The organism is Pseudomonas sp. NPDC088414 (assembly GCF_044753325.1).
GTDB lineage: Bacteria > Pseudomonadota > Gammaproteobacteria > Pseudomonadales > Pseudomonadaceae > Aquipseudomonas.
Genome location: NZ_JBIVMY010000030.1, coordinates 1 through 57,671, shown reverse-complemented (window position 1 = coordinate 57,671; position 57,671 = coordinate 1). Strand labels below are relative to the sequence as shown.

Sequence of the window (57,671 nt, the reverse complement as noted above, 5' to 3'; positions counted from 1 at the left end):
GGTCAACCTGCCGTGTTGTTCAGCCTGGTGATCGCCCTGGTTGCCGTGGTTGTGCATCTGGCTGTGAGCTTCTACAAATCTTCACCGGCTGCCGCACCTGTCAGCTATGACATGAGCAATCGTGATACCGGTACCGTCAAGTGGTTCAACACCTCCAAGGGCTTCGGCTTTATCTCCCGGGATTCCGGCGATGATATTTTCGTGCACTTTCGTGCAATCCGTGGCGAAGGCCACCGCGTACTGGTCGAAGGCCAGCGCGTGGAGTTCTCGGTGATGAACCGGGACAAAGGCCTGCAAGCCGAGGACGTGATCGCCGCCCTGCCGCGTCGCTGATCCAGGGTAATAAAAAACCGCGAGCAGCCAGGCTGATCGCGGTTTTTTTATGCCTGCACAAACGTGCCTGGCATCAGTAATGCGGCGGTGGCGCCTCTTCCTCGAAAGAGTCGAACTGCCCGACCATCTCTTCCTGACGCTTGAGCAAGGCGGCCATCTGCAGCTGCAGGCGCTCGATTACGCGCTGCTGCGCCACCAGCTCGTCGTTCAACGCCTGAATGGTGTCATCCTGAAAAGCCAGGCGGCTTTCCAGATCGGTAACGCGTTCTTCAAGGTTCATGGTTCAACTCTCCAGAAACGTGAAGTGTTCGGTCAGCACCAGACGCAACCGCTCACGAATGGCCGCTACCTGCTCGGCGCTGTAGGGCTTTGCCGGATGTTTGCCCCAGACTGGCGCCGGCCATGCCGCATCGTCACGTTTGCGCACGATCACATGCATGTGCAGTTGGCTGACGACGTTGCCTAGAGTTGCGACGTTCAGCTTGTCGGCGTCGAACAAGTCCTTGAGCAACTCGGCCAGCGCGGTGGTTTCCTGCCACAACTGCTGCTGGTCGGCGACATCCAACTGAAACAACTCGCTGATATCGTCGCGGCGTGGCACCAGGATGAACCACGGGTAATTGGCATCGTTGGACAACAGCAGCCGGCAGAGCGGGAAGTCGCCGATGGTCAGGGTGTCCTGTTGAAGTCGTGAATCTAAAGCAAACACTGCATGCACTCCCGGCTGATCTACACAATTCAGCTTAGCGGCCATCCCGACGGGCGACGCACCAAGCGACAGGCAGGCAGCATACCTGCGAATGCGCCGGGGTTCACGAAGCCAGCCCACTCAGGCCCTTGCAAGAGGCATTCATACGGACCGTGCACCATCACAGCGCCAGGTTTGCCCTCGAGCACGAACAAATGCCCGAGACGCCCAGATCAACCCGACAGCCGAGTGACCACACACTGTATGAATCCGGTACAGCCTGTAAATTTTTTGCACCAAAAGCGCACAGTGCGTCTACGCTCAGTGCGTCGGGCATCCGCCAAATACTCACTTATGGGGTGAACCGGTAACGTTTTTGGTTGTCACGCCACCCTTCGAACGTGACAACACGATGTAAAGGTATGCGTCAAGCCCCTGATACAAAAGGGCTTGAACCCCCGTTTTTGTGAGGTTTTTACGGCTACAGGCGGGTGTTCAGAAAAATAAACGCGGCAACCCTGCACTTTGTGCACGCTTGTTGCATTGAGACACACATGGTCTATAAGCGCAGCACGTGAAGTGGCAGCTTAGACCAACCAAATACGGTGGCAGGGTTGCCCCAATGGAGATTCAAGTGTTTTGCCAGGGACTCTTTTTTACCGATGCAAAAAGGCCCAGAAACAGCGATAAAGTTGTCAGCCCGGCTGCATGGGTAATGTGAATTTGCGACATCGACCAAGCTATTTGCGACCTCGTCGTAAAGAACATGAAAGGTTGTATGTGCAAGTATCGCCAACAATGTCGGCGTGATATAAGTTTGCGCCGACACAAAAAGAAAGAGCCGCCCAGATAATAAAACAGGTGGGACGGCAGTACTCTTCTAAAACCAAAGGAGCAAATCACGATGCGCGTGATGAAGTGGAGCACAATCGCACTGGCAGTTGCAGCAGCAGCCAGTACTCAGTTGGCTACGGCCGCCCCGTTTGTAGATGACCAGGCAGAAGCCAAAGGTTTTGTTGAAGGCGCGAAACTCACCGAGACGTTGAAGAACTACTACTTCAACCGCGACAACAAGAACGGTGGCCACGACCAGAAAGACTGGACCCAGGGCTTTCTTGGTAACTTCACTTCCGGTTACACCCAAGGCACTGTAGGCGTCGGTATCGATGCATTCGGTTACCTGGCGGTCAAACTGGATGGCGGTGATGGTACTTCCGGCACCGGTAACATGAGCCGTAGCGACACCGTCAAGGCCAACGGTTATGCCCACGACGTTAACGACAGCCAAGGCAAAGCCGGCGCTGCCGTTAAATTCCGCATCTCCAAAACCGAGCTGAAATTTGGCGACATGCAGCCAAGCACCGCTCCGGTATTCGCTGTTGGCGGCTCCCGTATCCTTCCGCAAACTGCCACTGGCTTCCAGTTGCAGAGCAGCGAAGTCAAAGATCTGGACCTCGAAGCGGGTCACTTCTACTCGGCTACCAGCCAGGACAAAAACGCACGTGAAGGCGGCCTTTACGCCACCTACGCGGGTGTTGAAGCCAAAAACATCGACTACTTCGGTGGCAAATACGGCATCACTGACAACCTGACTGCATCGCTGTACGGCGCCAAGCTGGAAGACATCTGGAATCAGTACTACGCCAACGTGAACCTCACTACCCCGTTTGGTGGTGACACTTCGCTGAACACCGACTTCAACATCTACCGCACCACCGACACCGGCAGCGCCAAAGCGGGCGACATCAGCAACACCGCCTTCTCGCTGGCAACCGCCCTGTCGTTCCTGAAGGCACACACCTTCACCCTGGCCTTCCAGAAGGTCAACGGCGACACCCCGTTCGACTACATCGGCGTGGGCAAGAACAACCGTGGTGGCGACTCGATCTTCCTCGCCAACTCCATCCAGTACTCCGACTTCAACGGTGCTGGCGAGAAATCCCTGCAAGCCCGTTACGACCTGAAAATGGCCGAGTACGGCGTTCCTGGCCTGAGCTTCATGGTTCGTTACGTTAAAGGTTGGGATATCGACGGTACCCACACTCCAGCGGGTAGCGCTTACGCCGGCCTGTACGGCGAAGACGGTAAACACCACGAAACCAACTTCGAAGCCAAGTACGTTGTTCAGTCTGGCCCAGCGAAAGATCTGTCCTTCCGCATCCGTCAAGCCTGGCACGTTGCTAACGCTGACGAAGGCGAAGGCGACGTTAAAGAGTTCCGCCTGATCACCGAATACCCACTGAACATCCTGTAATTGTCAGTGGTTAGTTTCGAAGCATAAAAAAAGGCCCATCTACGGATGGGCCTTTTTATTGCCTGTCACTTGTAATAAATGCCTGACCAGCAAGTCAGGCATTTAATTAGCAACCTATCATTGTGTTGCCGATTCCTGAACCACACGAATTACGCGCTGTGGAAACGGAATATCAATACCGGCAGTCTTTAAACGATCACGCGACTGTTCGTTAAACATGAACATCACATCCCAATAGTCTGCAGTTTTAACCCAGACTCGCAGGGAAACCGTGATCGAACTGTCACCCAATGTCGAAATGACCGCTTGTGGCGCAGGGTCCTGCAACACGCGCTCATCCTTGGCCAGATCCAGCAGCACTTGACGGGCCTTCTGCAGATCCGCTTCGTAATCCACACCCACGTCGAACACCACTTTGCGGGTTGGCTGACGGTTGGTGTTGGTGATGATGCCGTTCGACAGATTGCCGTTCGGCACGATGATGGTCTTGTTGTCGCCGGTACGCAGCACGGTGTGGAAAATCTGGATGCTGTCGACCGTACCCGCCACGCCTTGCGCTTCGATCCAGTCACCGATACGGAATGGACGGAACAGCAAAATCAACACGCCGCCGGCGAAGTTCGCCAGGCTGCCTTGCAACGCCAGACCGATGGCCAGGCCGGCAGCACCGATCGCAGCCACGAACGAGGTGGTTTCCACGCCGATCATCGAGGCGACGCTGACGATCAGCAACACCTTGAGGATGATGTTCGCCAGGCTGCTGATGAAGCCTTGCAGCGCCAGGTCAGCATTGCGCAGGGCCAGCAGACCGCCGAGTTTTTGCGTGACCTTGTTGATCAGCCACCAGCCGATGGCCAGGGTAATCACCGCCAGCAGCACGCGGCTGCCGTATTCCATGATCATCGGAATCCACGCCTGGGACGCCTTGACCAGGTTGTCTACCTCAGCATTCAAATCCATCATCCATCTCCTGATGTCCGGCTACCCGGGCTGTAAAAAATCAGCGGCAGAAACCGCCAGGTATACATAAAACAATGTGGGAGCGAGCTTGCTCGCGAAGGCGGTGTGCCAGTCAACTCATGGCTGAATGACATACCGCTTTCGCGAGCAAGCTCGCTCCCACAGATCATCTGACCGGACTTAGTCGCGGAAGTTGTTGAACTGCAGCGGCATGCCGAATTCCTTGGCGCGCAGGGCCGCGATGGCTTCCTGCAGGTCATCGCGCTTCTTGCCGGTCACACGTACCTGCTCGCCCTGGATGGCGGCCTGCACCTTGAGCTTGGCGTCCTTGATGTGCGCGACAATCTTCTTCGCCAGTTCCTTGTCGATGCCTTCCTTGAGAATGGCGTCCTGCTTCATCAGCTTGCCCGAAGCGTAAGCATCTTTGACTTCAAGGCACTGCACATCGATCTTGCGCTTGGTCAGAGCCAGCTTCAGGATCTCGATCATCGCTTCCAGCTGGAACCCGGCTTCAGCGGTCAGGTTGACGGTCAGGTCCTTTTCCTTGAACTCGAAGCTGCCCTTGCCTTTCAGGTCATAGCGACGATCGAGTTCCTTCACGGCGTTCTCGACCGCGTTGGTCAGCTCGTGTTTGTCCAGTTCGGATACCACGTCGAACGACGGCATGTAATCTCTCCAATAAAAAGGCGCGCTCGATGAGGATGGAGCGCGCTTGGCTTGCGGTTAAAATCCGGCTCATTATAACGGGTCTTTTCCCACCGATACGGCGAGCCTTGCATGCCAGTACCTTACCGAGTGAAAAACTGATGTCCACCCCCTGGCACGTTCTCGGCGCCGGCAGCCTCGGCACCCTGTGGGCCACGCGTCTGGCGCGGGCCGGTCTGCCGGTGCGGCTGATCGTGCGGGATGCCGAGCGTTTGCGCAGCTATCAGGCGGCGGGCGGTCTGACGCTGGTCGAACACGGCGCAGCCACTACATATACCGTCCCCGCGCAAACGGCGGACGATCCAGAGCCGATCCGCCGCCTGCTGGTCGCCTGCAAGGCCTATGACGCCGAAAGCGCCGTCGCCCGCCTCGCCCCGCGCCTGAGCGCAGATGCCGAGCTGGTCCTGCTGCAAAACGGCCTCGGCAGTCAGGACGCGGTCGCAGCGGTGGTGCCGCAGGCACGCTGCATCAGCGCCTCCAGCACCGAAGGCGCGTTCCGCGACGGCGACTGGCGCGTGGTGTTTGCCGGCCACGGTTTCACCTGGCTGGGTGATGCCGGCCATCCGGTGGCGCCGATCTGGCTGGACGACCTGCAAGCGGCGAACATCCCCCACGAATGGAGCGCCGACATCCTCACCCGGCTGTGGCGCAAACTGGCGCTCAATTGCGCGATCAATCCACTGACCGTGCTCCACGATTGCCGTAACGGCGGGCTGAAACAGCATCAATGCGAAGTCGCCACGCTGTGCGCAGAACTTGCCGAATTGCTGGAGCGTTGCGGTCAACCGGCGGCGGCGCTCGATCTGCAACAGGAAGTCGAACGGGTGATCCACGCCACAGCGGCCAATTACTCGTCGATGTATCAGGACGTGGCCAACCAGCGCCGCACCGAAATCAGCTATCTGCTGGGCCACGCCTGCAAAGTCGCCAGCCGTCATCAACTGAATCTGCCGCACCTCAAGCAATTGCAGCAACGGTTGGTCGGCCATCTGCGCAGCCTTGGATTGCCCAGCGACTGAGCAGCGGCTACGCTGCCCACTTGTTCCTTTGCTGCGATAAACCTGATGCCATTGCGCCAGCGCCTTGAAAACCTGCCGGTCGGCCAGAAACTGCTGGCCGCCCTGCTGGTGTTGTTGACCACCGTCCTGCTGGTCGCCAACCTGACCTTTATCAGCGCCGCCTATTACATCTCCCAGGAAAGCATGGCGCCGCAGGCCCTGCAGACCATCGGCCGACTGATCTCCAACCCGAGCCTGGTCGCGCAAGCCCTCGAGTCGCCACAAAGCGCCGAACGCCTGCTCAAGGAACTCGACAGCTATTCGCCGTTGCGCGCGGCGGCGCTGTATGACGGCAAGGGTGACCGCATCGCCCAGGTGCAGCGTGGCGACAAGCTCAATCTGCCGGAACGCTATCGGCACGTCGAAGCCTGGCAACTGACCGAGTTTCGCAGCAACCAGTTGATCACCCTGCCCCGCCCCGGCACCGCGCCGGGGCATCTGCTGCTGGTGGCCAGCAGTGAACTGCCGATGGCGTTCTACACCGGCACCCTGACTGCCAGTCTCGGCATCCTGATTTTCAGTGTGCTGCTGTGGCTGGTGATTGCACGGCAGATCAAACGCCTGATCACCCGGCCGATCCATGAGCTGGAAGAGCTGTCGCGTCAGGTCACTCGCGAAGAGAACTATGCCCTGCGCGCCTCACGCGGCAACCACGATGAAATCGGCAGTCTTGCCGAGGCGTTCAACACCATGCTCTCGCGTATCGAGGCCCGCGAACAACAGCTCAAGCGCGCCCGCGATGACTCGCAGGCCGCTTACGATCAGGCGCAGGGCCTGGCCGAAGAAACCCGCCACACCAACCGCAAGCTGGAGCTGGAGGTCCAGGTGCGGAGCAAGATCGAGAAGAAGCTCACCGGATTCCAGAACTACCTCAACAGCATCATCGACTCCATGCCCTCGGCGCTGATCGCCCTCGACGAGCAGCTCTACGTGACCCAGTGGAACCAGGAGGCCAGCGCCCTCTCCGGGACGCGCCTGGATGAAGCGCTGAACCAGCCGATCTTCCTCGCCTTCGAACCGCTCAAGCCGTTTCTGCCGCAACTCAAACAGACCGTGGAAGAGCACACGGTGGCGAAAATCGAGCGAGTGACCTGGTTCAAGGATGACGAACCCAAGCATTACGCCCTGACCTTTTACCCGCTGATGGGCGGTGCCGGGCGTGGTGTGGTGATCCGCATCGACGACATCACCCAGCGCCTGTCGCTGGAAGAAATGATGGTGCAGTCGGAGAAAATGCTCTCGGTCGGTGGCCTCGCTGCCGGCATGGCCCATGAGATCAACAACCCGCTCGGCGCGATCCTGCACAACGTGCAGAACATTCGTCGGCGGCTGTCGGCGGATCTGCCGAAGAACCTCGAAACCGCCGAGCAGCTCGGCATCGGACTGGACACGGTCAACCGCTACCTGCAAAGCCGTGAAGTGCCGAAACTGCTCGACGGCATCCAGCAGGCCGGCGCGCGCGCGGCAAAAATCGTCACCCACATGCTCAGTTTCAGCCGCCGCAGCACCCGGCAAATGGCCCCGTGCGATCTGCCCGCGTTGATCGATCAGGCGGTGGAAATTGCTGGCAACGACTTCGATCTGGCGATCGGTTTCGACTTCAAAGGCCAGGCGATCATCCGCCAGTTCGATCCGGCGCTCGGCCCGGTGCCGGGCACCGCCAACGAACTGGAACAAGTGCTGCTCAACCTGTTGAAAAACGCCGCGCAAGCCATTCACCAGCGCGAGGACGACAGCGAGCCGGGGCGGATCATCCTGCGCACCAAGCTCAATCCGCCATGGGCCGAGATCCAGGTCGAGGACAACGGCATCGGCATGAGCGAGAACGTGCGCAAACGTACTTTCGAGCCGTTCTTCACCACCAAGGAAATCGGCCAGGGCACAGGGCTGGGGCTGTCGGTGTCGTACTTCATCATCACCAATAACCATAAAGGCCAGATGGAAGTGCAGTCGGCGCCCGGTCAGGGCACCTGCTTTACCCTGCGCCTGCCGCTGGCACAACCGGCAGCCATCGCTGCCGAAACCAATCAACTACCGAGGTAACCCATGGGCTTTCGCTTGTCGAAGATTTACACCCGCACCGGCGACAAAGGCGAAACCGGCCTGGGCGATGGCCGCCGCGTACCCAAGGATCACCCGCGGATCGAAGCGATTGGCGAAGTCGACACGCTGAACAGTCAGGTCGGTGTGCTGCTGGCCGGATTGATCGCCGAACGTGAGGCATTCCCGGGTTTGAATGAACTGATCGACGTGCTCGCGCCTTGCCAGCATCGCCTGTTTGACCTCGGCGGTGAACTGGCGATGCCGCAATATCAGGCGCTGAATGCGGCGGAAATCGAGCGCCTGGAAGCGGCGATCGATGTGTGGAACGAGGAATTGGGGCCGCTGGAGAATTTCATCCTGCCCGGCGGTTCGATGTTGATTGCCCAGGCCCATGTGTGCCGCAGTCTGGCGCGCAGTGCCGAGCGACGCTGTCAGCATTTGAATGCAATTGAGCCATTGGCCGGGGTTGGCCTGGCGTATATCAATCGGCTGTCGGATCTGTTGTTCGTGGCCGCAAGGTTGATTGCGCGGCGGCAGGGGATTGCGGAGATTTTGTGGCAGCCGGCGGTGAAGCCTTCAGATAAGTAGCGCCTGACAGGACGCCATCGCGAGCAGGCTCACTCCTACAGTTGATCGCATTCCATCAGGTAAAACACGGTTAATTGTAGGAGTGAGCCTGCTCGCGATGAGGCCGCTAGCCGTTAAACAGAATCCGGCCAGAACGCCCGAATCCCCGCCACACCCTGAGCCCCGACACCCCAAGCCTTCTCGCGCTCCGCCGGGCCAACCCCGCCGAGCAAGAACACCGGTTTGCCAAAGCCCTCGATCAACGCCGCAGCCTGCTCCCAGCCCAACGGTTGTGCGTCCGGGTGGGTCAAGGTCGGCTGTACCGGCGACAGGGTGACGAAATCCACGCCCATCTGCTCGGCCAGCGCCAGTTCTTCAGCGTTGTGGCACGAAGCCGCCAACCAGCGCTCCGCCGGCAGCGGCCGCCCCGCTGCGGCGTATTTGCGCAGTTGCGCGGCAGTGATATGCCAGCCGGCAGACGGGAAGTCGCCGAGCCATTCGAACGGGCCCTTGATCATCAACTGCGCCTTGCCGGCACACAGACCGGCTGCATCCACCGCCAGATCGCGGTATTTGGGGTCGTAGCCGTTGGGCGCACGCAGCTGGATCAGTTTGATCCCGCCGGCAATCGCCTTCTGAATGCCGCGCAGCAAGGCCGGGGCTTCCAGATCTTCCGGAGTGATCAAGTATTCAGCGGGCAGGCGTGCGGCGGCGACGATTGGCTGGTTGGCGGCCGGAAACTCGTAGCCGGTCAGTTCTTTCGCGCTGACCCAGGCCAGTGGCTGACCTTCGGCGCCGTGGGGTTCACCGCTGAAGCTTGAGACTTCCCAGACATCCAGCAACACCTGCTTGTCCGGGTAGTCGTGGCGAACCTTGATCAGTGGACGAGCGGCGCCCACGACGATGCCCAATTCTTCCTGAAGCTCGCGAGCCAGGGCGCTTTCGACGGATTCGTCAGCCTCGACCTTGCCGCCGGGAAACTCCCACAAGCCGCCCTGATGCTGGGTGTCGGCACGGCGGGCGATGAGGATTTTGCCGCTGTCGTCCCGAATGACGGCAGCCGCGACGTGTACGCGTTTCACGGATTCAACTCCTCCAGTCCAGCCTTTTGCCACGCCTTGAAGGCGGGCCATTGGTAGATGGTTTCAACATAGGCCTGATCAACCGCCGGCAACTGCACCTGGTAGGTCCGCAGGCGCACGGCAATCGGGGCGAAGAACGCATCAGCCAGACTCACCCGGCCAAACAGATACGGCCCAGGCTCTGTGGCAGCAGCACGGCATTCAGCCCACAGCGCGAGCACGCGCTCGATATCGACCTTCACTTCCGGCGGCACCGGGTTCAGCGGTGCGTCGTGGCTCAGGTTGAACGGCATGTGATTGCGCATGGCGAAAAAGCCGCTGTGCATCTGCGCGCACGCAGAACGGGCCTGGGCGCGAGCGTAAACATCGCTCGGCCAGAGCTGTTCGGACGGAAACTGCTCGGCCAGGTATTCGGCGATCGCCAGAGAGTCGGCGATGGTGCCACGAGAGGTTTGCAGCAACGGCACCTTGGCGGTCGGCGAATGCTTGAGCAGCTTCTCGCGGGTGTCGGGCTTGCCGAGCTTGATCAGTTCTTCGCTGTAGGGTGCGCCGGTCAGCTCGACGGCCAGTGCGGCACGCAGCGACCAGGAAGAAAGCAGTTTGTCGCCGATGATCAGGTGCAGGGACATGGTGTGGCGCCTTTTCGTCAGTGGAAAGCTTCAAGACTTGTAGTGACCGGGCCGATGCTTTCGCGGGCGAGCCCGCTCCCACAGTAGTTTCGGTCGTGCACAAATGTCGTGTAGACCACAGAACCCTGTGGGAGCGGGCTTGCCCGCGAAGAGGCCGGCACATTCAACATTGATGTTGCCTGACACAACGCCATCGCGAGCAGACTCACTCCTACAGTAGATGAGTGAACGACACGGATCCCTGTAGGAGTGAGCCTGCTCGCGATGGCGGCGACTCGGTCTCAGGTTGGATCAGGTCCGGTATTCGGCGTTGATCTTCACGTATTCATGCGACAGGTCGGTGGTCCAGATGGTTTCGCTGCAATCGCCACGGCCCAGCTCGATGCGGATGGTGATCTCTTCCTGCTGCATCACCGCCGAACCCTGTGCCTCAGTGTAGGTCGCTGCGCGTGCGCCACGGCTGGCGATGCACACGTCACCGAGGAACACGTCGATCTTGCTTACATCCAGATCCGGCACGCCGGCACGGCCGACAGCGGCCAGAATGCGGCCCCAGTTCGGGTCGGAGGCGAACAGCGCGGTCTTGATCAGCGGCGAGTGGGCCACGGTGTAACCGACATCCAGGCATTCCTGATGATTGCCGCCGCCGTTGACCTCAACGGTGACGAACTTGGTCGCGCCTTCGCCGTCACGCACGATGGCCTGGGCCACGTCCATGCACACCTCGAACACCGCTTGCTTCAACTTGTTGAACAACTCGCCTTCGGCACGGGTGATTTCCGGCAGTGCAGCCTTGCCGGTGGCAATCAGCATGCAGCAGTCGTTGGTCGAGGTGTCGCCGTCGATGGTAATGCGGTTGAACGACTTGTTCGCACCGTCGAGCATCAGGTTGTGCAGCACGTCGCGGGAGACTTTGGCGTCGGTAGCGATGTAGCCAAGCATGGTCGCCATGTTCGGGCGAATCATGCCTGCGCCTTTGCTGATGCCGGTGACGGTGATGGTCACGCCGTCATGCTCGAACTGACGGCTGGCACCCTTGGGCAGGGTGTCGGTGGTCATGATGCCGGTGGCGGCGGCTTCCCAGTTGTTTTCCGACAGATCATCCAGTGCGGCCTGCAGCGCGCCTTCGATCTTCTCGACCGGCAGCGGCTCACCGATCACGCCGGTGGAGTACGGCAGGATCTGGCTGGCATCGACACCTGTCAGCTCGGCCAGTCTGGCGGTGGTGCGCTCGGCAGCCGCCAGGCCCGGCTCTCCGGTACCGGCGTTGGCGTTGCCGGTGTTGGTCAGCAGGTAGCGCACGTCGTTCTGCACACGTTTTTTCGCCAGGATCACCGGCGCGGCACAAAAGGCGTTCAACGTGAACACACCGGCCACGGTCGAACCTTCGGCACAGCGCATCACTACTACATCCTTGCGCCCGGGGCGCTTGATGCCGGCCGAGGCGATACCGAGTTCAAAACCGGCAACCGGGTGCAACGTTGGCAAAGGACCAAGACCAACAGCCATGAATGCGCTCCTTACTCAATGATGTCAGCACCGCTCTCTTGCTGTTTTCGACAGAAGGGCGGTGGATTGAATGGCAAAACGCCGCGACGGCAGGAGCCGGTCGCGGCGCGGGTATTTCAGCGATTGAAACGGGGTTTACTGGATCTGCCCGTGGCAATGCTTGAATTTCTTGCCCGAACCGCAGTAGCACAGTTCGTTGCGGCCCAGCTTCTGCTCGTTGCGTACCGGCGCGGTGGCGAGGGCGACATCGACCTCTTCACCCAACACTTCCGGTTGCTCCAGACCAGGGGCCTCGGCGTGTTCGAACTGCATGCGGGCGGCCAGTGCTTCGGCCTCCTGACGCAGACGTTGCTCTTCGGCTTCCGGATCTTCGCGGCGCACCTGAACGTGCGACAGCACACGGATCGAGTCGCGCTTGATCGAATCCAGCAGCTCGGAGAACAGCGTGAACGACTCGCGCTTGTATTCCTGCTTCGGGTTCTTCTGGGCGTAGCCACGCAGGTGGATGCCGTGACGCAGGTGATCCATGGTCGACAGGTGGTCTTTCCACAGGTCGTCCAGCACGCGCAGAACGATTTGTTTCTCGAACGAGCGCAGTGCTTCGGCACCGGCCTGATCTTCTTTCTCGTTGTACGCCGCCATCAGCTCGACCATCAGCTTCTCGCGCAGCGTCTCTTCGTACAGGTGATCGTCCTCGTCGAGCCATTGCTGGATCGGCAGTTTCACCCCGAAGTCGCTTTCCAGCGAAGCTTCCAGACCGGCCACGTCCCACTGCTCCGGCAGCGATTGCGGCGGAATGTGTGCGCTGACGGTGGCGTTGAGCACGTCCTGACGGAAGTCGGCGATGGTTTCACCGATGTTGTCGGCGGCCAGCAACGTGTTACGCATGTGATAGATCACTTTACGCTGTTCGTTGTTGACGTCATCGAATTCAAGCAACTGCTTGCGGATGTCAAAGTTGCGACCTTCAACCTTGCGCTGCGCCTTCTCGATCGCATTGGTCACCATGCGGTGCTCGATCGCTTCGCCAGGCTGCATGCCCAGGGCTTTCATGAAGTTCTTCACCCGGTCAGAGGCGAAGATGCGCATCAGGCTGTCTTCCAGCGACAGGTAGAAGCGGCTGGAACCGGCATCACCCTGACGACCGGCACGGCCACGCAGCTGGTTGTCGATACGACGCGATTCGTGACGCTCGGAGGCGATCACCTGCAGACCGCCGGACTCCAGCACCTGCTGGTGACGCTTCTGCCAGTCGGCCTTGATCTGGGCGATCTGCTCGGGGCTAGGGTTTTCCAGCGCCGCGACTTCCACTTCCCAGTTACCGCCCAACAGGATGTCGGTACCACGACCGGCCATGTTGGTGGCGATGGTCAGGGCGCCCGGACGACCGGCTTGCGCGATGATCTCGGCTTCTTTTTCGTGGAACTTGGCGTTGAGTACCTTGTGCTCGATGCCTTCCTTGTTGAGCAGGTTGGACACATGCTCGGAAGTTTCGATGGTCGCGGTACCCACCAGGATCGGACGACCCTGGGCCATGCCTTCCTTGATGTCGTTGATGATCGCCGCGTATTTCTCTTCGGCGGTCAGGAACACCAGGTCGTTGAAATCTTTACGCGCCAACGGCTTGTTCGGCGGAATGACCATGACCTGCAAGCCATAGATCTGGTGGAATTCGAACGCTTCGGTGTCGGCGGTACCGGTCATGCCGGACAGCTTGGTGTACAGACGGAAGTAGTTCTGGAACGTGGTCGATGCCAGGGTCTGGCTCTCGGCCTGAATGTTCAGACCTTCCTTGGCTTCGATGGCCTGGTGCAGGCCTTCGGACAGACGACGACCCGGCATGGTACGACCGGTGTGTTCGTCGACCAGTACGACCTGACCGTCCTGCACGATGTATTCGACGTTGCGGTGGAACAGCTTGTGCGCACGCAGACCCGAATAGACGTGGGTCAGCAGGCCCAGATTATGCGCCGAGTACAGGCTCTCGCCTTCAGCCAGCAGGCCGACACCGGTGAGCATTTCTTCGATGTACTGGTGACCGGCTTCGTTGAGTTCGACCTGACGGGTCTTCTCGTCGATGGTGTAGTGACCAGCCTTGGTGACCTGGCCTTCGACTTCTTCGACGTGCAATTCCAGCTGCGGGATCAACTTGTTGATCTCCATGTACAGCTTGGAACTGTCCTCGGCCTGACCGGAAATGATCAGCGGGGTACGGGCTTCGTCGATGAGGATGGAGTCGACTTCGTCGATCACGGCAAAATTGAGTTCGCGCTGGAATTTCTCTTCCATGCTGAACGCCATGTTGTCGCGCAGGTAGTCGAAACCGAATTCGTTGTTGGTGCCGTAGGTGATGTCGGCAGCGTAGGCGGCGCGCTTCTCTTCCGGCGGCTGGAACGGCGTCACGACGCCGACGGTCAGGCCGAGGAATTCATAAAGCGGGCGCATCCAGTTGGCGTCACGGCGGGCCAGGTAGTCGTTCACGGTTACAACGTGCACGCCCTTGCCGGACAGCGCGTTGAGGTAAACGCCCAGGGTCGCCACGAGGGTTTTACCCTCACCGGTACGCATTTCGGCAATCATGCCTTCATGCAAGGTCATGCCGCCGATCAACTGGACGTCGAAGTGGCGCATGCCCATGACGCGCTTGCCGGCTTCACGGGCGACCGCGAAGGCTTCAGGCAACAGCTTGTCGAGGGATTCCCCTTTGGCGATACGGGCCTTGAACTCATTGGTCTTGGCGCGCAACTGATCGTCCGAAAGGGCCACCATTTGCTCTTCGAAGGCATTGACGAGCTGCACCGTCTTGAGCATGCGTTTGACTTCACGCTCGTTCTTGCTTCCAAAAAGTTTCTTTAACAAAGGCGCAAACATATCGGCAGGATCTTCCACACTAAAGGGATGGAGGGCGGCCCCGTGAGTCGCCCGTGCAGCCCTCATGGCCGCATGCGAACGAGCATTCTACCCGGAAACGGTGGTGAGGAAAGTGGCGATATTCCACGATGCTGGCACTGCGCTTTGACGGGGCTCACTTAAAATAAGGGCGTTTTGCTCAACTTCAACCCATCAAGGCAAGAAGTTAGTTGTTGATTTAATGGGTAAAGCAGGGACAAAAGCAATGGGCGAGTGGTTCCGTTGCTTTCTGCTACCATGGCGCCTCTGTTACTTCAGGTGTTCGATCATGGCATTTCGCCCCCTTACAGCCAGAGCGCCCGCCGTTCTGCTACGCGAAGCCAAACCGCTCAAAGCCATTCTTGGCCATGCCCAACGCCTCGCTCATCTGCAACGCCTGCTTGAAAGCCAACTGCAACCCGCCGCCCGCGCACACTGTCATGTGGCCAAGTGGCGTGAAGGTGAACTGTCGCTGGTGGTCACCGACGGCCATTGGGCTACACGCCTGCGCTACCAGCAAAAACGCCTGCAACGGCAACTGCAGCTGTTCGAAGAGTTCGCCAACCTGACGCGAATCAAGTTCAGCGTGCGACCACCGATCATCCAGCCTGGGGCTGCCGGGCACACGATGGACCTGTCGAGCGATGCGGCGGCGACCATTCAGTCCACGGCCGACGGGATCAGCGATCCTGGCCTGCGCGCGGCGCTTGAACGACTGGCGGCGCACGCTAAAGACAAGGCCTGAAGCAAAAGCAAAAGATCGCAGCCTGCGGCAGCTCCTACAGTTGGAACACATTTCCCCTGTAGGAGCTGCCGCAGGCTGCGATCTTTGCTTTTAGCGGCGTTTGCTGCCGCCGAGCAACGAACCCATCAGCCCGCGCACCAGTTGTTTGCCCAGATTGTTCGCCGCCTGGCGCATCGCCGATTTCAAGGCCTGCCCCGCCGCCGTGCCCAGAAACTCTCCGGCACGATCAGCCAGGCTCGGCTCTTCGGCTGCCGGCTTACCCGCTGGCGTATCTGCCTCCGGCGCCAGATCCTTGCGGCCCATGAGGATTTCGTACGCGGATTCGCGGTCGATCGGTTTGTCATATCGGCCCTTGAACGGCGACCCGGCAATCAGCATTGTGCGTTCGGTTTCGCTCAGCGGCCCGATCCGCGACTGCGGTGGCGCCACCAGCACCCGCTGGACCATCTCCGGCGTGCCTTTTTCCTGCAGCGTCCCGACCAGTGCTTCGCCGATACCCAATTCCGTCAGCACCGACAAGGTGTCGAATGCCGGATTCGGCCGGAAGCCATCGGCCACCGCGCGCAGGGACTTCTGCTCCTTGGCGGTGAACGCACGCAAACCGTGCTGGATGCGCAGACCGAGTTGCGCCAGCACGTTATCCGGCAAATCCCCCGGTGACTGGGTGACGAAATACACGCCGACACCTTTCGAGCGAATCAGCCGCACCACCTGCTCCAGACGCTCCTGCAGCGCCTTGGGCGTATCGCCGAAGAGCAAATGCGCTTCATCGAAGAACAACGCCAGCAGCGGCTTGTCGGCATCGCCGCGCTCCGGCAACTGCTCGAACAGCTCGGCCAGCAGCCACAGCAGGAGCGTCGCGTAGACCTTTGGAGCCTCGTGCACCAGACGGCTGGCATCGAGCAAATGAATCCGTCCACGGCCATCGGCGGCCGGTTGCAGAATGTCTTCGAGTTGCAGCGCCGGTTCGCCGAACAAGGCTTCAGCGCCCTGCTGTTCCAGGGTCGCCAGCCGGCGCAACAGTGCCTGACTGGAACCGGTGGTCATCAGCGCCGCGTCTTCGCCCAGCAACTGCGGGTTGTCCTTGAGGTGATTGAGCAGCGCCTTGAGGTCTTTCAGATCCAGCAGCAACAGGCCTTCGCGATCCGCCACTTTAAAGGCTGCGTACAGCGCCGACTGCTGGCTGTCGGTCAGTTCCAGCAGGCTGCCGATCAGCAACGGGCCCATTTCACTCAAGGTGGTACGCAACGGATGACCGGATTCACCGTGAATGTCCCACAGCGTCACCGGATAAGCCTGCGGCTTGTAATCGAGCCAGGGCATCCCGGCGATACGCTCGGCGACCTTGCCCTGCGGATTGCCGGCGGCACCGAGGCCGCACAGATCGCCCTTGATGTCGGCGGCGAACACCGCGACCCCGGCGTCACTGAATGCTTCGGCAAGGCGTTGCAAAGTCACGGTCTTGCCGGTCCCGGTCGCACCGGCGATCAGCCCGTGGCGGTTAGCCAGGCGCATGGCCTGAGCAATCGGTTGCCCCGCCAGATCGGCGCCGATAACGAGTTGCGATGTGTCAGGCATTTTGTCACCTATGGTTAATCTTTAATCCGCTGTGGCCGATAGCTAAGGCGAGAACCGACTGAAAAGTCGGTCGGACATTTCCCTAAGGAGAGTCGGAAATATCAGTTTGTTTCACCCTTGCCCATATTGCGCGTCTTTATAAAAGCACGCCCAGGACATTAAGACCTTAGCGGAACCCCAAGCCATGAACAAAAACCTGCGCTTCAGCCATAAAATTTTGCTTGCCGCCGCCCTCATCGTCATCGCCGCTTTCGCCTCGTTTACGCTGTACAACGACTGGCTGCAACGCAACGCGATCCGCGATGACCTGAACAACTATCTCAACGAGATGGGCGAAGTCACCGCCGACAACATCCAGACCTGGCTCAACGGGCGCATTCTGCTGGTCGAGAACGCCGCCCAGAACATCGCCATCAACCCGGAACCGGCCAACGTCGCCAGCCTGCTGGAACAGAAATCCCTAACCTCGACGTTCATGGCCACTTACCTGGGCGATGCCACCGGTCACTTCACCATCCGCCCGGACGTGAAGATGCCTGACGGCTTCGATCCACGGGTGCGCCCTTGGTATAAAGGGGCCGAGAGCAGCAGCGCCTCGACCCTGACCGAACCGTACATCGACGCCGCCACCGGGCAGTTGATCATCTCGATCGCCACCGCCTCGAAAAAGGCCGGCCAGAGCGTCGGCGTGGTGGGCGGCGACCTGAGCCTGCAAACCCTGGTCGACACCCTCACCGCCCGGGACTTCTCCGGCATGGGCTACGCCTTCCTGGTCAGCGCCGACGGCAAGATCCTCGTGCACCCGGACAAGGCACTGGTGATGAAATCACTGAAAGAAGCCTATCCGCAGGACACTCCGCGCATCAGCAGCGACTTCAGTGAAATCAGCGTCGATGGCAAGACGCGCATCGTCAGCTTCACCCCGATCAAAGGCCTGCCGTCGGTCAATTGGTACATCGGCCTGTCGGTGGACAAAGACAAAGCCTTCTCGATGCTCAGTGAGTTCCGCACCTCGGCGGTGATTGCCACGGTGATTGCGGTGGTGATCATCATTGCCTTGCTGGGCATGCTGATTCGCCTGCTGATCCAGCCGCTGCACGTCATGACCCGCGCCATGGAAGACATCGCCGATGGCGAAGGCGATCTGACCAAGCGCCTGACCATCGTCAATAACGATGAGTTTGGCGTGCTGGGTACCGCCTTCAACCGTTTCGTCGAGCGTATTCACGGCTCGATCCGTGAAGTGTCGTCGGCCACCGGGCAGGTCAACGAGGTCGCGTTGCGCGTGGTCGCCGCGTCCAACTCGTCGATGTACAACTCCGACCAGCAAGCCTCACGCACCAGCAGCGTCGCCGCCGCGATCAATCAACTGGGCGCCGCCGCCCAGGAAATCGCCCGCAACGCCGCGCAAGCCTCGAACCAGGCCAGCGACGCCCGTGGTCTGGCCGAAGACGGCCAGCAAGTGGTGGATCGCAGCATCAAGGCGATGAATCAACTGTCGAGCATGCTCAGCGCCTCCAGCACCAACATCGAGTCGCTGAACAGCAAAACCGTGAACATCGGGCAGATCCTCGAAGTGATCACCAGCATCTCCCAGCAGACCAACCTGCTGGCACTCAACGCCGCGATCGAAGCGGCGCGGGCCGGTGAAGCCGGACGCGGTTTTGCCGTGGTCGCCGACGAAGTGCGTAACCTGGCGCACCGCACTCAGGAATCGGCGCAGCAGGTGCAGACCATGATCGAGGAGCTGCAAGTCGGCGCCCGTGAATCGGTGAGCACCATGAGCGACAGTCAGCGCCACAGCCAGGACAGCGTGGAAATCGCCAACCTCGCCGGCGAACGCCTGAACAGCGTGACCCAGCGTATCGGCGAAATCGACGGGATGAACCAGTCGGTGGCGACCGCGACCGAGGAGCAGACCGCAGTGGTGGAATCCATCAACGTCGACATCACCGAAATCAACACGCTGAACCAGGAAGGCGTCGAGAACCTGCAGGCGACGTTGCGCGCCTGTTCGGATCTGGAGCAGCAGGCTTCGCGCCTGAAGCAACTGGTTGGCAGCTTCCGCATCTAGGGCGCTGAGCCTGGCCTCTTCGCGAGCAAGCTCGCTCCCACATTTTATCTGTGTCGTTTGCAGATCCCTGTGGGAGCGAGCTTGCTCGCGAAGGCGTCCTGTCAAACACCACAACACCTCGCAAAAAACCCCACCGTGTATTCCCGACCGAACATCTATTCTGGATAAAGGTCAACCAAGGGAGTGCAACGCAGCGGAGGGTTGATCACTGTGCATATCGCCGACATCACCATGTTCTACGCCCCGGCCAGCGGCGGCGTACGCACCTATCTGGACGCCAAGCATCGTCGGCTGGGCGTCAAACCGGGCATTCGCCACAGCCTGCTGATCCCCGGCGCGCACTTGAGTGAACACGATGGCGTCTACACGGTGCCTGCTCCCGCCCTGCCCTTCGGCAAGGGTTACCGCTTCCCCGTGCGTCTCGCCCCCTGGCGCAACGTCCTGCAGGATTTGCAGCCGGAGCTGATCGAAGTCGGCGATCCGTACCTGACGGCCTGGGCGGCGCTGGATGCACGACGGCAACTGGACGTGCCGGTGATCGGCTTTTATCACTCGGATCTGCCGTTGCTGGTGGGTAACCGCATGGGTCATTGGGTCACGCCGAATGTCGAGGCGTACGTCAGCAAACTGTATGGCAACTTCGACCGGGTGCTGGCGCCGAGTCAGGTGATGGCCGACAAGCTCCGGGGCCTGGGGGTGCGCAACGTCTTCGTGCAGCCGCTGGGGGTCGATCTGCATACCTTCCATCCTGACGCCCGCGACAACGGTTTGCGCGCCGAACTGGGGATTGCCGAAGACACCCGCCTGCTGATCTTCGCCGGGCGCGGATCCAAAGAGAAGAACCTGCCGATACTGCTCAAATGCATGCAACGTCTCGGCCCACGCTATCACCTGCTGCTGGTCGGTTCATCGATGCCCGCTGTGGTTCCGGACAATGTCAGCGTGATCGACGGGTTCTGTCCCGCCGCCACCGTCGCAAGGTTGATGGCCAGCGCCGACGCCCTGCTGCATGCCGGCGATCAAGAAACCTTCGGTCTGGTGATCCTCGAAGCCATGGCCTGCGGGATTCCGGTGGTCGCCGTGGCGGCCGGAGCATTTGAAGAAATCGTCGCCGAAGACTGTGGTTTGCTCTGTGCGCCGAACAACCCGCAAGCCATGGCCAATGCGGTGCGCGAGCTGTTCAGTCGCGGCTGTGTGAAACTCGGCCAACAGGCGCGGCAACACGTTGAACGGCGTTATTCCTGGGACAGTGTGGTCGACAGCTTGCTCGGTCACTATCACGCGGTGCTCGGTCACTCGCTGCCAAGGGTGGCCAATGGCTGATTCCTTGAATGACCGCGCAGTGCTGCTGGTGCTGCACGACGTGGCACCGTCGACGTGGGCGGATTATCGGCCATTTGTCGAGGCGGTCGACGCAATGGGCGGCGTGCCGATGACCTGGCTGGTCGTTCCGGATTTCCATGGCCACGACGCGCTTGAGGATCATCCCGCGTTTTGCCGAATGCTCGGCGAGCGGCTGGCCCGTGGCGATGAACTGGCCTTGCACGGTTTTTTCCATGACGACCGCGAGCCGGCACCAACCACGCCGCGCGACTGGTTCATGCGCCGGATCTACACTCACGAAGGCGAGTTTTATCGCCTGTCCCGCGAAGCCGCCCTGGCTCGCCTGCACGACGGCATTGAACTGTTCCGGCGCAATGAATGGCCGTTGCACGGCTTCGTCGCCCCGGCCTGGTTGATGAGCGAGGGCACGCGCCAGGCGCTTCGCGAAACACCATTGCGCTACAGCAGCGACCCGCAACATCTTTATCAATTGCCGGATTTCACCCCGATCAACGCCCCCGGTCTGGTCTGGAGCGCACGCAGTGCCTGGCGCCGGGGTCTGTCGAAACTTGTCAGCGAGCAACGCGAACAGCAGTGGCGCGACGCACCGGTGATTCGTCTAGGCTTGCACCCGGTAGACATGCGCCACGCCTTCGCACGTGATTACTGGCTACGAACCCTTGAACGGCTGCTGGCAGAAGGACGCACGCCCATGACCAAAATCAAATGGCTCAGCGAGCAACGCGGGCGAATGGAGCGCGCTGCATGAGTCGCGGCATTGTGCTGTTGATCGGCCTGCTCGCTGCTGTACTGATCCCGGTGTTGCTCGGCGGCGGCGAGATCGGTGCGCGCCTGCAAAACTTCCCACTGCAATGGCTGCTGATCATGTTCGGCATGATTCTGCTCTGCTGGGGTATCAACACCCTGCGCTTGCGCCTGCTGCTGGGCGATCAACGCGAGCGGGTAACACCGCTGAAAAGCCTCGGCGTGGTAATGGCCGCCGAGTTTGCCTACTGCGCCACGCCCGGCGGCAGTGGCGGGCCGCTGACGATCATGGCGTTGCTGGCGCGCAGCGGTGTGCGCCCGGCCCGTGGCAGTGCGGTGTTTGCCATGGATCAGTTGAGCGATCTGCTGTTCTTTCTCTGTGCCTTGAGCGGCATCCTGATTTACGCGTTGTTTCAGCACCTCAGTGACCGCCTCGAATGGTTGCTGATGGTCAGTGCGGTGTCGCTGTTCGGTGGCCTGTTCAGTTGCGTGCTGCTGGCGCGCTACCACCGCCGCCTGATCCTTTTAAGCGGGCGCCTGCTCGCTCGCCTGAACGTGCGGCCCGCCACTCGCCGGCGCTGGGCACGCAAGCTGCTGCATTTTCTCGCCGCGTTCATCGATACGCTCAAGTTGCCGTGGCAGACCCTGATCAAAGTCTTCGCCCTGACCTGCGTGCACTGGCTGCTGCGCTACAGCGTGCTGTACCTGGCCTTGCGCGGACTGGGCGCGGACCTGCAGTGGGCCTGGAGTTTCCTGGTGCAGATGTTATCGCTGGGGGCTGGTCAAATGAGCCTGCTGCCCGGAGGCGCGGGCGCCGCAGAATTGACCTCGGCGGCGCTGCTGGCGCCGATGGTCGGCAAATCCACCGCAGCGGCAGCGATCCTGATCTGGCGGGTGGTGACGTTCTATTTCTATCTGGTGGTGGGCGGGCCGGTGTTTTTGCTGATGCTCGGGCGGCCATTGCTCAAGAAGCTGCTGAAGATTCGACAAGCCTGAAAAGATCGCAGCCTGCGGCAGCTCCTACAGGGGATCGCATTTCAATGTAGGAGCTGCCGCAGGCTCGGACCGCGATCGGACGATCTTTTCAGGCCTCTCCCTCCGGCTCGGGTTTCACCTGTTCCCATAGCTCGGCAGCCCCGGGAAACTCGGTGCCATCCTCCGGGCTTAGATCATCCGGATCGTAGCGGCTCAAACAGCCCTCCCCCAGAGTGGCAGGTGCTTTCGAAGTGGCTTTGTCCAGTGGATCGCTCACGGGCAGTTCCTCAAGGGCTGAAACGAAAAAGGGCCTGGGACGATTGAACGCCCAGGCCCTTCTTTATTCAAGTACGCGCAGGTCCGATCAGAACACCACGGTCTTGTTGCCGTGCACCAGCACGCGATCTTCAAGGTGATAACGCAGGCCACGGGCCAACACCATCTTCTCGACGTCACGGCCGAAACGCACCATGTCTTCGATGCTGTCGCTGTGGCTGACACGCACCACGTCCTGCTCGATGATCGGACCGGCGTCCAGCTCTTCGGTCACGTAGTGGCAGGTTGCACCGATCAGCTTCACGCCGCGCAGCGACGCCTGATGGTATGGCTTGGCACCGACGAACGACGGCAGGAAGCTGTGGTGAATGTTGATCACCTTGTGCGCGTATTCGCGGCACAGCGCCGGCGGCAGGATCTGCATGTAGCGCGCCAGTACCACCACTTCGGCATCGTGCTGTTTGACCAGACGCGAGACTTCGGCGAAGGCCGGCTCCTTGTCCTGCGGGTTAACCGGGACATGGTAATAAGGAATGCCGTGCCACTCGACCATGCTGCGCAGGTCATTGTGGTTGGAAATCACGCAGGAGATTTCGCAATCGAGCTCGTCGCTGTGCCAGCGGTGCAGCAAGTCGGCCAGGCAGTGGGATTCGCGGCTGGCCATCAGCACCACGCGTTTCTTCTGCTCGGTGTCGGTGATGCGCCAGTCCATCGAAAACTCTTCGGCGATCGGCGCAAACTTCTCGCGCAGCACTTCAATACCGAACGGCAGCGAATCGGCGCGGATCTCGTGACGCATGAAGAACCAGCCATTCTGATTATCCGAATGGTGGCTCGCTTCGGTGATCCAACCGTTGTGGGATGCCAGAAAGTTACTGACTTTGGCAACGATGCCAACGCGGTCAGGGCAGGAAATCACCAACCGAAAGGTGCGCATGGGGGGGAAACTCCAGAACTTCGCAAAGGCGGCCATTCTAGCGACTGTGCGCGGAAACTGCAGTATTGATGACCACATCCCCGCAGGCAGGCCCGATTCGCGGCGTCTGACGCCACGTGCAGCGAAACTATAGTCCTGCAGTGAAGCTGTTCGGCCAGATAATTGTGAATACTCGTGATGACTGCATCACATTATTTAAATGACCATTCAATTCAACGGTTATTTCACGTAACTAATTCAAATAAAAAAACCGGTTAAATGTTTACTTGATGAAACAGCCTGACTATTATTGCGGCACTGTCCCTGCCATTCAACACATCCGCATAAGGTAGTTACCATGTCCTTGATCAACGAATATCGCGCCACCGAAGAAGCAATCAAAGAGCTGCAAGCGCGTTTGAAGAACCTGTCGCAAGACGACAAATTGCAAGCCGAGCTGGAATTCGAAGGCAAACTGCGCACCCTGATGGGCGAATATTCCAAGTCCCTGCGCGACATCATCGCCCTGCTGGATCCAGAATCGAAAACCAAAGGCACCCGTGGCGCCGCAGTCAAAACTACCGGCACCAAGCGCGCGCGCAAAGTTAAACAATACAAAAACCCGCACAACGGCGAAGTCATCGAAACCAAAGGTGGCAACCACAAGACTCTGAAAGAGTGGAAAGCCAAGTGGGGCGGTGACGTGGTTGAAGGCTGGGCTACCCTGCTGGGCTAAGCCGCAACGCCTGTCGCAGACTGATTCTGCGGCCCATGAAAAACGCCAGCATATGCTGGCGTTTTTTTATGCCCGGCATTTCACGGGCACACTATGTTCGATTTCAAAGATTCAAACGTTTGCGCAATGCCTGGACATAATTCTGCCACTCATTGAGCACTTGATTCTGTATCGGCGTAGCACTAAGCGCCCATTGCTGCGCGGCCTCGGCAAAAGATTGCAGGGTATTAGGCGCGCCCATTTGCGGCTCGGACAAACGCTGCTGGCAGAATATTCTCCAGCGTTCTTGCTCCTCGGAATTCAACGTATCGGGAAAGTTACGTGCGCGATATCGAAAGAGTAATTCCGGCAGACGTTCATCATCGAACGGCCAGTGTTCTTGCGCTAATTGCGCCGGATCCGCCGCCCTCACTTGCTCGCATAGACGCCGGTCACGATCACCGATGAATCCATCGTACAACTGCTGTTCCGGATCTTCGCTCGGCGTGAAGTCTTCGCTGGCGTAAATCGCCGCGACTTTATCTTTCCAGACTTGTTGTGCGTCACTTAGCCGCAGTGCACGCGCCTGATACAGCGCCATGTCCAGGCCCAGGCGCTGCTGATCGTCGGCGCGCAACACCGACAACGGCGCCACCACCGGGCAGCGATTGATGTGAATCAGTTTGAGCGGCACCGGGAGTTCACCCTCGGCGAGATCGTCGCGGCGGGTATACAGGCGCTGGCGCAGGGCTTCCGCATCCAGGTCCAGCAAGCCTTGCGGATCAAGGTGCAGGTCACAGACGATCAGCGCATTGCGATTGCGCGGATGCCAGGCCAAGGGCAGCACCACACCGACATAGTGCCGCGCCGCCGAAAATCGTCCAGAGATATGCACCAGCGGTTGCAGCAGACGAATCTGATCCATGACCTTTTGCTTGCTGCGCAGTTGAAACAGCCAGTCATACAACTTCGGCTGTTTCTCGCGGATCAACCGCGCCAGCGCGATGGTGGCGCGCACGTCCGAGAGTGCTTCGTGGGCATGCCCATGGTCGATGTGGTTGGCGGCCGTCAGGCATTCGAGCTTGAGGGTGACCTTGCCTTGGTCATCGGTTGGCCAGACCAGCCCCTCCGGGCGCAACGCATACGCGGCACGCACCACATCGATCAGGTCCCAGCGACTGTTGCCGCCCTGCCATTCACGGGCGTACGGATCGAAGAAATTGCGATAGAGACTGTAGCGGGTCATCTCGTCGTCGAAACGCAAGGTGTTGTAACCCGCGCCGCACGTGCCGGGCGCCGCCAGTTGTGCGTGCACGCGGGTCATGAAGTCGGCTTCGCTCAGACCCTGTTCGGCGAGACGACTTGGGGTGATACCGGTGATCGCGCACGCCGCCGGGTGCGGCAGGATGTCTTCGCTGGGCTGGCAGTAGAGGTTGACCGGTTCGTCGATTTCATTGAGGTCGTGGTCGGTGCGAATCCCGGCGACCTGCAGCGGACGGTCGTTGCGCGGATTGATGCCGGTGGTCTCGTAGTCGTACCAGAAGATTGAAGTCACGGGCGGTTCCTGAACTGAAGATCGGCAAAGTCTAGGCGTTGAACGGCCGTCGCGGCCAGCGCTGTGTCATTCAACCACCGCGCAACACACGATGTGCAATACATAGTTATGTCGTTTTCCCCCAAGAGGCTGCTAGCATCGGACGGACTTCGCATCCCGATCCGGCCCCATCAGGTAGCCCATGCTCGAGAACACAGCACTGCCACGGAAAGCACCGCTGAACCCGCCACTCGATACCCGCTATCAAGTGGAAACGCCGGAGGGCATCGACCTGCCGTTGCGCCCGGCCGGTCTGATGGTGCGCAGCCTCGCCTTCGGCATCGACCTGGGCATTCGCGGGGCCATCCTCGGCGTGCTGTTTCTGCTGCTGGCGTTTCTCGGCCAGCTCGGCATGGGCCTGGGTTCGCTGCTGCTGTTTGCCGTCAGCTGGTGGTACATGGTGCTGTTCGAAGTGCTGCGTCAGGGCCGTTCGCCGGGCAAACAATGGATGGGCCTGCGGGTGATCCACGATGACGGCACACCGATCGGCTGGTCGGCCTCGCTGCTGCGCAACCTGCTGCGTTTTGTCGATCTGCTGCCGTTCGGTTATGCCTTCGGCGCCATCAGTTGCCTGCAGCATCCCACCTTCAAACGCCTCGGCGACATCGCCGCCGGCACTCTGGTGGTCTACAGCGAACGCGCCCTGCTCCGCCCGCAATTACCTGACGCCCAGCCACGCCGCTCACCGGTGCCGCTCAACCTCGGCGAACAACGCGCCCTGCTCGCCTTCGCCGAACGCCAGGCTGAACTGTCGCCGGCGCGGGTCAACGAGCTGGCCGCGCTGCTGGCCCAGCCGCTGCACATCTCGGCGCCCAAAGCCGTCAGTGAGCTTAACGGCATCGCCCGCGGCTTGTTGGGTCCGACATGAAGCAGAGTCTTTTCGAAACTCGCCACAAGGCCGAATGGAAGCGCTTCACCCTGGCCCTCGAACGCCTCGAACACGGCAAGGACACCTCGCAGGTGGCCGCTTTCCCCAAGGCTTATCGACGCCTCTGCCAGCATCTGGCGCTGGCACAGGAGCGTGGTTACAGCAGTTTTCTGATCGACTCGCTGCAACAGTTGGTGTTGCGCGGCCACCAGCAGCTGTATCGGCACCGCAGTCGTTTCGGCGCCAACCTGCTGGGTTTCATCCTCGCTGACTTCCCTCGACTGGTGCGTGCCGAATGGCCGTTCGTGCTGGCCGCCGGTCTGGTGTTTTTCGGCAGCCTGATCGGCTTTGCCTTGCTGGTGTATGCCTTTCCCGAATTGGTCTACAACCTGATCCCCACCGAACAGGTGCGCGACATGCAGAGCATGTACGACCCGGTGGCCGGGCACCTCGGGCGCTCGGCCGAACGGGCCGCCAGCGAAGACTGGGTGATGTTCGGTTATTACGTGATGCACAACATCGGCATCGCCTTTCAGACCTTCGCCAGCGGTTTGCTGCTGGGCGTCGGCAGCGCGTTATTCCTGTTCTACAACGGATTGATCATCGGCGCAGTGGCCGGGCACCTGACCGAGATCGGTTTTGGCCAGACGTTCTGGTCATTCGTGATCGGCCACGGCGCCTTCGAACTGAGCGCCATTGCCCTGGCGGGTGCTGCGGGGCTGAAACTCGGCTGGGCAGTGATTGCGCCGGGGTGGCTGACGCGCGGTGAGGCGCTGGTGCAGGCGGCGCGCAAAAGCGTGCAGTTGGTGTGCGGCGTCATGCTGTTCCTGCTGATCGCGGCGTTCATCGAAGCGTATTGGTCGTCAAAGACCGGGGTCACACCGCCGATCAAATATGCGGTCGGTGCCGCGTTGTGGATCGCAGTGGCGGTCTATCTGCTGTTCGCCGGAAGGACACGCCATGCGCCTGAGTGACGCCACGGTGGCGATCCGCCCGCGCACCAGCTGGGAAGCCATGGACCTGGGCGTGCTCATGAGCCAACAGCATCGACGCCTGCTGATGACCAGTTGGGCCATCGTCACTCTGCCGCTGTTCGCCGTGCTGACCTTGTTGCTGTGGGATTCGCCGTCGCTGGCGGTGTTGATTTTCTGGTGGCTGAAACCGGTCTACGAACGCCTGCCGCTGTACATCCTGTCCAAGGCCCTGTTCGGCGAAACACCGACACTGAAACAAGCCCTACGTGAGTTCCCGCGGCTGCTCAAACCGCAATGGCTGGCCAGTCTGACCTGGCGCCGCCTGAGCCTGAGTCGCAGTTTCCTGCTGCCGGTGCTGCAACTCGAAGGCCTCGACGGTACCGCCCGTCAGCAACGCTTGCAGGTGTTGCTGCAACGCAATGCCGGCGCCGCGCAATGGCTGACGATCATCGGCATGCATCTGGAAACCGCACTGTGGATCGGCCTGATGGTGCTGTTCTACATGTTGCTGCCACAGCAGATTGAAACCGACTGGGACTGGCAATCGCTGATCCTCGACACCGATCACCACTGGCGTTGGCTGGAACACCTGACCAACGCTTTCTACGCGCTGGTACTGGTGGTCTGGGAACCGATTTATGTCGCCTGCGGTTTCAGCCTGTATCTGAACCGGCGCACCACACTGGAAGCGTGGGACATCGAGCTGGTATTCCGCCGTTTGCGCCAGCGCCTGAACAGCAGCGCGGTGGGTTTGTTGTTGGCGGTCTGTCTGTTGCTGCCGGCGGTGCCACCCGTATGGGCTGCGGCCGATCCCGCCAGCGCACCGGAGGCACCCCGCCTGCTGCACCAACCGCTGACCAGTCAGGCTGCGCACGACAGCATCAAGGCGATGCTCGAACAACCACCGTTCAAGAACAAGGAAAGCGTGACCCGCTATCGCTTTGGCGACGACCCGGCAGCCCCGGCCGAGGGTAAACCCGGTGAGGCGCCGCAATGGCTGAAAACCCTGCTCGGCTGGCTGGACAGTCAGCGCTTCAATGCGCTGGCCGGCCTGATTGAAGTGCTGTTGTGGGGAGCGTTGATCGCCGCTGTGGGCTGGCTGATCTGGCGCTATCGCGAGTTCCTGCGCACCTTCGTCAGCCGTCGGCCGAAGCTGCCCGCCCGCATCAGGCCACCTGCACCGCAGCAAGCGTTTGGCCTGGACCTGAGCCCGCAAACCCTGCCCGACGATATCGCCGCCAGTGCCGAACAACTCTGGCACACCCAGCCGCGCGCCGCGCTGGGCCTGCTCTATCGCGGATTGCTCAGCCGTCTGCTGCACGACTTTGCCCTGACCTTGAAACCCGCTGACACCGAGCATCAAGTGCTGCTGCGGGTCGAGCAACTGCAGCGCCCTGAACTGCTGGCGTTCAGTCGCAGCCTGACGCAGCACTGGCAGAACATGGCGTACGGGCACCGCATACCGGCGGCGCATCTGCAACAGGAACTGTGTGACGGCTGGCGCGCCTTGTTCGACCATGGAGCGCGCACTTGAACCGGCGCAGCGCGTGGCTGCTCGGCGGGCTGATCGTCGCCCTGCTCGCGGCGTTGAGCGTTTATCTGTACCTCAAGGCCCGGCCCTATCAGGAAGTGATCGATCACGGCCCTTCGCCCCAGGCGCAGGCCAATCCTTATCTGGCGGCAGAGATGTTTTTGCGTGAACGCGGGCTCAACGTCGGCCATGCCGAAACGCTGGCGGTGCTGCCGGATATCGATCCGCGTCGGCACACCCTGCTGTTGTTCGGCGAACGTTCGCGCATGACCCCGCGTCAGGTCGATCAAGTGTTGAACTGGGCCCGCGCCGGTGGGCGCCTGGTGTTCGTGGCCGAAGCGTTGTGGGACAAGCAGGCCAGACAAAGCGCTGACCTGTTGCTGGATCGGGTGCAGTTGCACCAGTCCCTGAGCAAGGATCTCAAGGAGCCGCCGGCGGAGCTGGCCGATGATCCGTACCCGAACCTGACCAAGCTCTACCTGGAAGACGAGGACGCGCCGGCCTACGCCGGTTTCGACACCGCGTTCCATCTGGAGGATCCGAACAATCTCGCCCAGGCCTGGGCCAACAGCGCCAAGGCCACGCACATGATGCAACTGCCGTACGGCCTCGGCTCGATCACCGTGGTCACCGATGCCGAACTGTGGAAGACCCCGGCCATCAACAAGCACGACAACGCCTGGCTGCTCTGGTACCTGAGCGCCGACACTGACGTCACGCTGATTTTCAACACGGTGCATGATGGTCTGCTGACCTTGCTCTGGCGTTACTTCCCGCAAGCCATCGTCGCCCTGCTGGCGCTGATCGGCCTCGGCCTGTGGCACGTTGCTGTGCGCCACGGGCCATTGCAGACGCCCGCCGCGAGTGGCCGCCGGCAGTTGCAGGAGCACCTGCGCGCCAGTGCCGATTTCATTCTGCGCCACAACGGTCAGCACACGCTGTTGCAAGCCTTGCAACAGGACGTGCTGCGCCGAGCCCGCCGCCGTCATCCCGGCTTCGACCAATTGAACGTGGCCGAGCAATGGCTGGTGCTGTCGCGTCTGACCCGCCAGCCGACCCGCGCCATCAGTCAGGCCCTGAGCCCGGTGCCGAAACAGCGCATGAGCAGCGCCGATTTCAGTCGCCAGGTGGCCCACCTGCAAACCTTGAGGAACACGCTATGAGTGAACAGATCGAGCCCGGCAGCGCCAGCCACGCCGCCCAGCAACGCCAGCGTGCCAGCCAGTTGGCGCAAGCGCTGCGCGGCGAATTGCAGAAGGCCCTGATCGGCCAGAACAGCGTGATCGACGATGTGCTGACCGCGCTGATCGCCGGCGGCCACGTGCTGCTTGAGGGCGTTCCGGGGCTGGGCAAGACCTTACTGGTGCGGGCGCTGGCGCGCTGCTTCGGCGGCGAGTTCGCGCGCATCCAGTTCACCCCGGACCTGATGCCCAGCGACGTCACCGGCCACGCGGTGTACGACCTGCACACCGAGCAGTTCAAGCTGCGCAAGGGGCCGCTGTTCACCCACCTGTTGCTGGCCGACGAGATCAACCGCGCCCCGGCAAAAACCCAGGCGGCGTTGCTTGAAGCGATGCAGGAGCGCCAGGTCACCCTCGAAGGTCGGGCGCTGCCGATCGCCCAGCCGTTCATGGTGCTCGCCACCCAGAACCCGATCGAGCAGGAAGGCACTTATCCACTGCCGGAAGCCGAGCTCGACCGCTTCATGCTCAAGGTACGCATGGATTACCCCGAGGCCGAGCAAGAGCTGAACATGGTGCGTCAGGTCAGCCCCTCGACCCGCGCCGACATGCTTGATGTGCAGCCGCTGCGCACCGTCCTGCAAGCCAAGGACGTGCAAGCCCTGCAACGCATCGCCAGCGATCTGCCGATTGACGATCAAGTGCTCGATTACGCCGTGCGCCTGGCGCGCAGCACCCGCTCCTGGCCTGGCCTGACCCTCGGTGCCGGGCCGCGTGCCTCGATTGCGCTGGTGCGGTGCGCCCGCGCCCGCGCGTTGCTGCGCGGTGGCGAGTTCGTGATTCCCGATGACATCAAGGGCTGCGCGCTCTCGGTGCTGCGCCATCGGGTGCGGGTGGCGCCGGAGCTGGACATTGAAGGCCTGCAGGTCGATCAGGTGTTGCAGCAATTGCTCGACCAAGTGCCGGCGCCGCGCTTGTGAAACCGTCACGCCTGCTGCTGATCTGGCTCGCGATTCTGCTGGCCGTCGGCACGCTGCTGGGCACGCTGCAAGCCCTCGACATCGACGTGCCCGCCACGCTGTTGTCGATCAACTGGGGTCTGCTCCTGGCCCTGCTGGTGCTTGCGCTCATCGATGCGCTGCGCCTGAACAAACTGCCCTCGCCGCTCATCCAGCGGCAGATGCCAGGCAGCCTGGCACTCGGCCGTTGGAGCGAGGTGCGGCTGCAGCTCAGCCATGACTTCATCGAGCCGGTCGCGGTAGAGATTTTCGACCACGTGCCACAGGGCCTGAGCTTCGAAAACCTGCCGCTAGCGATTGAACTGCAACCCGGGCAATTCAGCGCGGTCGGCTATCGCCTGCGCCCGCTCAAGCGCGGGCACTTCAGCTTCGAGCATTGCGAAATCAACCTGCCCAGCCCGTTCGGTCTGTGGACAGGCAAACGCCTGCTCGCCGTCAGCGGCGAGATCCGCGTCTACCCGGATTTTGCAAAGCTCTACGGTGGGCAGTTGCTGGCGGTGGACAACTGGCTCAGCCAGCTCGGTGTGCGCCAGCGCCAGCGTCGCGGGCAGGGTCAGGAATTTCATCAGTTGCGCGAATTTCGCGAGGGCGACAGCCTGCGCCAGATCGACTGGAAGGCCACCGCCCGCCAGCGCACGCCGATTGCCCGCGAGTATGAAGACGAGCGTGATCAACAGATTATTTTCATGCTCGATTGCGGGCGGCAGATGCGCAGCCAGGATGGCGAACAGTCGCATTTCGACCATGCGCTGAATGCCTGTCTGCTGCTGAGCCATGTCGCGCTGCGTCAGGGGGATGCCGTGGGGCTGAGCATATTCGCCGTCGCGCAACCGCGTTTTCTCGCGCCAATCAAGGGTGCCAGTCAGCTCAAGGTCCTGCTCAACGCCGTTTATGATCTGGACAGCAGTCAGCGTCCTGCCGACTATTCGACCGCGACCAGCCAGCTGTTGGCCCGGCAGAAGCGCCGGGCGCTGATCGTGCTGCTGACCAACCTGCGTGACGAGGACAGCGAAGACCTTCTCGCCAGCGTCAAACGTCTGAGCCAGCAGCATCAAGTGCTGGTGGTCAGCCTGCGCGAGGAAACCCTCGACCGCGTGCGCAATGCCCCGGTACAAACACTGCCCGAAGCACTGACCTATTGCGGCACGGTGGACTACCTCAATGCCCGGGCCGAACTGCATGAGCAGTTGAATGCTCATGCAGTTCAGGTGCTGGATGTGCGCCCTGAGGAACTGGGCTCAGCAATGGTGACGCGATACTTGAGCTGGAAGAAGATCGGAGCAATTTAACGACGTGGGAACAGATGAAAGCTCACGCCGCTAACGGCATCCAGTCAGTGCCGCGTTATTTATCTTCTGCATCCTCATTCGCGCTCCGCGCGATGACCCGGAATCGAGCACCATGTGAACCAACTATGCCCGGACTATACAACGACATCGCAAATTGCGTTTGCACGGGAACATCTACCTTCATTTTCCAGAGGACAATGCGTTGGTCGACTCTCCTTAGCACATTTATAGCTGGAGTAAAGATGATGCCTGGATGAGTGCATCCGACAGAGCATTGCCGACCGATCATATCGACTGGAAAAACTCCCTGAATGCTGACCTCGCTGCCTTGCACTAGAGGACTGATCGTATGAAACGGCATGGTAATGAGCAAATCGTCGGCCAACAGTCCAACTTCGTTTATCATACGATTGACATAGTCGCTCACCCATACATCAACGCCAGCCGTGACACCGTCTCGCCCGCTCCTCACGGAAGCACTGAGCCTTGCTATTCCGGTGTCGGGGTACTCCGTCGGCAGAACCGAATGCCGAGACCAGCCGCTCGCATCAGTTGTCACCACTACCGATTGATTTGCCGTTAAAGACCAGGTCACCTCTATATTTTCTGCAGGCCTGCCGGTAGTTCGGTTCAGCACTTGTACCTGCGCAGACTGCGGTTTGGAAAGTTGCACAGCCGTACTGGCCACCGTCAGATCCTTTAGCTCCAAGTCATGACTAACGAAAAATTCCAGCGATTGTGAATTTTGGAAGCCTACCGTTGCAGTGAGTACGAAAGTCCCCAACTCCCACTGTTCGAAGTCCACCCGCGATTTGCCGTCAACTCCTGTTTTGGTGTCAGGTAAATTCCTTCCTGGAAACGCCCATACGACTTTTATTCCACCAACGGGCTTGCCGCTTGAATGCGATACAACGGTCACTTCCGCAATGATTCGCTGGCCGGGAAGAATAGTTTGCGCGGGGCTGGTCAACGACTCAATCACCGGCACTATGCCGTAATACCCCAGTTGCGCCATATCCCAGCCACCCAGCCCGCCTCGGACAACGGCCGATAAAACTCCCTGCGAGTCAGCCGGATAGGTAAAGGTCAAACGGGCAAGACCCTCCTCATCCGTCACCGATGGCGTCAAGGCAGTCCCGGCAAAATCCCAGCGCACTTGCACACCCGCCAGCGGCAAACCGGTGCGTGCGGACACCACTTTGGCAACGGCGTGCGCGCGCTCCTCATTGGGTGGCAAGCGTGAATCTTCCGGCTCATACAGTTCAATGATTACTCGCGGTTCCTCAAGCGTGTACGGCAGATCAACCGACTCCGAACGAACCGCGCCTCCTATACTCGCCGTCACTACCGCCGCGCCCGGCGTCTGCGGTTTGAAGCGCACAGTGGCAACACCATAAAAGTCGGTCAGACTGCTGACCGCCCCCAGATCCTCGTTGCGCCAGGTCACCAATACCCCGGCGATACCTTGACCGGAAATGGACGACACCACTGTCACCTGCTCGACCAGCTCCTGCTCCCATTCCACCACTTGCTGAACGCTACTATGGGTGAGCAGTTTCCACACCTGCGCCCCCTCCCCCAGCGACATCGCATTGGCCGGAGACAAGCTGGCAAGGCGCTCCGCTCCCAGGCGCAGCGCGAAGCCACCGTCCTTCAGGTCGGCGCAACGCAGGGAATAGCTCAAACCGCTTGCCGAGGGGCGCGATGCGCCGAGCGCAGGTTCGAAACTCAGACCCAGTTCCGCAGGGCCGGTGCCGGTCAAGCCCAGGGTCAGCTCCTGCTCGAACAACGGGCTGCCTTTCGGAAGCAGTACTTCGATGACATGTGAGCCATTGCGTCGCGGAAAGTAGGTGTGACTGCCCCATGGATGTTCATCATGCCCATCGAAAAGCACCCGCACATCTTCCCAAGGGTCACGGCCAAGTGCTGTAAAGGACAAGGCGCGCTGCTCTTCATAACCGTCGAACGGGCTGAACACATTGGCCACGACGTTCTGCTCACCGGGACTGCTCGGCACCAGCGCAAACCCGGACCAGCCCAGTGCATCGCTGACGACGGTGTCTGAACTGCCAGCGTATTTCCACTGCACTGCCACCTGTGCCACCGCTTGCCCGGTGAACGCCGAAACCACCCTGATCCAGCTCCACGCCTTATCCTTGCCGATGACGGCGTCAATCGCTGACTCACGCCAGTCTTCGATTCGCAGCTTGTTGTGAGCGAGCTGCATCGGATTGGTGCTCATGGAGCGATCCAGGGCAGACAGGAAAAGCCCCACACTAAAGGCGCCGGAGACCTTGCTCGAGGTGAAATCCAGACTCCAGCCGACACCACCGTCACTGATTTTTTGAGCTTGATCGAGGGGCGGTTCAATGCTCGCTTCCAGATCATCAGCCGGCGTGCCTTGCCACACCAGCGTTGCCTGCAAACCCACCAGCGGACTCAAGGCTTTGGGCAGATAGCGCAAGGTGTGTATGGCGCCAATGCACGGGAACAGTGTCTGACTCGCGGCAGTGGCGGTCACCTGATCCAGCATCAGCGTCAATTCATCCATCAGTTGCGTGGAAATCAACCGACCAAACAATTCCCGGGGCGATGCAAGCCCCGGGGTGCTCAAGGCCAGACTGAACAGGCTGCTGGTACTCGACGCGATCTGCGAACTGAAGCGCCATTCCAGCCCTGATGGCTCAAGCATCAGCGGCTTGCCGATATCCGAGACGGTCAAGCCGATCCCCGGCGGCTCGCCACGCCATTGCAGCGTGATCATCTGTCCAATCAGCGAACTGCCGGGCGTGGGTTGTATCCGCAGGGTGTGCGGGTCTCCGCGCCAGCACAGCAGGCCCAATTCGGTCAGGTCAACCTCATTGCCGTCAAACAGGATGTTGATTTTGCCTTTCCAAGGGCTGCTCTGCAGTGCCTTGACCGCAAACGGTCGCTCCATCGGCACCGCTTCGTCATGCGCCCGCACGCGAGCATTCACCACCAGCTCACCGGCGCGGCTCGGTTGATACAGCACGCTGGCCCAGCCACCGATCCCCGATCGGGTGGCAATCGTGCCTTCGGGTGTCTCCCAGTCCACCCGTGCATTGTTGACCGGATCACCTTCGCCGCTGGCGACCACATGCACCACTTGCACACGCAGCAGCACGCTCTCGCCTTCGTCCACCACGGGAAACTTGTTGGCCTCCTGAACGTCGCCAATGCGCACCAGATTGCGTGCCAGTGACATCGGTTTCCTGTCTGAACGCAGCAGTAACTTCGAGCACGACAGCTGCAACTGGAAACGCCCGTCGAGCTCGTCCCGGCAGACCAGTTCCCAGTTGAGATCGGCGGTACCGACGGGGACAAATTCTTCCAGCTCGGGACGTACCTGTACGCCTAACTGTGCTGCGGAATCCCCTTCCCAGTGCATTGCCAATTCGGTATCGCGTAACACTTCAGGCACTCGCACGCTCAGTAGATACGTCGAGCCACGATTGGGATAACCGGTCTTTTGCGCCCAGGGCAAGGCGTTGTTTTCTACCACCGCCAGTAGATCCTTCCATGGATCAGTCGCCAGCACCAGAACGTCCAGCGTCGTGGTCTCGACCCCACTGGCATAGTAGAGGCTTGCCACCGAAGCCTGGATAGCGAGTTTGCCAGCGACCGTTGGCAGGTAATCGAAATACGCCCAGCCCTCGGCGTCGGTCGGTGTCGTGCTCAGCACCCCCAGCCCCTCACTCGCCCAGGTCACCGTGCGACCGGCCAGATACTGACCGGTGTACCAGGAGGCCACTCGCACCCCCAGACGCACCGATTGCGTCAACTCCAGCACCGGAAAATACGCGGCCTCCAGTACCTCACGGAACACCAGCCGGTGATGCCCCAGCGAGACTTGCATCGAATACGGCTCGGCGGTGTACTGGTTCACCAGTTGCACCGTGAACAAGTAAGGATCCTGATCACCGATCAGCGGGCACTGCAGGATCCACGGTGAATCCAGCGGTTGATCGACGCCCCAGTCAGGCGTCGCAGTAACCGCGCCTCGTGGATTGTCATCGCTCACCAATGCCGCTTTGGTGTGCAGCCAGGGGCTGTCGGGGTCGAGTACGAACGCGAGCTGGTGCTGGAAGCTCCCGTCCACGCCCAGGCAGAGGTAAACCAGCTTGCCGGGTGACAACTGCTCCGCGTCTACCTTCACCGTCTGCATCCGCGCGGGCTCAAGTTCCACGTCCAGGCGAATACGAGTGCTCAAAACCTTCAGGTGATAGTCCTCTGGATCAGCATTACCCGGAGCGACCACTGTGACGCGAATCCTGTCCTGGCGCTGCAAAGGCAAATCGAGCGCGGCGTTGTACTTGATCGGTCTGAATTCCAGCGGCAACCCAAGAGTGATCCGTGCCTGGTCCTCTTCAAGGTTACGAACGCTGCCGGGCGGTAACGGGATTTCTTTCAGCGTGATCCCACTTTCATCAGTGAATATCATGCGGCCCGCTTCGGTATGCCGCGTTTCATACAGGAAACTCAGCACATACCTGGCTCCGGCGCCCGGCGTTACAGGTACGGTCATTTCCTGAAAGGCAGAGCCAAGGTTTCCTACTGAAAGCATCCTGATCTGTGTACCTTCGTACGGCTCGCCCACGACCGTAACCCAACGGCTGTTAACCGGCCCCTTTTCCCAATGGCTCAAGGCCTCGCTGAAGTCACCATTGAGCACCAGACTTTCATTAGCCTGAATGACGGGTTCAACCATGATGGCCTGCTCCTTTGATATTGCCTGACTGGCGGGACGTCAGCGCCCGGGTGACCAGGTCTTTGACAGCGAGGGTAAACGTCGGCTCACCGGCCTTGGCCGTGTAGCGGACGCGCAGAATGATGTCGGTGAGTGATTCGAGCATCGGCGCTTGCCGCTCGCTCTGCGGCCAGGGAAAGTGCAATTGCCAGCGTGATACCGCGCCGGTGTTCTCGAACGGGTTGAGCAAGCCTTCGTCCGGTTTGCCGGCGTTCATGCCGGTGTCGGCAATCCCCACCGATAAACCGATCTGCTGGCCGCTGCGCAGATTGAACAGCACCTCGACCGGCGCCACTTTGCCCGCCGGCTGATGCAGGTACTCGACCGAGCGCGCCGAGGCCTGGGTAGCAGTCATGCTGCCGACCTGCAGCAGCGTCGCCTGCACATCCTGATAAGGTCCAAGCAGTACGGGCAGGTCGACCTCGACCAGACTGAGCAGCCGGCAATACTCGCCCGGGTGATCGCGATCGAAAGACAACTGCGTCAGCTGGAATTCCAGCATGCCCTTGTCGATCAACTCGTCCCGTGCCTGGGTCCAGTCGGAGAATCCCGTCTGCGGATCCACCTTGTCATCGAACAGCCGTCGCAACGAAATGGTCTTGACCCGCTCCAGGCGGCGCTCATGACTTTGCAGGTACAGGCGATCCATACGCAGCAGGTATTCACGCAAGTGTTCACCGGCGGTCAGCCCGTGACGGTTGTCCAGCCAGACCTGCGGCAAGGCCTCAGCGGTTTCGTAATCGCCGGTTTCAGCACTCAACGACGACCGGGCACTCAGGCACAGACTGACCACCGCATCGTAAGCCTGATAGTGCAGGGCCTTGAGCTGGCCCAGCAGCCAGCCGAACAACTCTGCATTGGTCGCGCGTTTCTTCAGGTAGTTGTAGAGCACCAGTGCCTGACCGTTGGCCCGCAGGGTTTGCTCCAGACTCGTCCTGGCCGCCTCGAGGGCGAATGTCTGCGCGGTGATCTGCTCGGCGAGCGCCCCGACTTCGGCCAGTGCCTGATCCCGTTGCAACTCCCACTCCCTGCGGCGCAGGCGGTAGCTTTCGGTGATGGCTTGTTTATCCGCGTCGATCTGCAGCAGCATCGCGCCGATTTCCAGACCGAAAACCACGGCATCAGCAATCTTTTCTGGACGATGGCCACCGTTGGCCATGCCGAAAATGCTCGGCAGGGCACCCACGACCGCGCCTCCAGTCTTGATCGCGTGCGTCCCGGCATTCATCCATTTGACGGCCTGCAGCTTTTCCATGACCTGGTATTCGGCATCGCTGATGTGTTCGTCGTACCAGGCCTTGTATCGATCGGCCCTTTGCTGGGCCATGGCCTGACTCTGGCCCAAAGCTGTGAGGCTCGCTTCAAGCTGGGTAATGGATTGTTCTTGAGCAGTGCGGGCGTAGTCGCCCAGTTCCTTGAGGTGCTCTTGCTGCAGTTCTTCCTGTTCGGCCCGATCGCGCTGTTCCAGCAGGCGCAATACCTGGCTGCCGTACTCCTGCAGTGTCTGCACGGCGCGCAACGCCGCCTCGTAGCTGACGCGCCAGCGAAAGGCGCCCACCACCAGACGTCCGCCCATCGGTCGCGGCATACCCACCCCGCCAGCGGCCAGATCGCGCAACAACTGGTTGGGATCGGTCGGCGGGCTGAACAGCGGAACGTCCAGTGGCTTGCCGTCCAGGGTCAGGTTGTTGCGCAAGTTGTTCAGGCGCTGTCCCGGCCAGTCGAACAGGTCAAGCAACTGCTCATTGATCGGCAGTTTGAACGGCTCGTTCGCCAGCAGGCCCATCAACGGTGACGCCTCGGCAGCGGGAGGAATGTCAGCCAGGGAAAACCGCAGTTTCTGCTCGAACTGCTCGAGCGCCGGGCGGCTCGCGCTCTGTTTCATCAAGTCATCTACCGTCTGTGCTTGCCAGCGGGTGACTGCCCGGGCAGAAGGCGGCTTGCCCATCAGAAACTGCGCCTGCACATAACACAGTTTCGCCGCCACCAAGGCATCCCGGGTGAGCTGACGGTAGTACCAGTCGCCCCACGCCACCAGGTTCTTCACGTATTCGGTGAACACCAGAATCTGGTAATGCTGGGGTGCGGCATAGGCGATCGCATCCGGGTCGGTCGGCATCAGGGCTTCGTGCCCCACATTCCCGGCGCTCGCCAGAGGGCGGCAGCGCCAATAACGCGGTTTCTTCGGCTCGACCGACGTTTCGATCGCTTGCGGATCGAACACGTAATGCAGCCAGTTCTGCGCTTCCAGGTAGCGATCCTCGGCCCGCAGACGGGTCGCCACCAAATGCGGCAGATGAAAAAACAGCTCCCAGAAATACAGACCGTTGGCCCCGTCGAACGCCCCGTTCGGCTCGGCGATAGCCCCCGCGGCCGGAGGCGGTTCCGTCAGGAACTGGGTGTCCCAGTCCAGTACCGCATCCACGGAAATATTGCTCAGCTGCACCAGTTCAGGACCAAACAGTGAATTCAAGCGAGCGCGCTGCAACATTCCGGGCTGCCTGAAACCGATGAACTGTGCTGCATCCAGCGCGTTCTTCTCCAGCGTCGGCGGTGCGAAACGGGTAATCCTGGTCAGCAAGACTGTAAAGGTCCTGCTGCCTTGGCCTGTGCCACGCAAAGTGAACTCGACCAACCCGGTGAAACCGCTCTTCGTGCGTTTCAGTTGCATCCAGTTGGTGGCCCATCCGCCTGCAAGCGGTTTTGATGCCTTTAGAGGTACAGGGTCGCCTTCGGCGCCATTCATGAGTTCCAGCTCGAACTCGGCGGATCCGCTGACCACTCCGCTCCTCGCCCGGCACAGCCCCCTGACCCACAGATAATCATATGTACCAACCTCCGAAAACACCGCCTGCAGCCCGTAATAAGCCGTCAGGTTCCCCGAAGTCTCGCTCTTGATCGCGACCACCGGCTGATTTTTCGGCGTCAGTGGATGCTGCAAGGTCAGGATATCGGTGAAGCGATGAGTGGCCAGGTGATCAAGCCAGCTGCCGTCGTCTTCGGCTAACGGGCGAAAGAGCACATCACGGGTTGCGCGCACCCTCAACGCAGCCGTGCCGGTCTTGTCATTGGTGAGCAATACACCCAGTCGTCCCTTGGGGTGAATGAGGTCATCGGCCAACGTCGTCGCGAGCAACCGGGCACCCGCGCTGTTGTCGCTGTCCTGGTCAGCGCTATACAAGCTCAGCGGTGCCGACCATTCTGTGTTCTGGCTCATGAACGCCAGATTGATATCCAGCTTGTGGGGCAGGTAGCTCTCGTCATCCTTGGCACGCACCTCTTCACGCCATTCAGCCCACACCAGACACAAGCGTCCGCCCCAGAATAACGGCCGCATATCCAGAACCCGGCCCCCCACCGGAATGTCGACAGGTTGCCACTCACTCCATGCCGCCGGGTTGACCGGATTGCCGGAAGCGGTGAGTTCGATATCAGCCTTGCGCCAGAAATACTGAAATGGCTGCACCCGCTGCCGGCCGACGAAATAGTAAGTTGCACGGCTTTCCGGATTACCATCCAGACAAGCACTGATGACATCCAGGTTGCAGGTCTGCTCGAATACCTTGAGATATCCCTGCAACGCACGCTGCACCGAATCGCCGGTCAGCCGCGTTTGATTCAGGTCATTTTCCAGAGCCTTGAACAAACGGGTCTTGCGCTGCCGCACAAAGGGGTTGATGAAGTTTTCCGGATAGACCGCGATCAACGCCAGCGCCGCCCAGTCGGGGTAATTGCTGTACAGCTCCCAGAGTTTCAGGTCCTGCGCTGGAAAAGTCGTGTTTTTGTAGCCCGGCTCAAGCTTGCGATACGCCGCATGAATGAATTGCTGCGCGCTACTGGTCGCCTCGGCGACCCACGAACTTTGCACCGGGTAGTTGTCCAGCGGGTCCATGCGCAACAACTCGAACAGATCCTGCGGCGTTTTCACGAAGGCGTACTTGTGCCTGGCAACCTGACCGATGCAGTAATCGACCAAGGCTGTGCGGCGTTTTTCCAACAATGGAGCCAGATTGCGTTGAGTCATGATCTTGTCCTGCATCCTGAGGTGAACACTGTCTCAACCAACACCGTCATTAGTGAGTCAGCAATCCGTTAAAGGTGATAGGGTCGTCAAAATCTATTTCGCGGTCATTGGCCTCGCAACGCACGCTGAAATAGAACGTGCCGCCGGACGTGCTCGACACGTACACCCGTGTAACGCCCTCGAAGTCGGCATGATTCTGCTCGGGGCGAATCACCGCCGAGCCGCTGCTGCCGCTGGCAGGTTTGAAGGACCAGCGCACCAGACGGTTGCGCCCGGGGTTTCGATATTTGTCGAGCAGCGTGGCGTACAGCTCGACCTCCTGCCCCGCCGGAACCGGCTCCAGCGGCACCTGGGCCTTCAAGGGGGCGGGGAAGTCCAGCGTCTCGGCGTCATCGGAAATATTGATGGTCGGAGCCTGTTGCGCGTCGATCAGGTCAAGCCAGAACAGTGGCGTTTCCTGCCCCATGACCTTGCCCGGCAGATACTCGACCGTCACCGTTCCATCGACTTCAGTGGCCTTGGCCACAATCGTGCCGAGGCTCACTTGCCAGTACACATTGACGCCACTTAATGGCTGGCTGTCGGCGTCCTTGAGGGTCACGGTCAACAGGACTTTCTCGTCGGGTTTACCGGCCACCACCTCGGTCTTGTTCACATCACAGGTCATGGTGACCAGCGGTTGCGTCACCTCATCGGCGAAGGTCACGACCGCCTCGCGGGTGTCCGAGAGGCTGAGCAACGCGCGCTCGGCGGCGGTTTGATAAGCGGCCTTGTCTACGTCCTCCGGCAGATTTCCCACGAGAAAAATCGTCAGCGCATCCATGCCGCTGTGCCGGGCCAATACGCGGATACGCATCAGCAAATCGAGCTGGGGCAAAGTCTTGAGGATCCTCAGTTCAGGGTTGATGCGGCCGACGCACTCGCGCACCTCCTGCACACTCCAGTCGAAAAACGCCGCCAGCCGCAACGCTGCCGCGTCCTGTGCCAGCCGCAACGCATGGCCTGTCAGAGGGTCGGGCAATGCGTTGACCTGACGCAGGTAGTCGAGCAGTTTGCTCGCCGGCTGCTCGCTCAACTCGAAGGCCCGACCCAGCGCGCTCAGGTAATACAAGGTGCGGATCGACAGCAGGTGCCGGTCGCCCTGAGCCATCCAGGCCTTGTGGCCATATTGCAGAAAGTCTTCGAGCAACACCGCAGACAGTTCCAGCTTGCTCGCCACAGCACTACGGCGGCGCACATCAGCCAACAGGCTCAGCAGCGGGTCGGGTTGCTCTGCGGTGCGTGCAGCGGGACTGAGTGCCTCAGTTGCATCGGCACGCGCGCTGACCTGCGACAACAACTGATAAACCGTGGACTGCGCCCAGATCAGCATCAGCAACCCGCGTTCGGTATCAAGGCCGGTGTACACCGCCAGACACTCCCGGGCGACCGAGACCTGCGCCTCCCGCGCCTTCAACAGCACGCCGAGCATTCGCTCGACGAGAATGCCCCGCACACTGGCGTCGTTTTCGCCCAGCCCCTCCCTGATTGCCTGGTCGAACTTTAGCCGGGCAAGGCTCAGGTAGTCGGTCTCGGGTAATTGCAGGTCGATGACCAGACCCGTCGGGTCGACCAGTTCGGTCAACAACCGCAGCCAGTCCAGCCCCTCCAGCGAGGGAACGCCAGCCATCGACAGCCCGGCATTGTTGAACAGCGCGGCAGGCAGCAGGTTGCGGATCTGTTCGAACAACTGCTGCTCAGCCTGCGTGGCAACCGCCAGGGCCTGCAGCGGTGCCACTTGCTGCAGCATCCACAGCACGGGAATCTCGCGATCCTTGCACCAGGACACGCAGGAGTGCAGGGCATAAATCAGATTGAGCACGTCCGGTGTGGTTTCGCTATTGAGCCGTGAGTGCACGCGCGGCACACCTGCCAGCCCGTCGACCCAGCTCTCGCCGCCCAGGAGGGTCAGCATCAGCACGCCTTCGACCGGAGTAATACCCAGCAGCCGTGGCAACTTCACCAACCGGTAAAAACTCGAAATGACTGCTGTGGTGCGCTCCAGCGTGCCGTTGAACTCGTGCGCCCGTTCGATCGCTACTGCCAGGTAGACATAAGTCTGCAGATCGATGCCCAATCCGCTGCACAACTGGCTGATCGTCAACTCCGCTTCACCCTGCTCCGGCAGTGTCGCAAACGTTCCGCGGTCCAGCACCAGGGGCTGGCGATAATTGCCCTGGCCATTGAAGGTGCGATCGAACAGTGACAGCGCATTGGCACGACCGTATATCGAGATTTCATCGATAAATGCCGAGAAATCCTCTGCCGAACAGCCATAGCGTTCACGCAGCGACTGAAACAGGCCCAGCGCATGCACCTGATGGGTGGAAATCCACCACGGATTCGCCAGCTTCGCAGGACGGGCCTCTGCCCTGATTGCCGCCGTCAACAGCGCATCCACCTGCTCGCTGGGCAACTCCAGCCATCGATCCAGGCGCAACTTGCGATTCATTCGTTCGTAGCGGTCAATGACGTCCGGGGCTTGTGTCAAACGATGCAGAAAGGCTTCGCTGTCTTGCCGGTAATCAATGTCGAGCGCCGGGCTGGTCGCGGCGTTGAGATAGACCGAGCCGGATCGCTGGCTCTCGCCTGCGCCCGGTTGCTCGCTGTCATACACGCTGACGTTGGCCGAACGTGTCGGGGCGAATTCGCGAATCGACAGCAACGCCTCGACATCCCGGGTGTCCAGCCCCGTTCGCTCGCCAAAGAATTTCACCTGATTGAGATTCACCCATTCCAATCCGCTCGCGCCGAAGTTGCGTGCGTAATAGGCGTCCCTTGCGTCTGTATCGTCAGGTTTTATCGGAGCCTCCGTCAGCAATTCACGCTGATAAGGTCCCAGCCGCGACGCATGGGTAAAGGCGCGCCCGGCATCGTTGTCCCACGCCTCGGGCTGCAGAAAGTAGGGATAGGCCAGATCCACCATGTGGGCGATATTGCCCACCGACAGGCCATGTTCGCGGGCGACAAAATCCAGCGTGACCCAATGCTGGTAGTACGGCAGGCCGTTGGGGTAACGGGTCTGGATCAGTGCCTCTTCGAGGTCTGTATCGCTATCGTTTTCCTTGATAAACGTTTCGAGCACCGGGACGACGATGTCCAGCGCCGACACCGCCTGATGCACGGCATTGAAGTCGACCAGCAGCTTTTTCAGATCCTGCCGACGCTCATGCAAATCGAGCTTTTCGGCACTGCCAACGGCGTGGATTTTGTCCTCGATCCAGCGCAATAACTCGATCAGGTAAGCCACCGGGGACGCGATTGACTCCAGGGCTTGCGGTGGGCATAACCCATCGAAATTGGTCGAGAACAAACTCTCGTAGCTCGGCCCTGCGACCATCGACAACAGACCGCTGTCGGGACGCTTGACCGGGGCCTGCGAACCGCGCAACGCGTGTTCGATGAACTGGCGCCGGACAAACACAGCCAGGCTGTTGGCCCTGCGTAAAAAGGTCTGCGCGTCGTCGGGATTCATCCGGTAATGGCTGACAAGCCCCTGAATGCCTTGTTCGACCAACGGGAAAATCGAACCGCCGTTTTCAAGGTAATTACAAAAATCGGCATAGGTTTCGCGCTGTTCATCGCTGAACACTTGCCGCAGCAACTGCTGCACTGGGCGGATCACAGGCTCGGTCATGGTCGGGCTCCCGGTGGAATCGAAGTCACCTCGAAACGTTCGCTTTCGACCCAGTCAGAAACGGTCGAGCCATCCGCAGCGTCGGTGATGGTCTGTTGGAATCGGCACCAGTGGCCGCCAGGAAGCAGGGGGTGCGTCGCCTCGCCGCGCCAGCCTTGATCGGTGACAGCAATGTGTTCGAGCAAGGTTTGATCAGGGTCGTACCAACTCACCACGCGCCCCACGCCCGTGCGGCCCTTACCGGCGAAGCGCAGCGGATTTTCGACCCAGTGTCCCGGCGCCGGCTCATCAATCCCGGGCATGTAAGTACCCAGTTCCACTGGATGTGCAGCCGAGGCGGCGGACTCGAACCCATCACGCGAGGACACCGCCACCAGCTGTGCAGTGCCGCCGGACTGCCCCGTTTCAAGCGTCAGCGACCAGGTGCGATTCTCGAGCACCGGAGCGCTTGCGCGTACCGAGCCCTTGCTGCCCGTCAGCGTCACCAGCACGGTGTCACCGGGGTAGCCGAAGCCGGACACAACAACCCGACGACCGACATGCACGCCTCGCCCGGGGCTTTCGATAACCGGCGCGGCGGGCACCACTTTGTAAGTGCGCGGGGGGCTTTCCTTCGATTCATGAGTGTCGAAAAATTGCCGGGCCTTCAGGGTGTAGTTACCGACCGGCAGCGTTACTTCGGCAAACCAATCACCCTTGGCGTCTATCGAGACTTTCTCGCGCAGGATTTCGCTCGGACTTTCACGCCAGATCGTTACGTGCCCAAGGGGTTCGCCGGTGCCACGAAGCGTCGAGGTGCGCGCCAGCGATTGATGCTCCTCCGGCACCGTGATGATCGGCGGCACCAGCACGGCAAAAAAACTGCGCACGGCACTGGGCTGAGAGGGTCTGCTGGCGATGGTTTGCACGGCATCGATCTGGTATTTGCGGAACTCGAGTTTTTTCAGTTCGATGAACCAGGCGCCATGGGCCGCCAACTGTTTTGGCGCCCCCAGCGGCCGGTCGAATTGCGCATCCCGCAGCTGCAACGTGGCACCGCTGTAGCCGTTATCGCCGCGCACGATCATGTCGTAGTGGGTGTCTGCGTTTTCATCCGGCTCGGTGATGACCGGTTTCTCCGGGCTGACCGAGAACGGTTCCGAGGCCGGCGGTGACGGTTGCCCGGCAACGGTCTGAATGACCGTCACCGTGTGCACTTTGTCTGGAGCAAAACCAGCTTCGCGCTTGAAGGTCCAGGTGCCGCTGGTTCCATCAGGTCTGTGCTCGGTCGCACTGTCGCTGTACTTCAGGCTCAGTGTCGCGCCGGGCCAGCAGGTGCCGGAGATTTTCGGTGAGAGTCCATCGTCTTCGATGGCAGTGATGACGGGGGCCAGCAGCCGAACGGTGATGGTCATTTCCACCGGATCTGAGGCTAAAGCGTCTTTGGACTGCACCACCAATACGATTCTGGTTGTATTCGGCTGCCAGGGTGTCAATGCCACTGCCGTCCAGCCCTGGCCCGTCACGGGCGCGGGTGGTGCAATGGCGGCGCCGGTCTGCTTGTCCGTCACTTGCACTGTGGCGCCGGCTATCCCTCTGCCAGTGATCCGCGGCTTGTAGTCGACAACGGTAAAAGCCAGCTCGGTCGGCGGTGGGAAACGGTCGATCTTGATGACCAGCTCAACAGCGTCCGACACGGCCGCATCGAGCTTCTGCACCACACGCACGGTGCGGGTCGAACCCGGTGCCCACGCCTCGAAGGCACGGGTCGACCAACCCTGAGTGGTGACCTGAGCCGATGGAGCGAGCGCAGCGCCGGTCTGCTTGTCGGTGACCTCGACAGATGCCCCTGCAATTCCTTCGCCGATGAATGTCGGAGTGTATAGGTCATTGGTGTATCTCACTGCAGAGGGCGGTGGAAGTTTCGATGAAGCCTTGAAATTAAATTCCTGCGAGGGAATCCAGCCTCCGGCGTTATCGGAAACCTTCTGCACGACCTTCAGATCGTAGTCGCCGATGGGCCAGTTCTGTGAAGCCGTTCTCCAACTGCCTGCGGTCACGATTACGGAAGGTGGCGGTGTCGCACCTGCAGGACCTCGGACAATCGTGATTTCGACCGTGGCGCCGGTAAAACCTGCCCCGGAAAACTCGATGGTGGTGAGGGTTGGGTAGGTGATGTTGACTCTGGTCAGTGCTGGGGGGCGGACTTTGAACATTCGCGCCAGGCTGCGCTCCGACTCATGATCGCCTTTGAATTGCTTGGCAACCAGAGAAACAGGCCCGGGAAGTAAGGTGACGGACGTGCTCCATAGTTCTCCAGTCAACACATTGCTCTGGCCCACTTGGGTGGAACCCAAGTCTTCAAACAAAACAACTCTGGCTCCTGCTTCGCCCTTGTTACCTGACACAGTAAAGGTCGTTGCTTGCGTTGAAGCATTCGCGGGAGAGGTTATTGCAGGTATGGCCGGTCGTAAGTCGACCGTCACCGGTACCTTGTTCGAATACCCAATGCGCGTACCTTGGAAGCTCGATTCAGCATGAAAAACAATACGACCTTGGGGCAAATCCTTAGTGAGCCTGACTATCCATGAGCCATTTCTGACGGTTGCCTGACCGTAGGAACCACCCACCGCGCCTTCTCTGTAAACCGTGACCGTTACACCGTCGTTGGGCCCTGTCCCAGAGACTTCCGGTCTGGGTTCACGTATCACATCATTTTCTTTAGGCAGCGTGATCAGCGCAGGATCATAGACGACTGTAAAGGGGTAACTCGTACGCCCCTTGTCTTGCCCATCCCAAGGGATGGAGTACTCGACAGAGACGGTGTGCGGCCCCGGATTGAGGTCCGTCGTACGTTGATAAGTCCATTGACCTGGGGTTGGCACAATTGCGCTATAACTCGAACCGTTATCAAAAGAAACCAGAACAACCGCTATAGCCCTGGGGTCTTTGATACCGCTGACAAGTGGCCTCGCCCCAAACTCGGCGCCACTCTGGAAAGACGTAATCTGTGGTTTGGTTGCGATGTCAAACGACACGAACCCCCATGGTTGCCATTCGTTCCTGATTCTCGCTCGGAAGCCGAAAAAGCCCCTGCCGTCACGGCTGGCGGCTGGCACGCTTCTGAACAATACACCCAATTCATTCGTATTCCCCGTATACCGCTGACCACCATACTGATCGTCCAACTGGTATTCGTGAGTACCCCTTTCGCCCGCCTCAATATGAAAATACACGGGGGTTACCAGCGCGTAACCTTCCCTGGGTGTACGAAAAAGAGGCGACGGTCGCGCCATCAAGGGTTCATCGACATCAGCCGCTGGAGTGATTTCGGAGTTATTGCCAAGGCCGGGTTGTTCATTATCGTCTGCCATGAGAGCGCTCTCGGGTTTTGCCAACATTGGTACGGCGTAAAGAATTGATACGCCTCAAGCGCCTGTTCGCCTACCTGTAAAATCTGACAGTGCCGACGAACGGTAATGAGTATTTCGCGGTATTTCTTCAGTGTGCCGAGAGGCTACAACGCCTTGCGCCTTTGCCTACAGATCCGCCAGAATCCGCCGGCTTGTGCGCCTTGCCGATGCCCCGTAACGTGGTTCGTGCCGCTGCCAATCAGTGGTCGGGTTTAGTCGCCCGGGGGGTATCGCCAATGTGCATAAGCGTCATCAAGTCGGGTATTCCCTATCCCCGCACTCGATGGTGGCTGTTCGCAGGGCGCCTTCGGGCGCGCCGGTTTTTGGTGATGCTTTCCCCCGGTCGACTAACCTGCGTTCAGCCGCCACCCTCTCGTTTAGTCGCGAGATCGTGCTGGCATCACTTAAGGGAAAATCACCATGTTCAAAGCAACTCCGAATCCACCCGAAACAACCCCTGCCGATACCTCGCCCTACGAATCTCCCGATTCAAAAAAACTCCACGAAGCCGCCGAGCGCGCCCTCGATCACTACCTCAAACCCGAAGCGCCCTCGCGCAACTCCGTGGACCGTGGCATGCAGATGTTCCGGGTCGCGCCCGACATCAATCCCGAAGCGATCGCCATCCAGACCTACGAAACCTTTTCGTCGGTGAGCATTCTGCTGCTGGATCTGGCGGACAGCCTGGAAGACAAACCACGGCATCTGGCGATGGCGATTTATCAGTTGAGCGAGATGGGGTTGTTGCTGGCAGAGAAGACGCTGGACAGTGAGCGGGCGATTGCTGTGGGTTAGCCTGTAGATAGACGTTGTCTGGGCTGACGCCTTCGCGGGCAAGCCCGCTCCCACAGGGATTTGTGGTGTGCACAAATTCCGTGATCAACCCGGACACTGTGGGGGCGGGCTTGCCCGCGATGGCAATTATGCGAGCGCCGCTGAAGTCAGGCCGAAGCCGGCAATGGCTGGAAGCTGAAGTACTGACGCAGCGCCTCGACCAGTTGCCCATATTCCGGGGGTGGACGCTGCAGGCTGAATCCGGCGTCGTAATGCAGGGGGGTAGCATCTTCCTGACACCACAGGCAGCACGCATTGAGGTCGATGACCTGCTGGCAACCATCGCTGGCGGGGATTTTCAGGCGCAGATGGAATTCGGCACCGATCATCATCGGCAATTGGCTGATAAGCATCAGCCCGTCTTCGGACACGTTGCCCAGAAAACCGATGGGTTTGTCGGTGACGCTGTTGTACACCCGGAGGAAGTACGGCAACTGGTGCCGTTCGATTCGACGATCGGTAAACATGCGCAGTACGCCATGCAAGGCTCCATCACAGAGCCGCACCTTTGCTTCGGAACGGGCCTGCCTCGCAGACGCGCTCTCCCCGCTTCCGGTGGGATGGTCGCCAATACGCCATCACCTCAACAACGACCAGTCGCAGGTGTTGCCCCGGTTCAGAGTCAGGCCCTGAACCGGATCACTGGACTATAGCTCAGCTTGTACAGTCAGCCAGCGTTTGTATGACACCCAGCATCAGAAGCGTTGCGGACCCGGCGCTGCCACCGCGCTGCGCGTCGGGTAATGACCCAGGCTCTGCAGGGTTTCCAGACGCGCGCGGGCGCGGAAGGCGTATTCGCTGTTGGGGTACGAGGCGATGATGAACTGATAGGTCTGCGCCGCATCGATGTACATTTTTTGCCGTTCCAGGCACTGGCCGCGCATCATCGACACTTCCGGCCACACATACGGGCGGGCCCGGCTGGCGCGTTCGACCTTGGACAGTTCGAGCATCACCTGCTCGCAGTTGCCCCGGTCGTAGGCGCTGTAGGCGTTGTTCAAATGATGGTTCATCGACCAACGGGTGCAACCCGTGACGGCGAGGACGCTGAGGGCAAGGGCGGCAATGGGCAACAATCGCATGGGGAGGTTCTCCTGTCTTGAGCTCTGTATCGACCTTGCGCGAAAAATCTTCAATGCCGCCCTCGTCAGCGTGGTATCAGTGCGGGGCATCCTCGGGAGGGTTGGCATCGCCCTTCGGTGCAGATGGGGTTGACTCCAGATGGATGGTCACTACCGGTGACCTTGGCGAAACCGTGCCGTCCGGGCTTCTTTCAACGACATAAAAACCGAATTGACTCAGATCCAGGAACGTATTCCATCGCCGGTTGCTACTGATCAATTGGCCAAACAGCGGATTCAAGGGATCCCTGGTGCTGTAGGCGAACGCGGAATTTCCGGGTGTTCCTGTTCCCTCCACTCGAAAACGGACACCTGGCTTGTCACCATCTTTTGGGGTTTCAATCACTGGCGGTTCCAGCGCCTGGTGTGTTTCTTTTTCAGCTGTCATGTCGTTAGCCTCACAGCCCCGCCACCATTGGCGGGATTCAATCTGTATATCGATCGAAAAACTGCGTGCCACCTGTAAGAAATACCAGTACCGACCAGCGGTAGCGGTTGCCGGTCACAGTCGTTGAAAAAACCACGTTCAATAAAGAAAACGATAAGTAGTGCATTCGAACAATGACTACACCCTCGGAGCATAGTAGCCTTCGCTGGCGCTTGAACTCAGGAGTCTTTGCATGTCCGTCCGTCGTACCAAAATCGTCGCTACCCTTGGCCCGGCCAGTAACTCGCCGGAAGTTCTCGAACAGCTGATTCTGGCTGGTCTGGACGTCGCCCGTCTGAACTTCTCCCACGGCACCCCCGACGAGCACAAGGCTCGCGCGAAGCTGGTGCGTGACCTCGCCGCCAAGCACGGCCGTTTCGTCGCCCTGCTGGGTGACCTGCAAGGCCCGAAAATCCGTATCGCCAAATTCACCAACAAGCGCATTGAGCTGAAGATCGGTGACAAGTTCACCTTCTCCACCAGCCATCCGCTGACCGAAGGCAACCAGCAAGTGGTCGGCATCGACTACCCGGATCTGGTCAAGGACTGCGGCGTGGGCGACGAGCTGCTGCTCGACGACGGCCGCGTGGTGATGCGCGTCGAAACCGCCACCGCCACCGAGCTGCACTGCGTGGTGACCATCGGCGGCCCGCTGTCCGACCACAAAGGCATCAACCGTCGCGGTGGCGGCCTGACCGCACCAGCCCTGACCGAAAAAGACAAGGCCGACATCAAGCTCGCCGCCGAAATGGAAGTCGACTACCTCGCGGTGTCCTTCCCGCGTGACGCGGCTGACATGAACTACGCCCGTCAACTGCGTGACGAAGCCGGCGGCACTGCCTGGCTGGTGGCGAAAATCGAACGCGCCGAAGCCGTGGCCGACGACGAAACCCTCGACGGCCTGATCAAGGCGTCTGACGCAGTGATGGTTGCTCGTGGCGACCTCGGTGTGGAAATCGGCGACGCCGAGCTGGTAGGCATTCAGAAGAAGATCATTCTGCACGCACGCCGCCACAACAAGGCGGTGATCGTCGCGACCCAGATGATGGAGTCGATGATCCAGAACCCGATGCCGACCCGCGCCGAAGTGTCCGACGTGGCCAACGCTGTGCTCGACTACACCGACGCCGTGATGCTCTCGGCCGAATCCGCTGCCGGCGCTTACCCGCTGGAAGCCGTGCAGGCGATGGCGCGCATCTGCGTCGGCGCTGAAAAGCACCCGACCAGCAAGACTTCCAGCCACCGCATCGGCAAGGAATTCGAGCGCTGCGACGAGAGTATTGCGCTGGCGACCATGTACACCGCCAACCACTTCCCGGGCGTCAAGGCGATCATCGCGCTGACCGAAAGCGGTTACACCCCGCTGATCATGTCGCGTATCCGTTCGTCGGTGCCGATCTACTGCTTCACCCCGCACCGCGAAGCTCAGGCGCGCGCAGCGATGTTCCGCGGCGTCTACACCATTCCGTTCGACCCGGCTTCGCTGGAGCCGCATGAAGTCAGCCAGAAGGCGATCGACGAACTGGTCAAACGCGGCGTTGTGGAAAAAGGTGACTGGGTCATCCTGACCAAGGGCGACAGCTACCACACCACCGGCGGCACCAACGGCATGAAGATCCTGCACGTGGGCGACCCACAGGTCTGAGTGACGCCCTGAAAAACCAAAGCCCCGGCATGTGAGTGCCGGGGCTTTTTTATTGCCCGCTAACACCTGTTGGGTGGCTCTACAACTGTCAGACCTGACAGTTGTGCCGGTGACGATGGAAGCTTCTAATCGAACCCCGTCCGATCATTAATCTTCAGAGTTTTTACGCTTTTCTATCGTGCGATGAACTGACGACCTGCTTTTTCTGCAATTGCACGAGGTAGAAAAAATGACGAGTCAAAAAACTTACGGCGGGATGCTCGATACCGATTTCGGCGACAAAGGAATTGTGACGATAGTCAACGGAAATCCGGACTACGGAACTATCATTATCAAACAACTGCTGGTAACGGATTCCTGGATCTATTTCGGCGGGCATACCTCCAAAGGCAACTTCAGCTACTTCACCCTGGGCCGCCTGGATTTAAATGGCGATCCTGATCTTGATTATGGCGAGAAAGGTTTATTCCAACACCCACTTCCCGAGTTTGCCGGCCTTTCCTCGTTTGCTTTGCAAGATGGCAGGATTATCGTTCACGCCAAATCTGCATCGTCTGTTTCTACCAACTTTTCGTATTTTTATCGATTGGAAGAAAATGGATCACTGGATAAAACGTTTGGCGAGGATGGCCAGGTTTGTATGAAACTCGGTTCGCTTTCAACAAAACCAATTGAAATTCTGGAAAGCTCCGCCGCTGACCAGACGGGCATGGTGATCCTGCGTGACGGCAAGATTCTCACTACTCATTACTATGGATGGATCATACGCCTGACGCCGGAGGGAGCTCCGGACACAACATTCTCCCCTACAGGCTTTATCCATATCAAAAACCCTCATAATCCAACGAGTCTGTTGCGGAGCTTGCTGGTTGACGAGGAGGAAAAGAAATATGTGGTTGGAGGCTTGACGCTCGCCTACTCAGGTCACCATGCCATGCTTGCCTGCTTGCACGAGAATGGCGAGCTTGATAAATCGTTTGGCAAGTTGCGAAACGGTTTCGTGGTGTTCGATGTGCGGGTTTCAACTTTCGAACAGCTTGTCCGACAGAACAACGGACGGATTCCCGGCGTTGGTAAAGCGGGCGCATTTCCAGATGTTAAAGCGTTGCTGATCAGCTCCGAGCCCAATGGTGAACCGAACATTCAATTCAATCAGGGTCAGCCATTGCTGACGGCCCTGGCCAAGGAAACACAGTGGGAGGCCGGTGCATTCCAAAAGGACGGCCGGTCTGTCGTTGTGGGGTCGACAGGCACTTTCACGCCCATGACTCACCGACTTGTTCTGGCACGTTTCAATAGCAATGGGACACCGGATACCAGCTTCGGAAACGGCAACGGGTACGTCCAACAAACTCTGCCATCCGACGGAAAAGGAAGGTACAAGGCCATCATTGCCTTGCAGTCCGATGAAAAAATCCTCGTGAGCGCCATTCCCTTTGTGCTTAGAGACGAGGAACCTGGATACCCTATGATCTTGCGGTATTTACCCCGCTGACGGGCATTCCCCGCTGATGGCAATTCAGGCAGACAACCTGTTGCACGCGGGTTATTGTCTTGCCTCATCAAAGCCCCGCCATGTGAATGCCGGGGCTTTTTGTATTCTGAGCCTGAAGATGTATTGGCTGATCCAATGCTATCGCGAGCAGGCTCACTCCTACATTTGAAATGCGTTCCCCTGTAGGAGTGAGCCTGCTCGCGATGCGGGCAGTACAGCCACCCGAAGACTCAATGCCGCTTGATGAATCCGGTCAACGCCGCCAACGCCTCCGGCGAGCGCAACCGCTGGGTGAACAGTGCGCCCTCCTGCTCGATCACCTTACGGATCAATTCGCGATCCGGCGCCCTCATCAATTGCTTGCTGATGCGTACCGCCTCTGCTGGCAGTTCATCGAAACGCAACGCTATCTCCCGCGCCTTGTTCAGCGCCGCTTCGCCGCTGCCCAGCGCTTCAGTGGCAATGCCCCATTGCGCCGCCTGTTCACCGCTGAAAACTTCGCCGAGCAGCAACAGCTCCGCCGCTTTCGCCTGCCCGAGGAGACGCGGCAGGATAAGGCTGGAGCCAAACTCCGGACACAACCCGAGATTGACAAACGGCATGCGCAACCGCGCATCGCGGCTGACGTAGACCAGATCACAATGCAGCAGCAACGTGGTGCCGATGCCCACCGCCGCACCGGCCACGGCGGCGATCACCGGTTTGCGGCATTCGAGCAGGTTGAGCATGAAGTGAAACACCGGGCTGTCGAGGTCGCTCGGCGGTTGCTGGATGAAGTCGGCAATGTCGTTGCCGGCGGTGAAGCACTCGGCGCTGCCGGTGATCAGCACGGCGTTGATGTCAGGATCGTTGTCGGCCTGCTTCAGGGCCTCGGCGAGGCGGCTGTACATCGCACGGGTCAGGGCGTTTTTCTTGTCCGGACGATTGAGGCGCAGGGTGAGCAAACCGCGTTCGCGTTCGAGCAGGATGGCTTCGGTCATCAGCGTTACTCAACATTTAAAAGGCTGACAAAGATTTTTTGTGGTGAGGCTGGATTGCTGTGGCGAGGGGATTTATCCCCGATTGAGTGCGCAGCGCTCACAAAACTGGGGGCCGCTGCGCAGCCCATCGGGGATAAATCCCCTCGCCACAGGAGTTCACCTTCACATCAGATTCAGCGCTCAACCGCGGGTCAGAAACACATCCGCCAGCAGTTGATTGCGCGGCAACCCGGCCAGGTACAGACGCTTGGCAAACGCATCGACGCTGGCAGTCGAGCCGCAGACTAAGGCCAGGGTTTGCCGGGAAACAAGGCGCAGTTGCGCCAAAGCGGCGGCTGACTCGGCCGCCGTCCATAGCTCGATGCTGAGGTTTTCGCGCTGCGCGGCAAGCGCCGCCAGAGGTTTGGCCAGATAGTGTTCGCGCGGGTCATGGGCCAAGTGAATGACGCGGATGGCGCCTTGGTGATCCTGACGCAAGGCTTCGCGCAGCACGCCGAACAATGGCCCCAGCCCGGTGCCGGCCGCCAGCAGCCACAGCGGTCGGCTGTGCCAGTCCGGGTCGTAATGCAGGGCGCCGCCGCGCAGTTCGCCGAGGCGGATCGGGTCACCGATCTGCAGGCGCCGCGCCGCATCGCTGAATTCGCCGGGCTGGCGGCAGTCGAGGTGAAATTCGAGAAAGCGCTCTTCCTGCGGCAGGCTTGCCAGCGAATACGGTCTGGCGATCTGGTTTATCCACAACACCAGATGCTGCCCGGCGGCGTAGCGCAGTGGTCGTTGCGGGGTCAGGCGCAAACGCAGGACGTTATCGCTGAGCCAGTCCAGCGCCTCGACCACGGCCGGACGACCGTCGGTGACCGGGTCGAAGGTGTGTACCTGCAAATCTTCCGTGACCTGACACTGACAGGCCAGCCGCCAGCCTTGCTGGCGCTGTTCGGCGCTCAAGGCATCCGGGCGACTGTCGGCGGGCAAGCCGTTCACGCACTGCACCAGACAGGCATGGCAACTGCCGGCGCGGCAGCTGTAAGGCACCGCGACGCCGTTCTGGTTGAGGGCGTCGAGCAGGTTGCTGCCCGCCGCCACCGACCATTGCCGGTCACCGACGCGAAGTTCAGGCATCCACATTCTCCCATGCCGCTGCACAGCGATTGCGCCCGTCGCGCTTGGCCCGGTACAGCGCCTGATCGGCACGCTGCAAAGCGTCGTCCAGATCGTCGCCCAGTTCCAGCAGGGTCATGCCCGCCGACAGGCTGAGGTTACGCACGTTCAGGCCCATCAGTTCGACATCGGTGAAAGCAATGCGCAGGCGTTCGCAGCAGGCGGTCAGGCGTTCGGCATCGCAGTCGGGCAGCAACACCACGAATTCTTCGCCACCGTAACGCGCCAGCACGTCGCCGTCACGCAGGCAGGCACCCGCCACGCCGGCGAAAGCCTGCAACACCTGATCGCCGGCGGCATGACCGTGCAGATCGTTGATACGTTTGAAGTGATCGAGGTCGATCAGTGCCAGACCATGCACCACGCCCGGTTCCATCTCCGCCAGCTCCCGTGAGGCCAGACGCAGAAAATGCCGGCGATTGAACAGTCCGGTCAGTTCATCGGTGGCCACCAGATCTTCGAGTTGGCGCATCATCCCGCGCAGGGTGTCCTGATGCGCCTGCAAGGCAAACCGGCGCTGGCGCATGCGCTGCCGTGAAACCTGGACGAAGCGTGCGTAAATCACCAGCCACGCCAGCACCATCGCCAGAATGCACACCTGCAACGCCGCCAATGCCGGATCCGGCAGACGGAAGTGGTAGCCGTCCCAGAGGGTGATCGCACAGAAACTGAAAAACACCAGCAGCGCGCAACGAATGAACGCGCGCCGGGTTAAATGAAACAGGCCGAACAGCAGGATCAGCACGTAGAACACCAGAAACGCGCCGCGTGCTTCATCCAGATGGGCGATCAGCCAGGTCTGCCAGCCAAGCCCGAGCAGCACTTGCGCCTCGGTCAGGCTGGGGTCGGCGAAGCGCTGATTGCGCCCGGACCAGAACAGCGCAAACAACGTCGCCTGGCAGATCACCACCAGCGCGCTGCCGATGGCCACGCTGTTCAATGATTGCGGGTAATGCCCGGTGAAAAACGCCAGCCACAGCAGCAGCAAAGCCAATCCATAGGTGGCTGCAGCGAGTGCAAAGCGTTTGAGCAAAAGACGTTGAATAGCGTTATGGGTCAATCGTTGACTCACCGTGCGATAGGAGGCTGACCGAGTGTCCTACTCTACAGACCGGATGCCACTTTAGAGGGGCGGTCGATAAATGACCACCGATTTTCGGCGCCAAAAATTGACGTCAAATGCATGACCCGATTGTCGGATTGACGCCGCCTTCTGTGGCGAGGGAGCTTGCTCCCGCTGGCCTGCGCAGCAGGCCCAAATCCAGCCAACTCAATATTTCAGTTCTACCGTGTATACCGATTTACGGCTGCTGCGCAGCCGAGCGGGAGCAAGCTCCCTCGCCACAGGGGCCAGCAGTGTTCGGTATGCGACCAACGAATGACTGCCGGCGCGTGTATGCCCTGCAGAGGCGCGGTATACTGCCGCGCCTTTTTAGCGTCGCGCCAGCAGCCCCGGCGTGCCTTGAAAGGTGCTTGCGACCGACCGATGCACCCAAGCCGCAGGCACCTTATTGAATGTTCCCGTCTTTTAGAGGAGCGCGACTCATGACCGTGATCAAGCAAGACGACCGGATTCAGAGCGTTGCCGACGCCCTGCAGTTCATTTCCTATTAC

The 57,671-nt window shown here is 60.2% G+C and carries 43 protein-coding genes and 1 pseudogene (1 of these 44 running past the window's edge); 22 read left to right on the top strand and 22 right to left on the bottom strand.

Annotation, left to right across the window (positions count from 1 at the left end; all coding sequences use genetic code 11):
* On the top strand, positions 1–333 hold the 3' portion of the coding sequence (locus ACIP8I_RS21550) for a cold-shock protein (RefSeq protein WP_003227539.1). It extends 270 nt beyond the left edge of the window; the window shows 333 of its 603 coding nt (coding positions 271–603); its start codon lies off the left edge, out of view; its stop codon occupies positions 331–333.
* 73 nt (positions 334–406) lie between these two features.
* Here ACIP8I_RS21550 and ACIP8I_RS21545 read toward each other — a convergent pair whose 3' ends face one another.
* Positions 407–613 (bottom strand): SlyX family protein, encoded by a 207-nt coding sequence (locus ACIP8I_RS21545; protein WP_007962092.1) that lies wholly within the window; start codon positions 611–613, stop codon positions 407–409.
* Between the two features lie 3 nt (positions 614–616).
* Positions 617–1,042, bottom strand: coding sequence for an HIT domain-containing protein (locus tag ACIP8I_RS21540; protein WP_400763788.1), 426 nt, complete (start codon positions 1,040–1,042; stop codon positions 617–619).
* Between the two features lie 883 nt (positions 1,043–1,925).
* Between ACIP8I_RS21540 and ACIP8I_RS21535 the strand changes: the two genes are divergently transcribed.
* Complete coding sequence (locus tag ACIP8I_RS21535; protein ID WP_400763786.1) at positions 1,926–3,275, top strand: OprD family porin; 1,350 nt, start codon at positions 1,926–1,928, stop codon at positions 3,273–3,275.
* Positions 3,276–3,392: 117 nt separating this feature from the next.
* Here ACIP8I_RS21535 and ACIP8I_RS21530 read toward each other — a convergent pair whose 3' ends face one another.
* Positions 3,393–4,235 (bottom strand): mechanosensitive ion channel family protein, encoded by an 843-nt coding sequence (locus tag ACIP8I_RS21530; protein WP_007912753.1) that lies wholly within the window; start codon positions 4,233–4,235, stop codon positions 3,393–3,395.
* Between the two features lie 180 nt (positions 4,236–4,415).
* Positions 4,416–4,901, bottom strand: a complete 486-nt coding sequence (locus ACIP8I_RS21525) for a YajQ family cyclic di-GMP-binding protein (protein WP_003227548.1) — start codon at positions 4,899–4,901, stop codon at positions 4,416–4,418.
* Between the two features lie 140 nt (positions 4,902–5,041).
* Here ACIP8I_RS21525 and ACIP8I_RS21520 point away from each other — a divergent pair, with 140 nt between their 5' ends.
* The 3 genes from ACIP8I_RS21520 to ACIP8I_RS21510 are packed head-to-tail and all read left to right on the top strand — an operon-like array spanning position 5,042 to position 8,629.
* Positions 5,042–5,959 carry a putative 2-dehydropantoate 2-reductase gene (locus ACIP8I_RS21520; protein WP_400763783.1) on the top strand — a complete coding sequence of 306 codons (918 nt, stop codon included), beginning with the start codon at positions 5,042–5,044 and terminating at the stop codon, positions 5,957–5,959.
* A 45-nt stretch (positions 5,960–6,004) separates the two neighbouring features.
* Positions 6,005–8,041, top strand: a complete 2,037-nt coding sequence (locus ACIP8I_RS21515) for an ATP-binding protein (RefSeq protein ID WP_400763781.1) — start codon at positions 6,005–6,007, stop codon at positions 8,039–8,041.
* A gap of 3 nt (positions 8,042–8,044) precedes the next feature.
* A complete protein-coding gene (locus tag ACIP8I_RS21510) occupies positions 8,045–8,629 on the top strand; it encodes a cob(I)yrinic acid a,c-diamide adenosyltransferase (RefSeq protein ID WP_400763778.1) in 585 nt (194 codons plus the stop codon).
* A gap of 113 nt (positions 8,630–8,742) precedes the next feature.
* Here ACIP8I_RS21510 and ACIP8I_RS21505 read toward each other — a convergent pair whose 3' ends face one another.
* From ACIP8I_RS21505 to secA, 4 genes are all read right to left on the bottom strand, one after another.
* Complete coding sequence (locus ACIP8I_RS21505) at positions 8,743–9,690, bottom strand: Nudix family hydrolase (RefSeq protein WP_400763776.1); 948 nt, start codon at positions 9,688–9,690, stop codon at positions 8,743–8,745.
* Entirely contained in the window at positions 9,687–10,319 is a 633-nt protein-coding gene (locus ACIP8I_RS21500; RefSeq protein ID WP_007962082.1) for a glutathione S-transferase family protein, read from the bottom strand. Before ACIP8I_RS21500 ends, ACIP8I_RS21505 begins: the two co-directional genes overlap by 4 nt.
* Before the next feature lie 291 nt (positions 10,320–10,610).
* Positions 10,611–11,828 (bottom strand): bifunctional glutamate N-acetyltransferase/amino-acid acetyltransferase ArgJ, encoded by a 1,218-nt coding sequence (gene argJ / locus ACIP8I_RS21495; RefSeq protein ID WP_400763773.1) that lies wholly within the window; start codon positions 11,826–11,828, stop codon positions 10,611–10,613.
* Between the two features lie 135 nt (positions 11,829–11,963).
* Positions 11,964–14,699, bottom strand: coding sequence for a preprotein translocase subunit SecA (gene secA, locus ACIP8I_RS21490; protein WP_007962079.1), 2,736 nt, complete (start codon positions 14,697–14,699; stop codon positions 11,964–11,966).
* Between the two features lie 307 nt (positions 14,700–15,006).
* Between secA and ACIP8I_RS21485 the strand changes: the two genes are divergently transcribed.
* Positions 15,007–15,462: a DUF721 domain-containing protein gene (locus ACIP8I_RS21485; protein WP_400763770.1), complete on the top strand. Its 456-nt coding sequence runs from the start codon at positions 15,007–15,009 to the stop codon at positions 15,460–15,462.
* A gap of 90 nt (positions 15,463–15,552) precedes the next feature.
* On the opposite strand, the gene ACIP8I_RS21480 is transcribed toward ACIP8I_RS21485, so the two are convergent.
* Complete coding sequence (locus ACIP8I_RS21480; RefSeq protein WP_400763767.1) at positions 15,553–17,040, bottom strand: helicase HerA-like domain-containing protein; 1,488 nt, start codon at positions 17,038–17,040, stop codon at positions 15,553–15,555.
* 184 nt (positions 17,041–17,224) lie between these two features.
* Here ACIP8I_RS21480 and ACIP8I_RS21475 point away from each other — a divergent pair.
* The 5 genes and pseudogenes from ACIP8I_RS21475 to ACIP8I_RS21455 form a co-directional block, all read left to right on the top strand.
* Positions 17,225–18,256 (top strand): annotated as a pseudogene (locus ACIP8I_RS21475) (cache domain-containing protein); the annotation flags it as partial.
* Between the two features lie 93 nt (positions 18,257–18,349).
* A complete protein-coding gene (locus tag ACIP8I_RS21470) occupies positions 18,350–19,114 on the top strand; it encodes a methyl-accepting chemotaxis protein (RefSeq protein WP_371859049.1) in 765 nt (254 codons plus the stop codon).
* A 231-nt stretch (positions 19,115–19,345) separates the two neighbouring features.
* On the top strand, positions 19,346–20,437 hold the full coding sequence (locus tag ACIP8I_RS21465; RefSeq protein ID WP_400763803.1) for a glycosyltransferase family 4 protein: 1,092 nt from the start codon (positions 19,346–19,348) through the stop codon (positions 20,435–20,437).
* Positions 20,430–21,206: a DUF2334 domain-containing protein gene (locus tag ACIP8I_RS21460; RefSeq protein ID WP_400763764.1), complete on the top strand. Its 777-nt coding sequence runs from the start codon at positions 20,430–20,432 to the stop codon at positions 21,204–21,206. Before ACIP8I_RS21465 ends, ACIP8I_RS21460 begins: the two co-directional genes overlap by 8 nt.
* The gene (locus tag ACIP8I_RS21455; RefSeq protein ID WP_400763761.1) at positions 21,203–22,198 is read left to right on the top strand and encodes a YbhN family protein; all 996 of its coding nucleotides are present in this window, start codon (positions 21,203–21,205) and stop codon (positions 22,196–22,198) included. The genes ACIP8I_RS21460 and ACIP8I_RS21455 overlap by 4 nt, the downstream gene beginning before the upstream one ends.
* A gap of 88 nt (positions 22,199–22,286) precedes the next feature.
* Here the strand turns inward: ACIP8I_RS21455 and ACIP8I_RS21450 are convergent, their stop codons facing one another.
* Positions 22,287–22,454 carry a hypothetical protein gene (locus ACIP8I_RS21450; RefSeq protein WP_166496444.1) on the bottom strand — a complete coding sequence of 56 codons (168 nt, stop codon included), beginning with the start codon at positions 22,452–22,454 and terminating at the stop codon, positions 22,287–22,289.
* Between the two features lie 87 nt (positions 22,455–22,541).
* Complete coding sequence (purU, locus tag ACIP8I_RS21445; protein ID WP_003227580.1) at positions 22,542–23,390, bottom strand: formyltetrahydrofolate deformylase; 849 nt, start codon at positions 23,388–23,390, stop codon at positions 22,542–22,544.
* Positions 23,391–23,727: 337 nt separating this feature from the next.
* On the opposite strand from purU, the gene mvaT reads away from it, so the two are divergent.
* Positions 23,728–24,105 carry a histone-like nucleoid-structuring protein MvaT gene (gene mvaT / locus ACIP8I_RS21440; protein ID WP_003227581.1) on the top strand — a complete coding sequence of 126 codons (378 nt, stop codon included), beginning with the start codon at positions 23,728–23,730 and terminating at the stop codon, positions 24,103–24,105.
* A 103-nt stretch (positions 24,106–24,208) separates the two neighbouring features.
* Here the strand turns inward: mvaT and sbcB are convergent, their stop codons facing one another.
* Complete coding sequence (sbcB, locus tag ACIP8I_RS21435; protein WP_400763756.1) at positions 24,209–25,639, bottom strand: exodeoxyribonuclease I; 1,431 nt, start codon at positions 25,637–25,639, stop codon at positions 24,209–24,211.
* Between the two features lie 181 nt (positions 25,640–25,820).
* On the opposite strand from sbcB, the gene ACIP8I_RS21430 reads away from it, so the two are divergent.
* Genes ACIP8I_RS21430 through ACIP8I_RS21405 form a run of 6 tightly spaced genes read left to right on the top strand, consistent with a single transcriptional unit; the run spans position 25,821 to position 32,540 of the window.
* Positions 25,821–26,546: an RDD family protein gene (locus tag ACIP8I_RS21430; protein ID WP_400763753.1), complete on the top strand. Its 726-nt coding sequence runs from the start codon at positions 25,821–25,823 to the stop codon at positions 26,544–26,546.
* Positions 26,543–27,520 carry a stage II sporulation protein M gene (locus tag ACIP8I_RS21425; protein WP_400763750.1) on the top strand — a complete coding sequence of 326 codons (978 nt, stop codon included), beginning with the start codon at positions 26,543–26,545 and terminating at the stop codon, positions 27,518–27,520. The genes ACIP8I_RS21430 and ACIP8I_RS21425 overlap by 4 nt, the downstream gene beginning before the upstream one ends.
* Entirely contained in the window at positions 27,507–29,054 is a 1,548-nt protein-coding gene (locus tag ACIP8I_RS21420; RefSeq protein ID WP_400763748.1) for a DUF4129 domain-containing protein, read from the top strand. The genes ACIP8I_RS21425 and ACIP8I_RS21420 overlap by 14 nt, the downstream gene beginning before the upstream one ends.
* Positions 29,051–30,214, top strand: coding sequence for a DUF4350 domain-containing protein (locus ACIP8I_RS21415; protein ID WP_400763745.1), 1,164 nt, complete (start codon positions 29,051–29,053; stop codon positions 30,212–30,214). The genes ACIP8I_RS21420 and ACIP8I_RS21415 overlap by 4 nt, the downstream gene beginning before the upstream one ends.
* Positions 30,211–31,212 carry an AAA family ATPase gene (locus tag ACIP8I_RS21410; RefSeq protein WP_400763742.1) on the top strand — a complete coding sequence of 334 codons (1,002 nt, stop codon included), beginning with the start codon at positions 30,211–30,213 and terminating at the stop codon, positions 31,210–31,212. The genes ACIP8I_RS21415 and ACIP8I_RS21410 overlap by 4 nt, the downstream gene beginning before the upstream one ends.
* Positions 31,209–32,540 (top strand): DUF58 domain-containing protein, encoded by a 1,332-nt coding sequence (locus ACIP8I_RS21405; RefSeq protein ID WP_400763739.1) that lies wholly within the window; start codon positions 31,209–31,211, stop codon positions 32,538–32,540. The genes ACIP8I_RS21410 and ACIP8I_RS21405 overlap by 4 nt, the downstream gene beginning before the upstream one ends.
* A gap of 55 nt (positions 32,541–32,595) precedes the next feature.
* Here the strand turns inward: ACIP8I_RS21405 and ACIP8I_RS21400 are convergent, their stop codons facing one another.
* From ACIP8I_RS21400 to ACIP8I_RS21385, 4 genes are read right to left on the bottom strand one after another with little or no spacing between them, the layout of a single operon-like run.
* Positions 32,596–37,269: a collagen binding domain-containing protein gene (locus ACIP8I_RS21400; RefSeq protein WP_400763736.1), complete on the bottom strand. Its 4,674-nt coding sequence runs from the start codon at positions 37,267–37,269 to the stop codon at positions 32,596–32,598.
* Complete coding sequence (locus tag ACIP8I_RS21395) at positions 37,262–41,332, bottom strand: neuraminidase-like domain-containing protein (RefSeq protein ID WP_400763733.1); 4,071 nt, start codon at positions 41,330–41,332, stop codon at positions 37,262–37,264. Before ACIP8I_RS21395 ends, ACIP8I_RS21400 begins: the two co-directional genes overlap by 8 nt.
* Positions 41,333–41,381: 49 nt before the next feature.
* Positions 41,382–45,008 carry a Tc toxin subunit A gene (locus tag ACIP8I_RS21390; RefSeq protein WP_400763730.1) on the bottom strand — a complete coding sequence of 1,209 codons (3,627 nt, stop codon included), beginning with the start codon at positions 45,006–45,008 and terminating at the stop codon, positions 41,382–41,384.
* Positions 45,005–48,361, bottom strand: coding sequence for a hypothetical protein (locus tag ACIP8I_RS21385; RefSeq protein WP_400763727.1), 3,357 nt, complete (start codon positions 48,359–48,361; stop codon positions 45,005–45,007). Before ACIP8I_RS21385 ends, ACIP8I_RS21390 begins: the two co-directional genes overlap by 4 nt.
* A 459-nt stretch (positions 48,362–48,820) precedes the next feature.
* Between ACIP8I_RS21385 and ACIP8I_RS21380 the strand changes: the two genes are divergently transcribed.
* Positions 48,821–49,195, top strand: coding sequence for a DUF6124 family protein (locus ACIP8I_RS21380; RefSeq protein WP_400763724.1), 375 nt, complete (start codon positions 48,821–48,823; stop codon positions 49,193–49,195).
* A gap of 146 nt (positions 49,196–49,341) precedes the next feature.
* Here the strand turns inward: ACIP8I_RS21380 and ACIP8I_RS21375 are convergent, their stop codons facing one another.
* From ACIP8I_RS21375 to ACIP8I_RS21365, 3 genes are all read right to left on the bottom strand, one after another.
* Positions 49,342–49,701 carry a PilZ domain-containing protein gene (locus ACIP8I_RS21375; protein ID WP_047296093.1) on the bottom strand — a complete coding sequence of 120 codons (360 nt, stop codon included), beginning with the start codon at positions 49,699–49,701 and terminating at the stop codon, positions 49,342–49,344.
* A 228-nt stretch (positions 49,702–49,929) separates the two neighbouring features.
* Positions 49,930–50,316 (bottom strand): tol-pal system YbgF family protein, encoded by a 387-nt coding sequence (locus tag ACIP8I_RS21370; RefSeq protein WP_123588638.1) that lies wholly within the window; start codon positions 50,314–50,316, stop codon positions 49,930–49,932.
* 76 nt (positions 50,317–50,392) lie between these two features.
* A complete protein-coding gene (locus ACIP8I_RS21365) occupies positions 50,393–50,743 on the bottom strand; it encodes a hypothetical protein (RefSeq protein ID WP_400763719.1) in 351 nt (116 codons plus the stop codon).
* Between the two features lie 232 nt (positions 50,744–50,975).
* Here ACIP8I_RS21365 and pyk point away from each other — a divergent pair, with 232 nt between their 5' ends.
* Complete coding sequence (pyk, locus tag ACIP8I_RS21360) at positions 50,976–52,427, top strand: pyruvate kinase (protein WP_400763716.1); 1,452 nt, start codon at positions 50,976–50,978, stop codon at positions 52,425–52,427.
* Positions 52,428–52,656: 229 nt separating this feature from the next.
* The gene (locus tag ACIP8I_RS21355; protein ID WP_400763713.1) at positions 52,657–53,922 is read left to right on the top strand and encodes a hypothetical protein; all 1,266 of its coding nucleotides are present in this window, start codon (positions 52,657–52,659) and stop codon (positions 53,920–53,922) included.
* Positions 53,923–54,152: 230 nt separating this feature from the next.
* Here ACIP8I_RS21355 and ACIP8I_RS21350 read toward each other — a convergent pair whose 3' ends face one another.
* The 3 genes from ACIP8I_RS21350 to ACIP8I_RS21340 all read right to left on the bottom strand — a co-directional run bounded on the left by ACIP8I_RS21350 (position 54,153) and on the right by ACIP8I_RS21340 (position 57,117).
* Positions 54,153–54,902: an enoyl-CoA hydratase-related protein gene (locus tag ACIP8I_RS21350; RefSeq protein WP_400763710.1), complete on the bottom strand. Its 750-nt coding sequence runs from the start codon at positions 54,900–54,902 to the stop codon at positions 54,153–54,155.
* A 180-nt stretch (positions 54,903–55,082) separates the two neighbouring features.
* A complete protein-coding gene (locus ACIP8I_RS21345) occupies positions 55,083–56,018 on the bottom strand; it encodes an iron-sulfur-binding ferredoxin reductase (protein WP_400763707.1) in 936 nt (311 codons plus the stop codon).
* Positions 56,011–57,117, bottom strand: a complete 1,107-nt coding sequence (locus ACIP8I_RS21340; protein ID WP_400763704.1) for a GGDEF domain-containing protein — start codon at positions 57,115–57,117, stop codon at positions 56,011–56,013. The genes ACIP8I_RS21345 and ACIP8I_RS21340 overlap by 8 nt, the downstream gene beginning before the upstream one ends.
* A 485-nt stretch (positions 57,118–57,602) precedes the next feature.
* On the opposite strand from ACIP8I_RS21340, the gene ACIP8I_RS21335 reads away from it, so the two are divergent.
* Positions 57,603–57,671 (top strand): hypothetical protein (locus ACIP8I_RS21335; protein WP_400763802.1); only part of this gene is annotated, 69 nt, incomplete at its 3' end.

Bases quoted from the DNA above. Each gene is read 5' to 3' on its own strand.
- ACIP8I_RS21370 (WP_123588638.1), bottom strand. From the start codon at position 50,316: ATGCGATTGTTGCCCATTGCCGCCCTTGCCCTCAGCGTCCTCGCCGTC.
- ACIP8I_RS21510 (WP_400763778.1), top strand. From the start codon at position 8,045: ATGGGCTTTCGCTTGTCGAAGATTTACACCCGCACCGGCGACAAAGGC.
- ACIP8I_RS21355 (WP_400763713.1), top strand. From the start codon at position 52,657: ATGACGAGTCAAAAAACTTACGGCGGGATGCTCGATACCGATTTCGGC.
- ACIP8I_RS21535 (WP_400763786.1), top strand. From the start codon at position 1,926: ATGCGCGTGATGAAGTGGAGCACAATCGCACTGGCAGTTGCAGCAGCA.
- ACIP8I_RS21420 (WP_400763748.1), top strand. From the start codon at position 27,507: ATGCGCCTGAGTGACGCCACGGTGGCGATCCGCCCGCGCACCAGCTGG.
- ACIP8I_RS21410 (WP_400763742.1), top strand. From the start codon at position 30,211: ATGAGTGAACAGATCGAGCCCGGCAGCGCCAGCCACGCCGCCCAGCAA.
- ACIP8I_RS21390 (WP_400763730.1), bottom strand. From the start codon at position 45,008: ATGACCGAGCCTGTGATCCGCCCAGTGCAGCAGTTGCTGCGGCAAGTG.
- ACIP8I_RS21380 (WP_400763724.1), top strand. From the start codon at position 48,821: ATGTTCAAAGCAACTCCGAATCCACCCGAAACAACCCCTGCCGATACC.
- secA (WP_007962079.1), bottom strand. From the start codon at position 14,699: ATGTTTGCGCCTTTGTTAAAGAAACTTTTTGGAAGCAAGAACGAGCGT.
- ACIP8I_RS21525 (WP_003227548.1), bottom strand. From the start codon at position 4,901: ATGCCGTCGTTCGACGTGGTATCCGAACTGGACAAACACGAGCTGACC.
- ACIP8I_RS21485 (WP_400763770.1), top strand. From the start codon at position 15,007: ATGGCATTTCGCCCCCTTACAGCCAGAGCGCCCGCCGTTCTGCTACGC.
- ACIP8I_RS21395 (WP_400763733.1), bottom strand. From the start codon at position 41,332: ATGACTCAACGCAATCTGGCTCCATTGTTGGAAAAACGCCGCACAGCC.
- ACIP8I_RS21425 (WP_400763750.1), top strand. From the start codon at position 26,543: ATGAAGCAGAGTCTTTTCGAAACTCGCCACAAGGCCGAATGGAAGCGC.
- ACIP8I_RS21520 (WP_400763783.1), top strand. From the start codon at position 5,042: ATGTCCACCCCCTGGCACGTTCTCGGCGCCGGCAGCCTCGGCACCCTG.
- mvaT (WP_003227581.1), top strand. From the start codon at position 23,728: ATGTCCTTGATCAACGAATATCGCGCCACCGAAGAAGCAATCAAAGAG.
- ACIP8I_RS21460 (WP_400763764.1), top strand. From the start codon at position 20,430: ATGGCTGATTCCTTGAATGACCGCGCAGTGCTGCTGGTGCTGCACGAC.
- pyk (WP_400763716.1), top strand. From the start codon at position 50,976: ATGTCCGTCCGTCGTACCAAAATCGTCGCTACCCTTGGCCCGGCCAGT.
- ACIP8I_RS21350 (WP_400763710.1), bottom strand. From the start codon at position 54,902: ATGACCGAAGCCATCCTGCTCGAACGCGAACGCGGTTTGCTCACCCTG.
- purU (WP_003227580.1), bottom strand. From the start codon at position 23,390: ATGCGCACCTTTCGGTTGGTGATTTCCTGCCCTGACCGCGTTGGCATC.
- ACIP8I_RS21400 (WP_400763736.1), bottom strand. From the start codon at position 37,269: ATGGTTGAACCCGTCATTCAGGCTAATGAAAGTCTGGTGCTCAATGGT.
- ACIP8I_RS21515 (WP_400763781.1), top strand. From the start codon at position 6,005: ATGCCATTGCGCCAGCGCCTTGAAAACCTGCCGGTCGGCCAGAAACTG.
- ACIP8I_RS21480 (WP_400763767.1), bottom strand. From the start codon at position 17,040: ATGCCTGACACATCGCAACTCGTTATCGGCGCCGATCTGGCGGGGCAA.
- ACIP8I_RS21375 (WP_047296093.1), bottom strand. From the start codon at position 49,701: ATGTTTACCGATCGTCGAATCGAACGGCACCAGTTGCCGTACTTCCTC.
- ACIP8I_RS21345 (WP_400763707.1), bottom strand. From the start codon at position 56,018: ATGCCTGAACTTCGCGTCGGTGACCGGCAATGGTCGGTGGCGGCGGGC.
- ACIP8I_RS21530 (WP_007912753.1), bottom strand. From the start codon at position 4,235: ATGGATTTGAATGCTGAGGTAGACAACCTGGTCAAGGCGTCCCAGGCG.
- ACIP8I_RS21365 (WP_400763719.1), bottom strand. From the start codon at position 50,743: ATGACAGCTGAAAAAGAAACACACCAGGCGCTGGAACCGCCAGTGATT.
- ACIP8I_RS21385 (WP_400763727.1), bottom strand. From the start codon at position 48,361: ATGGCAGACGATAATGAACAACCCGGCCTTGGCAATAACTCCGAAATC.
- ACIP8I_RS21430 (WP_400763753.1), top strand. From the start codon at position 25,821: ATGCTCGAGAACACAGCACTGCCACGGAAAGCACCGCTGAACCCGCCA.
- ACIP8I_RS21465 (WP_400763803.1), top strand. From the start codon at position 19,346: ATGTTCTACGCCCCGGCCAGCGGCGGCGTACGCACCTATCTGGACGCC.
- ACIP8I_RS21470 (WP_371859049.1), top strand. From the start codon at position 18,350: ATGTACAACTCCGACCAGCAAGCCTCACGCACCAGCAGCGTCGCCGCC.
- ACIP8I_RS21545 (WP_007962092.1), bottom strand. From the start codon at position 613: ATGAACCTTGAAGAACGCGTTACCGATCTGGAAAGCCGCCTGGCTTTT.
- argJ (WP_400763773.1), bottom strand. From the start codon at position 11,828: ATGGCTGTTGGTCTTGGTCCTTTGCCAACGTTGCACCCGGTTGCCGGT.
- ACIP8I_RS21500 (WP_007962082.1), bottom strand. From the start codon at position 10,319: ATGTCCCTGCACCTGATCATCGGCGACAAACTGCTTTCTTCCTGGTCG.
- ACIP8I_RS21455 (WP_400763761.1), top strand. From the start codon at position 21,203: ATGAGTCGCGGCATTGTGCTGTTGATCGGCCTGCTCGCTGCTGTACTG.